General features: G+C 66.4%; 45 protein-coding genes and 1 pseudogene (2 of these 46 cut by a window edge). 21 read left to right on the top strand and 25 right to left on the bottom strand.

Features of this window, described 5'->3' with window-relative positions; genetic code table 11:
• Together CL52_RS09395 and CL52_RS09390 are read right to left on the bottom strand one after the other, a co-directional pair.
• A protein-coding gene (locus tag CL52_RS09395) for a DUF2061 domain-containing protein (RefSeq protein WP_041105583.1) crosses the window boundary here: on the bottom strand, window positions 1-164 show its 5' portion. It extends 112 nt beyond the left edge of the window; 164 of the gene's 276 nt are visible here — the first part of the coding sequence; it begins with the start codon at window positions 162-164; the stop codon falls past the left edge of the window.
• A 91-nt stretch (window positions 165-255) separates the two neighbouring features.
• Window positions 256-786 (bottom strand): ferritin-like domain-containing protein, encoded by a 531-nt coding sequence (locus CL52_RS09390; RefSeq protein WP_043220119.1) that lies wholly within the window; start codon window positions 784-786, stop codon window positions 256-258.
• Window positions 787-983: 197 nt separating this feature from the next.
• On the opposite strand from CL52_RS09390, the gene CL52_RS09385 reads away from it, so the two are divergent.
• Window positions 984-2096, top strand: coding sequence for a mechanosensitive ion channel family protein (locus CL52_RS09385; RefSeq protein ID WP_043223064.1), 1113 nt, complete (start codon window positions 984-986; stop codon window positions 2094-2096).
• 11 nt (window positions 2097-2107) lie between these two features.
• On the opposite strand, the gene CL52_RS09380 is transcribed toward CL52_RS09385, so the two are convergent.
• Window positions 2108-2608, bottom strand: a complete 501-nt coding sequence (locus CL52_RS09380; protein ID WP_043220117.1) for a CinA family protein — start codon at window positions 2606-2608, stop codon at window positions 2108-2110.
• A gap of 285 nt (window positions 2609-2893) precedes the next feature.
• Between CL52_RS09380 and glgA the strand changes: the two genes are divergently transcribed.
• From glgA to CL52_RS09345, 7 genes are all read left to right on the top strand, one after another.
• Window positions 2894-4444: a glycogen synthase GlgA gene (gene glgA / locus CL52_RS09375; protein ID WP_043220113.1), complete on the top strand. Its 1551-nt coding sequence runs from the start codon at window positions 2894-2896 to the stop codon at window positions 4442-4444.
• An 8-nt stretch (window positions 4445-4452) separates the two neighbouring features.
• Complete coding sequence (treZ, locus tag CL52_RS09370) at window positions 4453-6219, top strand: malto-oligosyltrehalose trehalohydrolase (protein WP_043220111.1); 1767 nt, start codon at window positions 4453-4455, stop codon at window positions 6217-6219.
• Window positions 6216-8288, top strand: a complete 2073-nt coding sequence (gene malQ, locus CL52_RS09365) for a 4-alpha-glucanotransferase (protein ID WP_043220108.1) — start codon at window positions 6216-6218, stop codon at window positions 8286-8288. Before treZ ends, malQ begins: the two co-directional genes overlap by 4 nt.
• Window positions 8289-11111, top strand: coding sequence for a malto-oligosyltrehalose synthase (locus tag CL52_RS09360; protein WP_043220106.1), 2823 nt, complete (start codon window positions 8289-8291; stop codon window positions 11109-11111). It begins immediately after the preceding gene.
• The gene (locus CL52_RS09355) at window positions 11108-11446 is read left to right on the top strand and encodes a DUF2934 domain-containing protein (RefSeq protein WP_043220103.1); all 339 of its coding nucleotides are present in this window, start codon (window positions 11108-11110) and stop codon (window positions 11444-11446) included. The genes CL52_RS09360 and CL52_RS09355 overlap by 4 nt, the downstream gene beginning before the upstream one ends.
• Window positions 11447-11515: 69 nt before the next feature.
• Complete coding sequence (glgX, locus tag CL52_RS09350) at window positions 11516-13672, top strand: glycogen debranching protein GlgX (protein ID WP_043220101.1); 2157 nt, start codon at window positions 11516-11518, stop codon at window positions 13670-13672.
• Window positions 13673-13849: 177 nt separating this feature from the next.
• Window positions 13850-14719: a M23 family metallopeptidase gene (locus tag CL52_RS09345; RefSeq protein WP_041105592.1), complete on the top strand. Its 870-nt coding sequence runs from the start codon at window positions 13850-13852 to the stop codon at window positions 14717-14719.
• 8 nt (window positions 14720-14727) lie between these two features.
• Here CL52_RS09345 and CL52_RS09340 read toward each other — a convergent pair whose 3' ends face one another.
• The 3 genes from CL52_RS09340 to CL52_RS09330 are packed head-to-tail and all read right to left on the bottom strand — an operon-like array spanning window position 14728 to window position 16395.
• Entirely contained in the window at window positions 14728-15249 is a 522-nt protein-coding gene (locus CL52_RS09340) for a cytochrome b (RefSeq protein ID WP_200889413.1), read from the bottom strand.
• A complete protein-coding gene (locus CL52_RS09335; RefSeq protein ID WP_041105593.1) occupies window positions 15246-15551 on the bottom strand; it encodes a DUF2218 domain-containing protein in 306 nt (101 codons plus the stop codon). Before CL52_RS09335 ends, CL52_RS09340 begins: the two co-directional genes overlap by 4 nt.
• A 28-nt stretch (window positions 15552-15579) precedes the next feature.
• On the bottom strand, window positions 15580-16395 hold the full coding sequence (locus tag CL52_RS09330; RefSeq protein ID WP_043220098.1) for a DODA-type extradiol aromatic ring-opening family dioxygenase: 816 nt from the start codon (window positions 16393-16395) through the stop codon (window positions 15580-15582).
• Between the two features lie 104 nt (window positions 16396-16499).
• On the opposite strand from CL52_RS09330, the gene CL52_RS09325 reads away from it, so the two are divergent.
• From CL52_RS09325 to CL52_RS09300, 6 genes are all read left to right on the top strand, one after another.
• Window positions 16500-17417 (top strand): LysR family transcriptional regulator, encoded by a 918-nt coding sequence (locus tag CL52_RS09325; RefSeq protein WP_043220094.1) that lies wholly within the window; start codon window positions 16500-16502, stop codon window positions 17415-17417.
• A gap of 330 nt (window positions 17418-17747) precedes the next feature.
• A complete protein-coding gene (locus CL52_RS09320) occupies window positions 17748-19004 on the top strand; it encodes a zinc-dependent alcohol dehydrogenase (RefSeq protein WP_043220092.1) in 1257 nt (418 codons plus the stop codon).
• Between the two features lie 18 nt (window positions 19005-19022).
• Window positions 19023-19943, top strand: coding sequence for a DUF72 domain-containing protein (locus CL52_RS09315; protein WP_043220090.1), 921 nt, complete (start codon window positions 19023-19025; stop codon window positions 19941-19943).
• Window positions 19940-20740, top strand: coding sequence for an endonuclease/exonuclease/phosphatase family protein (locus CL52_RS09310; protein WP_041105598.1), 801 nt, complete (start codon window positions 19940-19942; stop codon window positions 20738-20740). The genes CL52_RS09315 and CL52_RS09310 overlap by 4 nt, the downstream gene beginning before the upstream one ends.
• Complete coding sequence (gene clsB / locus CL52_RS09305; RefSeq protein ID WP_043220088.1) at window positions 20737-21978, top strand: cardiolipin synthase ClsB; 1242 nt, start codon at window positions 20737-20739, stop codon at window positions 21976-21978. The genes CL52_RS09310 and clsB overlap by 4 nt, the downstream gene beginning before the upstream one ends.
• Window positions 21975-23003: a lysylphosphatidylglycerol synthase domain-containing protein gene (locus tag CL52_RS09300; protein ID WP_052264534.1), complete on the top strand. Its 1029-nt coding sequence runs from the start codon at window positions 21975-21977 to the stop codon at window positions 23001-23003. Before clsB ends, CL52_RS09300 begins: the two co-directional genes overlap by 4 nt.
• 46 nt (window positions 23004-23049) lie before the next feature.
• On the opposite strand, the gene CL52_RS09295 is transcribed toward CL52_RS09300, so the two are convergent.
• Window positions 23050-24828: a PQQ-dependent methanol/ethanol family dehydrogenase gene (locus CL52_RS09295; protein ID WP_041105600.1), complete on the bottom strand. Its 1779-nt coding sequence runs from the start codon at window positions 24826-24828 to the stop codon at window positions 23050-23052.
• A gap of 278 nt (window positions 24829-25106) precedes the next feature.
• Here CL52_RS09295 and CL52_RS09290 point away from each other — a divergent pair, with 278 nt between their 5' ends.
• Window positions 25107-26345 carry an ABC transporter substrate-binding protein gene (locus CL52_RS09290; RefSeq protein WP_043220086.1) on the top strand — a complete coding sequence of 413 codons (1239 nt, stop codon included), beginning with the start codon at window positions 25107-25109 and terminating at the stop codon, window positions 26343-26345.
• Window positions 26346-26456: 111 nt separating this feature from the next.
• Here the strand turns inward: CL52_RS09290 and CL52_RS09285 are convergent, their stop codons facing one another.
• From CL52_RS09285 to CL52_RS09260, 6 genes are all read right to left on the bottom strand, one after another.
• The gene (locus CL52_RS09285; protein WP_043220085.1) at window positions 26457-27647 is read right to left on the bottom strand and encodes an NAD(P)-dependent oxidoreductase; all 1191 of its coding nucleotides are present in this window, start codon (window positions 27645-27647) and stop codon (window positions 26457-26459) included.
• Window positions 27648-27953: 306 nt separating this feature from the next.
• Window positions 27954-28454, bottom strand: a complete 501-nt coding sequence (gene tpx / locus CL52_RS09280) for a thiol peroxidase (protein WP_041105603.1) — start codon at window positions 28452-28454, stop codon at window positions 27954-27956.
• 69 nt (window positions 28455-28523) lie between these two features.
• Window positions 28524-29876, bottom strand: a complete 1353-nt coding sequence (locus CL52_RS09275) for an alanine/glycine:cation symporter family protein (RefSeq protein ID WP_041105604.1) — start codon at window positions 29874-29876, stop codon at window positions 28524-28526.
• A 363-nt stretch (window positions 29877-30239) separates the two neighbouring features.
• On the bottom strand, window positions 30240-33917 hold the full coding sequence (locus tag CL52_RS09270; protein WP_043220082.1) for a translocation/assembly module TamB domain-containing protein: 3678 nt from the start codon (window positions 33915-33917) through the stop codon (window positions 30240-30242).
• On the bottom strand, window positions 33914-35638 hold the full coding sequence (locus CL52_RS09265) for an autotransporter assembly complex protein TamA (RefSeq protein ID WP_082041981.1): 1725 nt from the start codon (window positions 35636-35638) through the stop codon (window positions 33914-33916). The genes CL52_RS09270 and CL52_RS09265 overlap by 4 nt, the downstream gene beginning before the upstream one ends.
• Before the next feature lie 146 nt (window positions 35639-35784).
• Entirely contained in the window at window positions 35785-36423 is a 639-nt protein-coding gene (locus tag CL52_RS09260; protein WP_043220080.1) for a GNAT family N-acetyltransferase, read from the bottom strand.
• Window positions 36424-36598: 175 nt separating this feature from the next.
• Here CL52_RS09260 and xthA point away from each other — a divergent pair, with 175 nt between their 5' ends.
• Complete coding sequence (xthA, locus tag CL52_RS09255) at window positions 36599-37411, top strand: exodeoxyribonuclease III (RefSeq protein ID WP_043220077.1); 813 nt, start codon at window positions 36599-36601, stop codon at window positions 37409-37411.
• A gap of 101 nt (window positions 37412-37512) precedes the next feature.
• Complete coding sequence (locus CL52_RS09250) at window positions 37513-38889, top strand: phosphate ABC transporter substrate-binding/OmpA family protein (RefSeq protein WP_043220075.1); 1377 nt, start codon at window positions 37513-37515, stop codon at window positions 38887-38889.
• A 64-nt stretch (window positions 38890-38953) separates the two neighbouring features.
• Here the strand turns inward: CL52_RS09250 and CL52_RS09245 are convergent, their stop codons facing one another.
• Window positions 38954-40180 carry an acyl-CoA dehydrogenase gene (locus CL52_RS09245; RefSeq protein ID WP_041105609.1) on the bottom strand — a complete coding sequence of 409 codons (1227 nt, stop codon included), beginning with the start codon at window positions 40178-40180 and terminating at the stop codon, window positions 38954-38956.
• Window positions 40181-40319: 139 nt separating this feature from the next.
• Here CL52_RS09245 and CL52_RS09240 point away from each other — a divergent pair, with 139 nt between their 5' ends.
• Window positions 40320-41234: a LysR family transcriptional regulator gene (locus CL52_RS09240; protein WP_041105610.1), complete on the top strand. Its 915-nt coding sequence runs from the start codon at window positions 40320-40322 to the stop codon at window positions 41232-41234.
• Between the two features lie 27 nt (window positions 41235-41261).
• Here CL52_RS09240 and gntR read toward each other — a convergent pair whose 3' ends face one another.
• The 4 genes from gntR to CL52_RS09220 are packed head-to-tail and all read right to left on the bottom strand — an operon-like array spanning window position 41262 to window position 45804.
• A complete protein-coding gene (gene gntR, locus CL52_RS09235; protein WP_043220071.1) occupies window positions 41262-42281 on the bottom strand; it encodes an HTH-type transcriptional regulator GntR in 1020 nt (339 codons plus the stop codon).
• A 57-nt stretch (window positions 42282-42338) separates the two neighbouring features.
• Window positions 42339-43355 (bottom strand): TRAP transporter substrate-binding protein, encoded by a 1017-nt coding sequence (locus tag CL52_RS09230; RefSeq protein WP_043220069.1) that lies wholly within the window; start codon window positions 43353-43355, stop codon window positions 42339-42341.
• Window positions 43356-43395: 40 nt separating this feature from the next.
• Window positions 43396-44673: a TRAP transporter large permease subunit gene (locus tag CL52_RS09225; protein WP_043220067.1), complete on the bottom strand. Its 1278-nt coding sequence runs from the start codon at window positions 44671-44673 to the stop codon at window positions 43396-43398.
• Window positions 44674-44724: 51 nt separating this feature from the next.
• Window positions 44725-45804: a gluconokinase, GntK/IdnK-type gene (locus CL52_RS09220; protein WP_082042014.1), complete on the bottom strand. Its 1080-nt coding sequence runs from the start codon at window positions 45802-45804 to the stop codon at window positions 44725-44727.
• Window positions 45805-46031: 227 nt separating this feature from the next.
• On the opposite strand from CL52_RS09220, the gene CL52_RS09215 reads away from it, so the two are divergent.
• A complete protein-coding gene (locus CL52_RS09215; protein WP_011913333.1) occupies window positions 46032-46310 on the top strand; it encodes a peptidylprolyl isomerase in 279 nt (92 codons plus the stop codon).
• Between the two features lie 34 nt (window positions 46311-46344).
• Here CL52_RS09215 and CL52_RS09210 read toward each other — a convergent pair whose 3' ends face one another.
• The 7 genes and pseudogenes from CL52_RS09210 to CL52_RS21435 form a co-directional block, all read right to left on the bottom strand.
• Window positions 46345-48306, bottom strand: a complete 1962-nt coding sequence (locus CL52_RS09210; RefSeq protein WP_043220062.1) for a PhoX family protein — start codon at window positions 48304-48306, stop codon at window positions 46345-46347.
• 33 nt (window positions 48307-48339) lie between these two features.
• Window positions 48340-49158, bottom strand: coding sequence for an energy transducer TonB (locus tag CL52_RS09205; protein ID WP_144385183.1), 819 nt, complete (start codon window positions 49156-49158; stop codon window positions 48340-48342).
• Window positions 49155-49616 (bottom strand): protein TolR, encoded by a 462-nt coding sequence (gene tolR, locus CL52_RS09200; protein ID WP_041105616.1) that lies wholly within the window; start codon window positions 49614-49616, stop codon window positions 49155-49157. The genes CL52_RS09205 and tolR overlap by 4 nt, the downstream gene beginning before the upstream one ends.
• 13 nt (window positions 49617-49629) lie before the next feature.
• Window positions 49630-50343, bottom strand: coding sequence for a protein TolQ (gene tolQ, locus CL52_RS09195; RefSeq protein ID WP_043220060.1), 714 nt, complete (start codon window positions 50341-50343; stop codon window positions 49630-49632).
• Between the two features lie 81 nt (window positions 50344-50424).
• Window positions 50425-52341 (bottom strand): phytase, encoded by a 1917-nt coding sequence (locus tag CL52_RS09190; RefSeq protein ID WP_043220057.1) that lies wholly within the window; start codon window positions 52339-52341, stop codon window positions 50425-50427.
• A 75-nt stretch (window positions 52342-52416) separates the two neighbouring features.
• Window positions 52417-53715 carry a TonB-dependent receptor domain-containing protein gene (locus CL52_RS21440; protein ID WP_235366406.1) on the bottom strand — a complete coding sequence of 433 codons (1299 nt, stop codon included), beginning with the start codon at window positions 53713-53715 and terminating at the stop codon, window positions 52417-52419.
• Window positions 53615-54793, bottom strand: a pseudogene (locus CL52_RS21435) (TonB-dependent receptor plug domain-containing protein); the annotation flags it as partial. The gene CL52_RS21440 and the pseudogene CL52_RS21435, both read right to left, overlap by 101 nt.
• Before the next feature lie 1221 nt (window positions 54794-56014).
• Between CL52_RS21435 and CL52_RS09180 the strand changes: the two are divergent.
• Together CL52_RS09180 and CL52_RS09175 are read left to right on the top strand one after the other, a co-directional pair.
• The gene (locus CL52_RS09180; protein WP_043220055.1) at window positions 56015-56929 is read left to right on the top strand and encodes a GGDEF domain-containing protein; all 915 of its coding nucleotides are present in this window, start codon (window positions 56015-56017) and stop codon (window positions 56927-56929) included.
• 9 nt (window positions 56930-56938) lie between these two features.
• Window positions 56939-57671, top strand: the 5' portion of a protein-coding gene (locus tag CL52_RS09175) for an AraC family transcriptional regulator (protein WP_043220053.1). Its footprint extends 278 nt past the window's final position; only the first 733 of its 1011 coding nucleotides appear in the window; it begins with the start codon at window positions 56939-56941; its stop codon lies off the right edge, out of view.

Below are 57671 nucleotides of genomic sequence, written 5' to 3'. Positions count from 1 at the left end.
GCACGTTCGTGCAAGTAGAAAACGAAGGTATTGACGACCGGCTCGATCAGTGCGGCCGCGCCGCTGATGGCGAAGTTGCCGGTCAATGCGTAGACCACCACGAACGCGGTCAGAAAGTGCAGGATCGCGAAGGTGAAGGTCTTGAGCAGGGGTCGTTGTTTCATGAAGGTCCGCCACGCCCGCCGCCCCTGCCCGGGGGCGGCGGCGTTCACAGTGGGCCGGCCTCGGCTGCGGTTCCCTGCGGCCGGCAGATGATCAGCGCTTGGCTTCGACGTCAGGCGTCGCAGCGCGGGTCAGGTAGGCCTGGGTCAGCTGCGGCAGGTGCTGGCGCAGCCATTCGGCCATGGCGACTTCCTCCTCGAGGATGCGCTTGCAGACCTGCTGGGTCTCGGTGTCGCCCACGGCCTGGGCCGCGGCGATGAGAATGGTGTACGAGGCGATCTCCAGGTTCTCGAACACGTAACCCATCTGCGCGCCCTTGACGATCTCGTCATTGACCATCATGCCGCCCATGGCCTGCCCCATCGCCATCATCTTGCCGCCCATGTCCTTGAAGCCGGAGTACGACTTGTCGTAGCGACGCAGGCAGCCTTCGATCAGCTTGGCCTGGTTCTGGGTCTCGACGATGTGCTGTTCGATCCTCGCCTTGAGGTCGGGGTAGTTCTCGATCCGGCTCGCCTGCTTGTTGAGCATGGTTTCGGCCTGGGCCTCCATCGCATGCGCATCGCGCAGCCATTCGATCAGTCGCTCCACTCGTACATCGTTGCCGGTCTGGGCGCTTTGCATGGTGTCGTCTCCTATGCTTGAAAGCTCGAAGGGCAGGTTCGCCCACCTGTCAGGTGTGAGGGCTGACCGGCGAGGCAAGTTCCAGCCACCCGACTGGCTGCACCCTGGTGGTTGCGCCTGAACTTTGCCGACCCGGCCCAGTCACTGGGCACACGTCCATGCAACGGGGGTTTCCCATCGAACTGCCGGCTTTCTTCCTGCAATGGGAGAACTACATCACCCAACCCGGGCTGCGTACCCTGGCCATGGCGGCGAGCGTGCTGCTGGTGTTCAGCCTGTTCGGGCGGCTGCTGACCGCCGTCACGTTGCGCCTGGCACGCGGTTTTCTGCTGACCCGGGAACTGGCCGAGCATCTGGAGCGCCCGGTGCGCGTCCTGCTTCCGCTGCTCGGCCTGCAGGGCGTCTGGCATGCGGCACCGGACGACCTGCCCCTGATCGCCTTCGCCCGCCACCTGACCAGCCTGCTGATCATCACCTGCGTCACCTGGCTGGCGCTGCGCGTGCTGCGCAGCCTGCAGCAGGTCATCGTGATCAGCAATCCGGTGGACGTCGCCGACAACCTGCGCGCCCGGCAGATCCAGACGCAGTCGCGCGTACTGCTGCGCACATTGAGCCTGTTCATCGTGCTGATCGGCGCCGCGGCGATGCTGATGACCTTTCCCTCGGCGCGCCAGTTCGGCACCAGCCTGCTGGCGTCCGCCGGCCTGGCCGGCCTTGCGGTGGGCTTTGCCGCGCGCCCGGTACTGGCGAACCTGATCGCCGGGCTGCAGATCGCCATTACCCAGCCCATCCGCCTGGACGACGTCGTCATCGTCGAGAACGAGTGGGGCCGCATCGAAGAGATCACCGGCACCTACGTGGTGGTGCGCATCTGGGACGACCGCCGGCTGGTGGTGCCGCTGCAGTATTTCATCGAGCAGCCGTTCCAGAACTGGACGCGGCGCAGTTCCAACCTGATCGGCTCGGTGTTCATCTGGGTCGACTACTCGCTGCCGCTCGAACCCGTGCGCGAGGAACTGCGCCGGCTGTGCAAGGAGGTACCGGAGCTGTGGGACGGCCGGGTCTGCGTGCTGCAGATCACCGACACCAGCGAAAAGGCCATCCAGCTGCGCGTGCTGGTCAGCTCACCGGACTCCTCGCGCAACTGGGACCTGCGCTGCCACATCCGCGAGAACCTGGTGGGCTTCATCCAGCGCCAATACCCGCATGCCCTGCCACAGCTGCGCGCCGACCTGGCGGTGGCGCGGCGACACCCGACCGACAAGGAGCCGCCGAGCACGCTCGAGCCCGAGCGCCAGCCGCCGGTCTGAGCGACTGCGCCTCAGGGCTGCCCGGCGAGCTTGCGCTCCAGCTGCGCGAGGCGCTCGGGAATCTGCATCAGGCCGTGGCGTGCGGCCTGCTTGCGAATCTCCACCCGGTCACCGTCGAAGCGCACCGTCTCGCTGACCACCACCTGACGTTCACCGCGCATCAGCGCCCAGGCATAGCACTGGGTGCCGCCCTCGTCCTCCTGGGCATCGTCGGCGACACCGGTGTTGGCCACCGCGATCATGGCGCCGCTGGCGTTGAGCGCCCCGACGGCCATCTCCGTCGCGACTTCCTCGCTGGTCAGGCCGAACTGCTCGATCGTTTCGAAGCTCACGCCCAGCAGGCGGTTCTTGGCTTTGGGTGAATACACCACGAAACCGCTGTCCAGCACCTGCCCGCACCCGGGCAGGTCGCCGAGCAGCGACGCCATCAGGCCGCAGGTACAGGATTCGGCGGTGGAGAGAGTCAGCTCCCTGCGCTGCAGGAGCCGGAGTACGTCTTCGATGTTCTGCATGGTGCGGCCCTTTATGCCAAATCGTTATCCGACGCGGTTTCGAATCGGTTTGTCCCTGGCGAGTTCCTGTCCTTTACTTTTCCAAATGAGCCAGAACTTATGCCGGGCCGCCCGGTCTGGTTCTTCTAGCGGGGCCGGAGAAGCCCAGCTGTCCCCAGGCGTTCTGCCTGTGGGCGCGATAACAATCCATTTCCTGCGTGTTCATGGTCGCGCCGTCACCAGACGGTCGCACGGGAAAAATATGCTCGCTCGGAACGCCTATTCCGACGCGTTGGGGAGATCGTGATGAGTATCGCTGTGAACGCCGGGCCGGTCCGCCAGAACCTGAGTCATCCAGTGCAGCCAGGCGTCAGCCGGCCGGCCCTGCGGCTCGGAAGCTCCCAGGACAGCAAGAAGCAGATTCTTTTCGTCACCTCGGAATTGACCGACCTGATCAAGACGGGCGGGCTGGCAGACGTATCCGCCGCCCTGCCCCGCGCGCTCTGTGCCAGGCACGACGTGCGCGTACTGATTCCGGGTTATCGCAAGGTGATCGAGTCGGGCCATCCGATTCTGACCGTGGGCAGCCTGGCTCCGCATGCCGGCATTCCCGGCTGCCAGCTCGGGCGCATGGACATGCCCGATGGGCTGATCATCTATGTCCTGCTCTGCCCCGAACTCTACGACCGCGACGGTTCGCCCTACGGCTCGCCGGAGGGCGACGACTGGCCGGACAACCCGCTGCGCTTCGCCCGCCTGGGCCTGGCCGCCGCGGAGCTGGCCGCGGGTAATGCCTCGATCCGCTGGGTGCCCGACCTGGTGCATGCCCATGACTGGCCAGCCGGGCTGGCCCCGGCCTACATGCACTGGCGCGGCTTGCGCACGCCGAGCGTGTTCACCATTCACAACCTCGCCTACCAGGGCAACATCGACATGGGGCTGCGCCGCGAGCTGGGCATTCCCCACGAAGCCTGCGGCCTCGATCGCATGGAGTTCTACGGCAAGCTTTCGCTGCTCAAGGCCGGCATCGCCTACGCCCAGCGCGTGACCACGGTTAGCCCGACCTACGCCGAGGAAATCACCACGCCCGAGTTCGGCTGCGGCATGGACGGCTTCCTGCGCATGAAAGCGCGCCAGGGGCTGCTCAGCGGCCTGCTCAACGGCATCGACGAAAGCTGGGAGCCACAGCGCGACCCGCAGCTGGTCGAGCGCTTCGGCGCGCGCGACTGGGACGGCAAGCAGGCCAATGCGGCCTACGTGCGCCACCTGTTCGGGCTCGACCAGGACGACAGCCCGCTGTTCGCCGTGGTTTCGCGCCTGGTTCAGCAGAAGGGCATCGACCTGACCCTGGGCGTGGCGCAGACCATCGTCGAAGGCGGCGGCCAGATCGCTGTGCTCGGCCAGGGCGACCACGGCATCGAGCAGGAGATTCGTGCGCTTGCCGCCCGCTACCCCGGTCGCGTGGCCGCCCGTATCGGCTTCGACGAAACCGAGGCACGACGCCTGTTCGCCGGCAGCGACTTCCTCCTCATGCCCTCGCGCTACGAGCCCTGCGGGCTGAGCCAGATGTACGCCCAGCGCTACGCATCGCTGCCGATCGCGCGACGCACGGGCGGCCTGGCCGACTCGATCGACGATGGCATCAGTGGCTTTCTCTTCGATCAGCCCAGCGTCGACAGCTATCGGCAGGCGGTCGAGCGCGCGCTGGACGTCCATCGCCGGCAGGACCTGCTCAGTGCCATGCGTTGTCGCGCGATGAACGCAGGATTTTTCTGGCGTCACGCGATCGAACCCTATGACCGGCTTTACCAGCAGCTGCTGGCCGAGTCGCGCGAGGTTCTCCTACACCCTGCCTGAGGTCATCAATGCCGAACCAGCGTGCTCATACCCGGCGACATGGAGCGCTGCCGATCGATGCCAACAGGACTCTTTTCAGACTCTGGGCTCCGGACGCCAACAGCGTCCACCTGGCCATCGCAGGCGGCGAGACACTGCCGATGCAGGTCGAAGATGACGGCTGGTACTGCCTCGAAGCACCCTACGGTGCCGGCACGCTATACCGCTTCTGGATCGACGAGGAGCTGCATGTTCCCGACCCGGCCTCGCGGGCCCAGGCCGGCGACGTGCACGACCCGAGCCTCGTCGTCGCCAACAAAGACCACCTGTGGAAACACAACGACTGGCAGGGGCGGCCCTGGCACGAGACGGTGCTCTACGAACTGCACGTGGGCACGCTCGGCGGCTATGCCGGGGTCGAGCGGCAACTCGCCGACCTGGCGGCGCTCGGGGTGACGGCCATCGAGCTGATGCCACTGGCCGAATTTCCGGGCGATCGCAACTGGGGCTACGACGGCGTTCTGCCCTATGCGCCGGAGGCGTCCTACGGCACGCCGGCCGAACTCAAGCACCTGATCGACACCGCGCATGGGCTGGGGCTGATGGTGTTCCTCGACGTGGTCTACAACCACTTCGGCCCGGACGGCAATTACCTCGGCCGCTACGCCAAGCACTTCTTCCGCCACGACCAGCAGACGCCGTGGGGCGATGCCATCGACTTTCGCCGCCCCGAGGTGCGCGATTTCTTCATCGACAACGCGCTGATGTGGCTCAACGACTACCGCTTCGATGGGCTGCGCCTGGACGCCGTCCATGCGATTCCGGATCGCAGCTTCCTGCTCGAACTGGCCGAACGGGTCCGCCGCGAGACGGCGCCCGGCCGCCATGTGCACCTGGTGCTGGAGAACGAAGACAACCGCGCCAGCCTGCTCGGCCAGGGCTACGACGCGCAGTGGAACGATGACGGCCACAACGTGATGCACGTGCTGCTGACCGGCGAGCGTCAGGGCTATTACGCCGAGTACGCCAGCGAGCCGACCGCCAAGCTGGCACGCTGCCTCGGCGAAGGCTTCATCTACCAGGGGCAGAACAACCGGCGCGGCGAGTCACGCGGCGAGCCCAGCGCGCATCTCTGCCCGACCGCGTTCGTCCTGTTCCTGCAGAACCACGACCAGACCGGCAACCGCGCGTTCGGCGAACGCCTGGTGAGCCTGGCCGAGCCCGATGCCCTGCGCGCGGCGACCGCGGTGCTGCTGCTCTCGCCGATGATTCCGCTGCTGTTCATGGGCGAGGAATGGGGCGCGCGCCAGCCGTTCCTGTTCTTTACCAGCCATCACGGCGAACTGGCCGATGCCGTGCGCGAAGGTCGCCGCGGCGAATTCGCCGAGTTCGCCGAGTTCGCTGACGAAGCGACCCGCGCACGCATCCCCGACCCCAACGACGTGGCCACCTTTGAAGCCTCGCGGCCGGATTTCGGCGCACGTCAGGAACCGGGGCACCGCGAATGGCTGGCGCTGTACGCGCAGCTGCTGCAAATCCGCCACCGCGAAATCGTGCCGCGGCTGCCAGGGTCCGCCTTTGCCGGCGCGCAAGTACTTGGCGACGGCGCCGTGCTGGCGCGCTGGCAGCTGGGCGACGGCAGCCGGCTGCGCATCGCCGTCAACCTGGGGCGCGACGCGGTCACGCTCGAACCGCCCGGCGAAGCCGCGCAGCTACTGTTCGCCAGTACCGGGGAGGCTGCCGGCGAGCGCTTGCCGCCCCACTCCACCCTGGTTCACCTGGAGGGCGCGCAATGAGCGAGCATTCCCTTCACCACCTGGCCGAAGCGGCCGGGCTGTCGATCGACTGGATCGACGCCGACGGCCATCACCAGCGCGTCGCCCCCGAGATCCTGCGCGCCGTGCTGGCCGGCCTTGGCCTGCCGGCCGAAGGCGACGAGCAGATCGAAGCGAGCCTGCGCACGCTCGACGAGCAGGCGCGCCAGACCATTCCGGCCCTGCTGACCGGCGACCAGCATCGGCCACTCGAGCTGGGCGCCTGGTTCACTGCCGGCACGCCCTATCGGCTGGAGCTGGAGGATGGCCAGACACTGACCGGCACGCTTGACGAACACGCGCGCCTGCCGGGCATTGCCGAGCCCGGCTACCACCGGCTGCTGGCTGGCGAGGCCAGCCTGACGCTGGCCATCGCACCGCCGGCCTGCCCGAGCGTGACCGAACGTGCGGGCGGCCCGTGCTGGGGCGTCACCGTGCAGCTCTACAGCCTGCGCCGCCCGGGTGACGGCGGCTTGGGCGACACCCAGGCGCTGGAGGCGCTGGCGCGCAACGCCGCCGCGCATGGCGCCGATGCGCTGGGCATCAGCCCGGTACACGCGATGTTCAGCGAGCATGTCGACCATTACAGCCCCTACTCGCCGTCCAGCCGGCTGTTCTTCAACGTGCTGCACAGCGCGCCGGGCAGCATTCTCGGTGAGCGCGCGCTGCGCCAGGCGATCGAGCGGTGCGGCCTGGAGGCCGAGCTGCTGCGCCTGGAGGAACTCGAACTGGTCGACTGGCCGGGCGTCGGCCGGGCGAGGCAATGTCTGCTGCGCACCCTCTACGAGGACTTCCGAACCGGCGGCAACGCGCTGGAGGCCGACTTCGACAGTTTTCGCGCCGCCGGTGGCGAGGCTCTCGAGGATCACTGCCGGTTCGAGGCGCTGCATACCGCGATGACCGACGCCGACGGCCATCCGCAGCACTGGCGCCGCTGGCCCGAGGCCTACCGCAACCCCCGCAGTGTTGAAGTGCAGCAGTTCGCCGAGCAGCATGCCGACGAGGTGCGCTTCCACGCCTTCGCCCAGTGGCTGATGGCACGTGGCCTGGAGCGCGCCCAGGTCGCCGCGACCGGCGCCGGCATGCGTATCGGCCTGATCAGCGACCTGGCCGTCGGCGCCGATGGCAGCGGCAGCCAGGCCTGGAGCCGCCAGGACGAAGTCCTCGACACGCTGAGCATCGGCGCTCCACCCGACGTGCTCAACCGCGCCGGGCAGAATTGGGGGCTCGCGGCCTTTTCGCCGACCGGGCTCAAGCGCACCGGCTACCGCGCCTTCATCGAAATGCTGCGGGCCAACCTGGCGCACGCCGGCGGCATGCGCATCGATCATGTGATGGGCCTCAAGCGCCTCTGGGTCATGCCGGCCGGTGCCGACCCGCGGCACGGCGCCTACCTCAACTATCCGTTCGAAGACATGCTGCGCCTGCTCAGCCTCGAGGCCTGGCGGCACCAGGCGGTGATCCTTGGCGAGGACCTCGGCACCATTCCCGATGGCCTGCGCGACACGCTCGCCGCACGCAACATCCTCGGCATGCGCGTACTGCTGTTCGAGCGCGACCACCAGTTGCGCTTCTTCCCGGCGGCGCACTGGTCGAGCCAGGCGCTGGCGACCACCACCACGCACGACATGCCCACCATGCATGGCTGGTGGCAGGCGCACGATATCGACTGGCGGATCCGTGTCGGGCAGTTTGACGAGAGTGCGCGCGAGGCGCAGCTGCGCGAGCGCGAGCAGGAACGCGCCAACCTCAACCGGACGCTGCGCGAGGACGCCGGCCGGCCCGGTGAGGAGCTGCTCAGCCCCGACCAGGCGGTCGATGCCGCGGTCTGCTTTCTCGGCCACACCCCGGCGCCGCTGGTGTTGGTGCCGGTCGAGGACGCGCTTGGCCTGGCCGAGCAGACCAACATGCCCGGCGTGGTCGAGAAGCATCCCAACTGGCGGCGCCGCTACCCCGGCGACAGCGCCACGCTGCTCGATGCCGAGGCCAGCAACCACCGTCTCGAATGCCTGCGCCAGGCCCGCCAGCAGTCCCGTGGGAGTCATGCCTAGATGAAAGAACTGAGCGCCACCCTGCGGTTGCAGTTTCACCGCGATTTCACCCTCGACGACGCGGCCGAGCTGGTCGATTACTTCGCCGCGCTGGGCATCTCCCACCTGTACGCATCGCCGTTGCTGACCGCGCGCCCGGGCTCGATGCACGGCTACGACGTCATCGACCCGACCCGCATCAATCCCGAGCTTGGCGGCGAGCAGGCCCTGCAGCGTCTGGTGGCAAAGCTGCGCGAGAACGGCATGGGGCTGATCCTGGATATCGTTTCCAACCACATGGCAGTCGGTGGCGACGGCAACCCCTGGTGGCTCGACGTCCTCGAATGGGGCCGCCGCAGCCCCTACGCGCAATTCTTCGACATCGAGTGGAACTCGCCGGACCCGTTGCTCGAGGGCCAGCTATTGGTGCCGTTTCTCGGTAGCGATTATGGCGAGGCGCTGCAGCAGGGCACCGTCACCCTGCAGCTGGACGTGGAAAACGGCGCGCTTTATGCCAAGCATTACGATCATCGGTTCCCGATCACCCCGCCGAGCTACGGCGAGGTCTTGCGCCTGACCGAGCACCCGGCGCTGCGGACCCTCGGCGGTCACTTCGACGCCCTGAAAACCGAGCCGGCCCCTTATGTCACCGCCCGGCAGCTGCGCAGCGAACTTGCCCAGCTGCTCGAGGACGGCGAGGCCCGCCGCCAGCTGGAAGCCGCGCTGCAGCATTACGACGGCACCACGGCAGAAGGCTTCAGGCGCCTGCATGCCCTGCTCGAACGCCAGCACTATCGCCTGGCCAGCTGGCGCACCGCGGCCGACGACATCAACTGGCGACGCTTCTTCGATATCAACGAGCTCGGCGGCCTGCGGGTCGAGCGACCCGTGGTGTTCGAACAGACCCATGAAAAGATCTTCCAGCTCATCGGCGATGGCCTGGTCGACGGTCTGCGCATCGACCACATCGATGGCCTGGCCAACCCGCGCGGCTACTGCCGGCGCCTGCGTCGTCGCGTCGATCGCCTGAGCGCGGCCCGGCAGAGCAGCGCCGCGCCGACCGAACAAGGCGTCCATTTGCCCATCTACGTGGAAAAGATCCTCGCCGCGGGGGAGCGCCTGCACGATGACTGGGGCGTGGATGGCACCACCGGCTACGAGTTCATGAACCAGGTGTCGCTGCTGCAGCACGACCCGGCGGGGCGCGAGCCGCTCTGTGCCCTGTGGAGCGAGACCAGCGGCCGCCCGGCCGACTTCATGGAGGAGGTCCGCCAGGCCCGTCAGCTGGTGCTGACCGGCCCGCTGGCCGGCGATTTCGAAACCGTTGCGCAGACGCTGCTGGCGATCGCCCGCGGCGACGTGATGACGCGTGACATCACCCTCGGCGCGATTCGCCGGGCGCTGCTCGAGCTGATCGTGCACTTCCCGGTGTATCGCACCTACATCGCCGCCCCCGGCCGCCGGCCCGCCGACGAGCCGTTCTTCCAGCAAGCGCTGGCCGGCGCGCGCACCACGCTCAACGAGGCCGACTGGCCGTTGCTCGATCACCTGGCACGCTGGCTCGGCGGCGAGCACCTGCGCAACGTGCCTCCGGGCCCGCTGCGTCGCCTGCGCCGCTACGCCTGCGCGCGCTTTCAGCAGCTCACCTCGCCGGCGGCGGCCAAGGCCGTGGAAGATACCGCCTGCTACCGCTCCGGGGTGTTGCTGTCACGTAACGACGTGGGCTTCGACCCGCAGCGCTTCAGCGCATCGGCCGAGGAATTTCACGCCGAATGCCTGCAGCGCGCCGAACACTTTCCACGCAACCTGCTGACCACCGCGACCCACGACCACAAGCGTGGCGAAGACACCCGCGCCCGCATGGCCGTGCTCAGCGAACGCGCCCCTTGGTTCGCCGAAAGGCTGCGGCGCTGGCGTGAGCTGGCCAGCGAGCAGGTCAGCCAGCTGGATGAGGGTGCCGCGCCGTCGCCGGCCGATGAAATGATGCTCTACCAGACGCTGCTGGGCTCCTGGCCGCTGACGCTGCGAAGCGATGACGCGGCCGGCATGCAGCTGTACTGCGAGCGCATCCTGCAATGGCAGGAAAAGGCCCTGCGCGAAGCCAAGCTGCGCACCACCTGGGCCGCGCCGAACGGCGCCTACGAGACGGCCTGCCGTGACTATGTGCAGTGGCTGCTGCAAAGCGAGCAAGGCCGCGCGGTACGCGACGAGATCGCCGCGGCGGCATTGGAGCTGGCTCCGGCCGGTGCGCTGAACAGCCTGGCGCAAACCCTGCTGCGCATGACCACCCCGGGCATTCCGGACCTCTACCAGGGCGCCGACTACTGGGACTTCAGCCTGGTCGACCCGGACAACCGCCGGCCGGTGGACTTCGCTGCACGGCGTGCGGCGTTCGCCCCCGACGAGCCCGCCGACGCGCTGCTGCAAAGCTGGCACGACGGTCGCATCAAGCAATGGCTGATCGGGCGGACGCTGGGCCTGCGCCTCAGCGCGCCGCGGCTGTTCAGCGAGGGGAGCTACCTGCCCCTGGAAGTCCGGGGCGCACAGGCCGGTCGCATCCTCGCCTTCGCCCGCGAGCATGAGGGGCAATGGCTGATCGTGATCGTGCCGCGCCTGGCCGCTGCACTGATCGGGGCCGAGCAGCTGCCACAGATTGCCGCCGAGCGCTGGGAGGACACGCAGGTCCTGCTGCCCGAGGCGCTGGACGGTCATCAATGGGAGCGACTTTTTTGCGCGACGACAGTCAGATCGGAACGAGCCAGCCTGAGCGTGGCGCAAGTGCTGGACTGTCTGTCCGTGGCGGTACTGCACAACGTGAGTTCACCAGGAGAATCCAAACAATGACTTCAGAAGAGCAACGCATCCGCGAGTTCGCCTACCAGATCTGGCAATCGGAGGGCTGCCCGCACGGGCAGGACGAGCGCCACTGGGAAATGGCGCGCAAATTGGTCGAGGCCGAGCGCACGCCCGCCGGTGCCGTCGCCAAGCCCGCCACCAGCCGTACGCGCAAACCTGCCGCCGCCAAGCCGGCCGAGCCCGGCGCCAGCGCCAGCAAGCCGCGCGCAACGCGCAGCACCAAGGCCACCGCAGCCGCACCGAAAGGCGACACCGACGCACAGGCCGGTGCACCGGAAAAGATCAAGAAGCCACGCGCCACTCGCGGCAAGGCCCAGAGCTGACGCCTGATACCCCGCGCCACCGCCGTCCCACCAGACAGGCCGCTGGATGAGTCTGCCTATGGAGTTCTCATGAGCAAGAAAAAGCCGCACGCGCCTCACGTCATGACCCCTTCGCGTATCCGCGAGGGGCTACCCTTCCCGCTGGGCGCCACCTGGGACGGCCTTGGCGTCAACTTCGCCATCTTCTCGGCGCACGCGACAAAGGTCGAGCTGTGCCTGTTCGACGACAAGGGCGAGACCGAGATCGAGCGCATCGAGCTGCCCGAGTACACCGACGAGATCTGGCACGGCTACCTGCCCGACGCGCACCCGGGGCAGATCTACGGCTATCGCGTCTACGGCCCCTACGAACCGGACGCCGGCCATCGTTTCAACCCCAACAAGCTGCTGATCGACCCCTATGCCAAGCAGCTGGTGGGCGAGCTGCGCTGGTCCGAAGCGCTGTTCGGCTACACCATCGGCCACAAGGATGCCGACCTCAGCTTCGACGAGCGCGACAGCGCGCCCTTCGTACCCAAGTCCAAGATCATCGATCCGGCCTTCACCTGGGGCCGCGACCACCCCGTGCAAGTGCCTTGGGACAAGACGATCATCTACGAGACCCATGTGCGCGGTTACACCATGCGCCATCCGGCCGTTCCCGAGGACCTGCGCGGCACCTTTGCCGGGTTCAAGACCCCGGAGGTGATCGATTACATCCGCAAGCTCGGCGTCTCGTCGATCGAGTTCCTGCCGATCCACGGTTTCGTCCAGGACCAGCACCTGCTGGAAAAGGGCATGACCAACTATTGGGGCTACAACAGCATCGCCTTCTTCGCTCCGCATCCCAAATACCTGGCCAGCGGCAAGATCTCCGAGTTCAAGGAAATGGTCGCGCACCTGCACAACGCCGACCTCGAGGTGATTCTCGACGTGGTCTACAACCACACGGCCGAAGGCAACGAGCTGGGGCCGACCCTGTCGATGCGCGGCATCGACAACGCCACCTATTACCGGCTGATGCCGGACGACAAGCGCTACTACATCAACGATTCGGGCACCGGCAACACGCTGGACATGAGCCACCCCTGCGTCCTGCAGATGGTCACCGACTCGCTGCGCTACTGGGCCACCGAGATGCACGTCGATGGCTTCCGCTTCGACCTGGCGACCATTCTCGGGCGCGAGCACGACGGCTTCGACGAGCGTCACAGCTTTCTCGTCGCCTGCCGCCAGGACCCGGTGCTGGCCAAGACCAAGCTGATCGCCGAGCCTTGGGATTGTGGGCCCGGCGGCTATCAGGTCGGCGGTTTCCCGCCTGGCTGGGCGGAGTGGAACGACCAGTTCCGCGATACGGTGCGTGCTTTCTGGAAGGGTGACGACGGCAAGCTCGCAGACTTCGCCAGCCGCCTGACCGGCTCCGGCGACCTGTACAACCAGCGCGGGCGCCGACCGTTCAGCTCGGTGAATTTCGTCACCGCCCACGACGGTTTCACCCTCAAGGACTTGGTCTCCTACAACCACAAGCACAACGAAGACAACGACGAGGACAACCGCGACGGCAGCGACAACAACCTGTCCTGGAACCACGGCGTCGAGGGCCCCAGCGACGATCCGGAGATCAACGCCCTGCGCTACCGGCAGATGCGCAACTTCTTCGCCACCCTGCTGTTCTCCCAGGGCACGCCGATGATGGTCGCCGGCGACGAATTCGCCCGCACCCAGCACGGCAACAACAACGCCTACTGCCAGGACAGCGAAATCGGCTGGGTGAACTGGGACATCAGCGAGGACAGCTACGGCCTGTTGGCCTTCGTGCGCAAGCTGATCCGCCTGCGTCAGCGCTTCCCGATGTTGCGTCGCGGCCGTTTCCTGGTCGGCGCCTACAACGAGGAACTGGGGGTCAAGGATGTCACCTGGCTTGCGCCCAACGCCGAGGAAATGACCATCGAGCAGTGGGAGGACGCGCACAACCGCTGCATGGGCATGTTGCTCGACGGCCGCGCCCAGCCCACCGGAATCCGCCGGGCCGGCTCGGACGCCACGCTGCTGCTGATCGTCAACGCGCACCATGACCTGGTGAACTTCACGCTGCCGGAAGTCCCGCAGGGCATCTATTGGAATCGCCTGATCGACACCAACAATCCGACCGCACGCCCCGAACGCTTCGATTTCGGCGACGAGTACGCCGTCACCGGCCGCTCGCTGCTGCTGCTCGAGCTGTACAAGGTTCCCGAGGAGGCGTGAGCCCTGCCCCGCCGACCGCTGCGTGGCTGCTCGGTCGGCAGGCACGCCGCGAACGCGATGGAGCAGTGAACCCTGTCGCATTCCGGCAGTCCGAAACCGCGCGGCAATCGATAACGACAAGCGGATTCGTCCTGCCAGCCGCAGGCGGGCTGTCTTTTCCGTGACGGATCACAGGCCATGCAAACCACCCGAATTCTTCTTTTCCCGCTCCTGCTCGTGCTGGGCACCCTCGCGGCGCCAGCGAGCGCCTCGGCTGCCGAGGCAGCCAGGCCTATCGAAGTCTCCAAGACCCGCCCGGCCACCGTGCGCCTGCTGATCAACCGGGCCGGCTCCGGCAAGGCCATGGACGTGCGCAACGAACTGGACGTACCGATCGAGGCGACCCTGCGCCTGAGCCGGTTGGTGAACGTCGCCGGGGTGCGCGGCGGCGTGATCCGCAAGCAGGTCCCGCCGCGCAGCCAGCTGCGCATCGCGACGCTGAGCAAACGGCAGTCGGGCTACCCGCTGATGTACCGGCACAGCTTCAGCTATGGCCTGATCTTTTCGCCCGACCCGGCTCGGCGCCTGGGCAACGCGGCAGTCGGCGGGCATGCCTACGCCCTGCCCTGGCGCGGCGGCCCGTTCCGCATCTCCCAGGGCGCGGGCGGCGACTACAGCCACAACACGCCCAAGGGCCGCTACGCCGTGGATGTTGCCATGCCGGTCGGCACGCCGATCGTCGCGGCGCGCGCCGGAACGGTGCTCAAGGCCCGCGACGGCCAGGGCGGCCGCTTTCCCGATCCGGCCGGCAACTACGTGCGCATCCTGCACGATGACGGTACCCACAGCGCCTACCTGCACCTGCAACGCGGCTCGGTAGTCGTGCGCAGCGGCGCGCGCGTGGACAAGGGCGAGCTGCTCGGCAAGTCGGGCAACACCGGGCGCAGCACCGGGCCGCACCTGCACTTCGTGGTGCAGAAGAAGATCGGCGCGGGCCTGGTGTCCATCCCCTTTCGCTTCGCCCAGCCGGTCGAGTCACTGTCCAACGTCGCGCTCAACGGCGACTGAGCGAGGCCTCAGAACATCCGCTGCAGGATGTCGTCACGCTTGACCAGCCTGTGGTAGAGCGCGGCGCCGATGTGCCCGGCGAGCAGCATCAACAGCAGCCAGGCCAGCGGCGAATGCAGGCTGCCGAGCGCCGCCATCCAGGCGATCTCGTCGCCCTTGGCCGCCAGCGGCATGCCGAATACCTCCAGACCGTAGCCGTTGCCCAGCATGTACAGCACGCCGGTGACCGGCAGCGCGAGCATGGCGAGGTAAAGCGCCAGGTGCCCCGCCTTGACCAGCCAGGCCGTGGCCGGGTCGTGGCGAGGCCGGCTCGGTAGCTGCGACAGCGCCCAGCCGGTTCGCAGCACGGCGAGCAGCAACAGCAGCGCGCCAATGGACAGGTGCCAGGGCACCAGCGTCTGCCCGACCCAATGCTCGCCCTCGGCGATGCGGTCGGAGAACTTGAGCAGTTGCCAGAGGATGAGCAGCCCCATGGCCCCGTGCAGCACGCGGCTGACCAGGCCGTAACGCTTGGCCGAATCCAGGATCATGCCGTCGCCCTCCCGCTTTCCCCGGGCTGCCAGACGATCGTCAGCGCCTCGCCGCTGGCCATTCGCTCGAGATGATCGGCCACGACCTGCTGCAGGCGTGCCAGCGCCGCGGCATCGGCGGCCTGCAGCTGTGCCTCGAGCCTCTCGCCTGCGTCACGCAAGCGGCATTCGCCAATCGGCAACTCGATACGGCCAAGCGCGTCGTCCAGCTCGACCGGAAACTTGTGCCCCCAGTGCTTGCACAGCCGGTTGATCAGTCGGCCGGGGTTCGCACAGGCGATGTGGGCAAAGGACAGGTGCATAGAGAAATCCTCCGTTTCAGAAAAGGGGTCAGCCGAACCGATAGGCCGACAACACGGTTTCCATGACGCGATCGCTGAAGACGCGCCGCCCGCGGCTCTCACCTGCGGCCCCGGCCGCAACCAGCAGCGGAATCAGGTGTTCCTCGGCGCGCGGCGGATGGCACAGCCGCGCCTCGGGTGCCTGCTGCCAGTCGCGCAAGCGCGCGTCGCGCTCGTCGGCAGGTGCCTCGACGGTTTCCGTCAGCCAGGCGTCGAAGCGCTCCGAGATCGGCCCGAAGTGCGGGTCGCCGTAACCCCGCATGTTGTGAAAGCTCATGCCGCTGCCGACGATCAGCACATCCTGCTCGCGCAGCGCGGCCAGCGCCCGACCGGCGGCCAGGTGCGCCGCGGGCGAGAGATCCTGGCGCAGCGACAGCTGCACTACCGGGATCTGCGCCTGGGGGAACATCAGCTTCAGCGGAATGAACACGCCGTGGTCGAAGCCGCGCTCGTGGTCGATCGCGCAAGGCAGCGCGGCGTCGCTCAACAGGCTGGCGAGCCGAGCCGCCAGGGCCGGCTCGCCGGGTGCGGGATAGCGCAGCGCGTAGGTATGCGCGGGAAAACCGTAGTAGTCGTAGATCAGGTCCGGCTGGCGGGCGCCCGTCACCTGGAATTCGGGCGCCAGCCAATGGCCGGAGATCAACACGATGGCTTCAGGCGTGCGCGGCAGTGTCGCGGCAATGCCGCGAAGGAAATCGGCCATCGCCGTCCAGGCATCGGCCGGGCTCCACTCCATGAAGAAGCATGGCCCGGCGCCGTGCGGGACGAACAGCGTGGGCATCGGTGTCGGGCGTTGAATGGTCATGAACTGGCCCCGGTGGGTTTGACGCGAGGCAGTATGAGCGCCATCTTTCAGCAGCAGAACAGGGCAATCCAGCGCAACAGTTCCTACCCAGAGGAGTAAATCACATGCTCGACCGCATCACCGGCATGCGCGTCTTCGTCCGTGCCGCCAGTGCCGGCAGCCTGTCCGCGGCGGCGCGACACCTGGGCATGTCGCCGGCGATGGCAACCAAGCACGTCGATGCGCTGGAAGCACGCCTGGGCGTCAAACTGTTCCATCGCAGCACCCGGCGCCTGACACTCACCGAAGCCGGCAACGACTACCTCGAGGCCTGCCAGCGGATTCTTCCGGAAATCGAGGAAACCGAGGCCCGCATCGCCTCCCGACGGGTCGAAGCCACAGGCCTGCTGCGCATGAATGTGCCGCTGACTTTTGGCGCACGGCACATCGCGCCGCTGTTGCCGACCTTCAGCGAACGCCACCCGGCGGTGGCGGTGGAGCTTGGGCTCACCGACAGCCAGGTCGACCTGATCGACGGCGGTTGGGACATGGCCGTGCGCATCGGCCGCCTGGGCGACAGCCCCTTGCAGGCACGCCGGCTGGCCGACTGCCCGTTGCTGGTGTGCGCCGCACCGGCCTACCTCGATCGCCATGGCGTGCCGCGCAAGGTCGCCGACCTGACCCGCCACAACTGCCTGGGTTACACGCTCTCGCAAGCCGGCCACCAGCACTGGCTGTTCGGCCAGGAGGGCGATGTGCGCGTCACCGTGCAGGGTAACCTCGTCGCCAACAACGGTCCGGCGCTGGTCGCCGCGGCCGTCGGCGGCCAGGGCGTGATCTATCAGCCGCAGTTCATCGTCGCCGCCGCCTTGCGCCGGGGCGAGCTGGTCGCCCTGCAACTGGACCAGCCCACGCAGGCGTTGGGCGGCATCCACGCGGTCTACCCGCCCGACCGGCGGCCACCGGCGAAGGTGCGCGTGATGATCGACTACCTCGTCGAGGCGTTCGCCGGGCCTGCACCCTGGGATCTCCAGGGCCGCTGAAAGGCGCGATCGCATTTCGCCTCGCCGCGCTCGGCGCCCTGGAGCCGAAGCGCCATGCCGTCCGCTGCGCGCCCCCTGCGCCCAGAAAAAGATGAACCGCCAAGGCCGACACCAGTCGGAAGAATAAGTGGGGCGCTTTGCCAGACGCGAAACGGACATCGGCGAGCAAGGCCCTGACGCTGGAGCCCCTGCCAATTCCGGACTTCTCGGCTGAGCTAGCGGGCGGTACGGCCTGCATCCGCAAGAGGGTGCGCGAAGCTGGGCACGCTCCTGACACTTCATTCCGGCTGCGGCGCGCAGGACCAGTTCGCAGCCCGACCCGGAGACGCCATGAAAGCTGTTGTCTATCACGATGTCGGGGATATCCGACTGGAAGATGTACCCGAACCACGCATCGAGGCACCGACCGACGCCATCGTGCGCATCACGGCCTCGGCCATCTGCGGCACCGACCTGCACTTCGTGCGCGGCACCTTCAGCGGCATGCAGCCGGGCACCATTCTCGGGCACGAGGGTGTCGGCATCGTCGAGGAGCTGGGCGAAGACGTACGCAACCTGAAGGTCGGCGACCGCGTGGTGATCCCCTCCACCATCGCCTGCGGCAACTGTGCCTATTGCCGGGCCGGCTATTTCGCCCAGTGCGACGTCGCCAACCCGAACGGCAAGTCGGCCGGCACCGCATTCTACGGCGGGCCTTCGGCGACCGGCCCGTTCCACGGGCTGCAGGCGGAAAAGGCGCGAATCCCCTTCGCCAACATCGGGCTGGTCAAGCTGCCACCGGAGATCAGCGACGACCAGGCGATTCTGCTGTCGGACATCTTTCCCACCGGCTATTTCGGCGCGGAAATGGCCGAGATCGAGAGTGGCGACACCGTTGCCGTGCTCGGTTGCGGGCCGGTCGGGCAGTTCGCCATCGCCAGCGCCAAGCTGCTCGGTGCCGGCCGGGTATTCGCCATCGACCAGTATGAGGACCGCCTGCGCGCCGCACGCAGCCAGGGCGCCGAGACCATCGACTTCAACCGCGAAGATCCGGTCGAAACGCTCAAGCGCCTGACCGGCGGCATCGGCGTCGACCGTGTCATCGATGCGGTAGGTATCGACGCCGAACATGGCTGCTGCGGCCATCCGGAACGACATACGCCGCGTCAGGGCCAGTGGCAGCCCGGCGATGCGCCGTCGCAGGCGCTGGAATGGGCCGTGCAGTGCCTGGCCAAGGCCGGCACCTTGTCGATCATCGGCGTCTACCCGCCGGATGCGATGACCTTTCCCATCGGGATGGCGATGAATCGCAACCTGACGATCAACATGGGCAACTGCCACCACCGCAAGTACATACCTCGGTTGATCGAGATGGTGCTGGCACGGCGCATCGACCCGGCCAAGATTCTCACCCAGGTCAAACCGATGAACGACGCGATCGCCGCCTTCGAAGCCTTCGACCGCCGCGAGAGCGGCTGGATCAAGGTCGAGCTGCAACCGCAGCGCCAGGACAGCAGCGGCAGCGGCAGCGAAGAACAGGTCATGGACAAGGCGGTCGCCGATACCTTTCCGGCAAGCGACCCGACCAGCATGCAGGAGCCGCGGTAATCCGGCCGAGGACGGGCGATGGCAGCGATTCACATCGGCATATCCGGTTGGCGCTACGCGCCGTGGCGCGGCGACTTCTACCCCAAGGGACTGACGCAGAAGAACGAGCTGCGCTTTGCCTCGCGCGCGGTGAACAGCATCGAGATCAACGGCTCGTTCTATGCCCTGCAGCGCCCGGAACGCTACGCCGAGTGGTATGAGCAGACGCCCGACGACTTCGTCTTCAGCGTCAAGGCGCCGCGCTTCATCACCCATGTCAAACGCCTGCGCGATATCGAAGGGCCGCTGGCGAACTTTTTCGCCTCGGGCCTTTTCGCGCTCAAGGACAAGCTCGGCCCGCTGCTCTGGCAGTTTCCGCCGTCGTTTCGCTTCGATCCGGAGCGCTTCGAGGCGTTTCTCGCCAGGCTGCCGCACGACACCGAGGCGGCGCTGGAACTGGCCAAGCGCTGCGAACCGCGCATGGAGGGGCGCAGCCTGCTGTCGATCGACCGCAAGCGGCGCCTGCGCCACGCGGTCGAGATCCGCCACGACAGTTTCGTCGATCCGGCCTTCGTCGCCCTGCTGCGCCGCTACGACGTGGCGCTGGTGGTGGCCGATACCGCGGGCAAGTGGCCGTACCGCGAGGACCTCACCAGCGACTTCCTCTATCTGCGCCTGCATGGCGCCGAACAGCTCTATACCAGCGGTTACTCCGACGCTGCGCTGGAGCGCTGGGGCGAGCGCATTCGTGCCTGGACCAATGGCACGCAGCCGGAGGATGCCCAGCTGATCAGCGACGCCGCCCCGCCGCGGCGCAAGGTGCGCGACCTCTACTGTTACTTCGACAACGACGTGAAAGTCCGTGCGCCCTATGACGCGCGCCGACTCTTGCAACTGCTCGGCCTGGACAAGGGCCTCGAGACCACCCCCGGCCAGCTGGAAGAAGGAGCCTTTGAGTGACCTTGCCGAAAGATCACCCCATCGACAGCAAACACCTGGACGCCCACATGGCCAGCGAGGTGAACGCGTTGCGCGTGCTCACCGTGAACACGCACAAGGGCTTCACCTCGTTCAACCGCCGCTTCATCCTGCCGGAGCTGCGCGAGGCGGTGCGCGCCGTCTCGGCCGACGTGGTGTTTCTCCAGGAAGTGCTCGGCACCCATGAAAAACATGCCCTGCGCTTTCACAACTGGCCGCAGACCCCGCAGTACGAATTCCTCGCCGACAGCATCTGGACCGACTTCGCCTACGGGCGCAACGCCGTCTACCCCGATGGCGACCACGGCAACGCGCTGCTCTCGAAGTTTCCGATCATCCGCTACGAGAACCTCGATGTGTCCATCGCCGGCCCCGAGCGCCGCGGCCTGCTACACAGCGTGCTGCAGGTGCCGGGCCACGAACTGCATGCCATCTGCGTGCACCTGGGGCTGCGCGAGTCGCACCGCCAGCGTCAGCTCGAGCTGCTCTGCGACCTGCTCGACTCGCTGCCCGAAGGCGCCCCGGTGGTGGTCGCGGGCGACTTCAACGACTGGCGCCTGCGCGCCACGAAGGCGCTCGACCGTTGCGCGGGGCTGCATGAAGTCTTCGCGCTGAACCACGGCCAGCTGGCCAAGACCTTTCCCGCACGCTGGCCGATGCTGCGGCTCGATCGCATCTATGTGCGCAATGCCACCAGCCACCAGCCGCGCATCCTCGGTAACAAACCCTGGACGCACTTGTCCGATCATCTGCCCCTGGCGGTGGAGATACACCTATGAAATTCCACTGGAGAGATGGGAATCGTCTTCAGTTGCTGGAAAACGGCGAAGAATTCTTTCCTGCCGTTTTCGAAAGCATTGCCAATGCAAAAAAGGAAGTGCTGCTGGAAACCTTCATCCTGTTCGAGGACAAGGTCGGCCTCGAGCTGCAGCAGGCACTGATTGCCGCGGCCGAACGCGGCGCGAGCGTCGATGTGACGGTGGACGGCTTTGGCTCGGCCGACCTGTCGCCCGGTTTCATCGAACAGATGACCCGCGTCGGCGTGCGGATCCACATGTTCGACCCCGGCAAGCGCCTGCTCGGCAAGCGCCTGAACGTGTTCCGGCGCCTGCATCGCAAGATCGTCGTGGTCGACGCGGAAGTCGCCTTCATCGGCGGCATCAACTTCTCCGCCGACCATCTCGGCGACTTCGGCCCGAAAGCCAAACAGGACTACGCCATGCGCGTCGAGGGCCCGGTGGTTCACGACATCCATCGTTTCTCGCTGCGCACCATCGCGCCGGTCCAGCCGCGCCGCTGGTGGCAGCGCCGTGCGCGCGAACAGGCCAACAGCTATGTCGGCGCCAGCCGTGGCGAGGCCCGTGCGCTGCTGGTCACGCGCGACAACGACGAGCACAAGGACGACATCGAGGAGCATTATCTGCAGGCGATTCGTGATGCCCGCTCAAGGCTGTTGATCGCCAACGCCTATTTCTTTCCGGGCTATCGCGTGCTGCGCGAGATCCGCAACGCAGCGCGGCGCGGCGTGCGTGTGCGGCTGATCCTGCAGGGCGAACCGGACATGCCGATCGCCAAGTTCGGCGCGCGCATGCTCTACAACTACCTGATGCGCGACGGCGTCGAGGTCCATGAATACTGTCGGCGCCCTTTGCACGGCAAGGTCGCCCTGGCTGACTACGAATGGTCCACGGTCGGCTCGAGCAACCTCGACCCGCTGAGCCTGTCGCTGAATCTCGAGGCGAACCTGATCATTCGTGACCATGCCTTCAATCGCCACCTGCACGAACGCCTCGATCACCTGTTGCAGGTCGACTGCCGCCGCATTCCGCTCGAGCGCATCGTGCGCGGCTACTGGTGGCGCGCGCCGCTGGCGTTCGTGATTTTCCACTTCCTGCGGCATTTCCCCGAACTGGTCGGCCTGCTGCCGGCACACAAGCCCAAGCTGCAGACGCTCCAGGCGCAGACGTCAAGCGCCGAGCCCGCCACCTCCCCTCCGCTTCAGCGAGACCAGCGATGACCGCAACGCCCAACGAAGAACATTCGCAGAGCACATGGCGCCGCCGCTGGCCTCTGGTGAAGAAGGTCCTCACCTACGCCTTCTTCGTGCTGGTCACCGTGTTGCTGGTCAGCCTGGCCCGCAAGCTCGACTGGGGCGAGGTATGGCACACCTTGCGCAATTACAACGCGCAGACGCTGCTGCTCGCCGGCGTCGCGGCTGCCGGCAGCTACGTCGTCTACTGCTTCTTCGACGTGCTCGGCAAGCGCTATACCGGCCACGACATTCCGGTGCGCCAGGTGTTGCCGATCACCTTTGTCTGCTACGCCTTCAACCTGAACCTCAGTGCCTGGGTCGGCGGCATCGCGTTGCGTTATCGCCTCTACTCGCGGCTCGGCCTGCGCCCATCGCAGATCACCCGGGTCTTCACCCTGAGTCTGCTGACCAACTGGCTGGGCTATATGTGGCTGGCGGGGTTGATCTTCGTGCTCGGTGGCATCACGCCGCCCTCGGGCTGGGAGATCGGCATGGGCGCATTGCGCGTGCTTGGTGCCGCGCTGTTGCTCGCCTGCCTCGTGTACCTCGGCCTGTGCGGCTACTCCAAGCGCCGCGAATGGAGCATTCGCGGCCACGACATCCGCCTGCCGTCGTTGCGCATGGCCTTGGTGCAGATGGTGCTGGGCGCGGTGAACTGGGGGCTGATGGCGCTGGTGGTGTACTTCATGCTCTCGCAGAAGGTGGCCTACCCCGAAGTCCTCGGCATCCTGATGATCAGCAGCATCGCCGGGGTCATTACGCACATTCCGGCCGGGCTGGGGGTGATCGAAGCCGTGTTCGTCGCGATGCTGGCCGACGAGATGAGTCGCGGCGCCATCGTCGCCGGCCTGATCGGCTACCGGGTCATCTACTTTCTGATTCCGCTGCTGCTGGCCACCGCCGTCTATGTGGCTCTGGAAGCCGGTGCCAAACGCCTGCGCGGCCGCAACCAGGGTGCCCAGACGGACGACGGCAGCGCAGCCGGTACTTCGGGTGCCGGCCAGCGCTGAATGAAAAAAGCCGGCTCGAGGCCGGCTTTCTTCACTTGCTAAGCGATCAACGCTTGGCGACGGTCGCGTCCTTCGGCAGCTTGAAGGTCCAGACCATGCCACCCTGGTTCAGGTCCTTGATGCGCTTGGCCACTTCGCCACCCCACAGCGGGACCGCACCACCCCAGCCGGACAGCACCGAGACGTACTGCTCGCCGTCCATTTCCCAGGTGACCGGGGAACCGACGATGCCCGAGCCGGTGTTGAACTCGTAGACCTTCTTGCCGGTCTTGGCATCGAACGCCATCAGGTAGCCTTCCGGGTTGCCGGTGAAGACCAGGTTGCCCTTGGTCGCCAGCACACCGCCCCACAGCGGCGCGTAGTTCTTGTAGCGCCACACTTCCTTGCCGGTCTTCGGATCGATCGCGCGCAGTACGCCGATGTATTCCTCGTTCAGCGGGTGGATGGTGAAGCCGGCACCCAGGTAGGCCGCGCCCTTCTTGTAGGCGACGCCTTCGTTCCAGATGTCCATGCCCCACTCGTTGGACGGCACGTAGAACAGCCCGGTGTCCTGGCTGTACGCCATCGGCATCCAGTTCTTGCCGCCGAGGAACGACGGTGCGACGAATACCGACTTGCCCTTGTCAGCCTCGCCCGGGTTGCCCGGACGGTTTTCTTCGACGTAGAGCGGGCGGCCGTTCTTGTCCAGGCCCTTGGCCCAGGTGATCTTGTCGACGAACGGGAAGCCACGGATGAACTTGCCGTTGGTGCGGTCGAGCACGTAGAAGAAGCCGTTACGGTCAGCCGTACCGGCTGCCTTGATGGTCTTGCCGCCGTCCTTGTAGTCGAAGGAGATCAGCTCGTTGACGCCGTCGAAGTCCCAGCCGTCGTGCGGCGTGGTCTGGAAGTGCCACTTGATCGAGCCATCTTCGGGGTTGAGCGCCAGACGCGAGGACGAGAACAGGTTGTCGCCCGGGCGCAGGTGCGAGTTCCACGGCGACGGGTTACCGGTACCGAACAGCAGCGAATCGGTGTCCGGATCGTAGTAGCCGCCCAGCCAGGTGGCTGCACCACCGGTCTTCCACAGGTCACCCGGCCAGGACTTGCCGGCTTCGCCGCCGGAGATGCCGGCTTCGACCTTCTTGCCGTCCTTGTAGACGTAGCCCATGTGGCCTTCCACGGTCGGACGGGTCCACAGCAGCTCGCCATTCTTCGGGTTGTAGGCTTCGATCTTGCCCACTACACCGAACTCGCCACCGGAGACGCCGGTGATCAGCTTGCCCTTGACGATCAGCGGAGCGGCGGTGATCGAGTAGCCAGCCTTGTAGTCGGCGACGGTCTTCTTCCAGACGACCTTGCCGGTGTCCTTGTTCAGTGCGACCAGCTTGGCGTCGAGGGTGCCGAAGATCACCAGATCGTCGTACAGCGCGACACCGCGGTTGATCACGTCACAGCACGGCATGATGCCGTCGGGCAGGCGCGCGTCGTACTGCCACAGTTCCTTGCCGGTGCGCGCATCGATGGCGTAGACCCGCGAATAGGAACCGGTGACGTACATCACCCCGTCCTTGATCATCGGCTGGGATTCCTGGCCGCGCTGCTTCTCGCCGCCCAGGGAGAAGGCCCAGACTGGGCGGAGCTGGCTGACGTTCTGGGTGTTCAGTGCATCGAGGCTGCTGTAACGCTGGCCCTGCAGGCCCAGGCCGTTGGTGACGATGTCGCCCGGGGTCTTGGTGTCGTTGAGGATGTCCTGATCGGTAACTGCCCAGGCCGACAGGCTGGACAGTGCCATTGCGGCAGACAGTGCAGTCAGGGCAAGGGGCTTGCGAAGACCGGTGTGCTTCATTGCGGCTACCTCTGCGGGTTCATTGTTGTCGCCGGGAAATTCTCCCGGTCTGGTCGAAATTCTTGGTTCGACCCGTCTTGCCAACAATTGCCCGCAGTACCGATTTAACTAGTCCCTTGGTAGCAATACCCGCCTGCCAGGCCCGAAAATCGGGGCCTGCAGGGCGGGCGATGACACCGGGCCAGCACGGAAGTCGCAGGTTTTTGGCCTGATAAGAGTATTTCGCTGGCCAGGCCTGGCTCTTACAACGGACGGCCCCGCTCATAAGGAAACGAGCCATGCTCCGTCACGTTCTGATCGTGCTGCTGTTGTTCACCCACTCGGCCTGGCTGCTGGCCGCCGAACCGATCCGCCTCGGCCTGAACTACCCCAAGACCGGCAACTACAAGGCCGAAGGCCTCGAACTGCGCCGCGGTGCCTTGCTCGCCGTAGACCAGATCAATAGCCAAGGCGGCCTGTTGGGCCGGCCGCTGGAGCTGATGAGCCTCAATTCCGCCGCGCGTGCGGAAAAGGCACGGGCCAATGTCGAACGCTTCGCCAGCGAAGGTGTGAGGATGGTGTTCGGCGGGGCCAACAGCGAGGAAGCGATCGCCGCCGGCAAGCGCGCGCGCGAACTCGGCCTGCCCTTCTTCCCCACGCTCGCCTATGCCAACGAGATCACTGGCCGGGATGGCCACCGCTACCTGTTTCGCGAGTCGAACAGCGCCTGGATGAGCGCCAAGGTACTGGGCCAGTACCTGAGCTGGCACATGCCCAACCGCCGCTATTACTACATCAGCCTGGACGACGCCTGGGGCAACAGCATGGAGCAGGCCCTGCGCGAGGCGACCCGCAGCCGCGACCGCGCCCGTCACGGCTACACCCGGATCGCCGCCCACGGTGCTCGCCGCGACGACTATCTCGGCGCGCTGCAAAAGGCCGCCGCCAGCGACGCCGATACGCTGGTCATCGTGCTTCTGGGCCAGGACCTGGTGCAGACCATGCGCCTGGCGCACGACCTGCAGCTCGGCCGGCGCATGCAGATCATCGTGCCCAACCTGACCCAGAGCATCGTCGAGCAGGCCGGCCCCCTGGTCATGGAGCACGTGATCGGCACAGAAGCCTGGACCTGGCAGGTCCCGGCGCTGGAAAAAAGCACCGAAGGCCAGGCCTTCGTCGAGCGCTACATCGAAGCGCACCAGGCCTACCCTGGCAGCACGGCGGCTTCGGCGTACTCGATCGTCCGGCAATGGGCGGCCGCGGTGCAGCGCGCCGGATCGCTCGACGGCGAGGCTGTGATCGCGGCGCTGGAGAACCACCATTACGAGTTGCTCAAGGGTGAGCAGTATTGGCGCGACTTCGACCACCAGAACGTGCAGAGCATCTACGCCGTGCGCGTGAGGCCGCGTAGCGAAATCATGCAGGACCGCTTCAAGCAGGACTATTTCACGATCATTCACCGCATGGACGGCGAAGAAGCCGCGCCGGACCTCGACGATTGGCAGCAGGAGCGCGGCGATGACCTCACCCTGCAGTAAATCCCGATTCGACGCAGACGCCGTTGGCGCTGAATAGCAAAAGCCCCGGTCGAACCGGGGCTTTTGCCTTGTCACGCCATGCGTGGCGCACGATGCCCAGCTACCTGTCCGTCAGCCGCCGAGCGCAACCAGGCCCAGCGGGCTGGCCGCCTGTGCATCCCAGGCCTCGCCACTGCTACTGGCGCCGGAGCCGAACAGCGCCTGGCGCTGCTGCAGCACGATATCCAGCGCACGGCTTGGCAGGATGTCGACGTCGTCGAAGGTGATCAACTGGCCCGGTTCGACGGCGCGCTTGAGCGCGGTCTTGCGCAGCAGGCCGATCGGTACGTAGTCCGGCTGATCGGCAAGCCGGACGGCCTCGCCGCGGAACTGGAAGCCGCCGATACCGCGCTCGATCAGCTCACCCGGCCGCATTGCGCGCTTGGCGATCGCGGCGACACCGAGTGTCGGCGTGGTCGAGTTGTTCAGCAGCACGCCACCGCCATTGAGCACGCGACGTACGGTCTTGCCAACCTCCAGCGAGCAGAGGTGGAACGGCCGGACCAACGTATAGAACGGGCCGCGGCCGAGCTTGAAGTACTCGATCGCGGGCGCCTGCTCGGTGTCGTGGCGACAGACAAGGAACACGCCGCCGGCGGGATAGCCGGACGGTACGACGTAGTCGACGATCGGCTGGCCAAGGCGCTCAGCCATCATTCCGAGCAGGCTGGCGCTGTCGTCCAGATTGGTCGACGCCAAGCCCTCCAGCCCCTGGCGGGTGATGGTCGCGCCGAGACCGTTGCCGACGATCACCTGCTCGATCTGCACCTTGGTGCCGTCGGTGAACGAAGTGGTCTGATCGACGCTGATGCCTTGCCGGGCCGCCCAGTAGGCCATGTCTTCCGGCGACGGGTCGTGGTTCAGGTAGCCCTTCATGTTGCCGTACACCACCGGCTCGAAGCCCATCTGCAGGGCGTCTTCATGCAGTGCCGCAAGCGAGCCCGGCTGGTCGCCTTCCGCCTCGGTGAGCAGGCCACGCCCGGCCAGGTAGGAACCGGTGGTCACCTGCAGTTCGGCATTGACCGTCACCACCGGCAAGCCGGCCTCGAAGGCTCGCTCGATGACCGCTGTGCCATGGAACACGTCGCCGCTGCATTCGACGATCAGGTCGCTGTGGTCGATCAGGTCGTCGATGGAATTGGTGAGGGCGTGAGGAAGAGGGAAATCGGTAAGGGAGCCGAGAGGCCGACGCGTGAGCACGCGACTGATCTCCATGTCCTGATAGTGCTGCTTGATCAGCCGCACGAAGCCATGAGCGATCATGCCGGTCCCGGACACACCGATTCTTTTAACGCTGGGGTTAGACATAAAGTGAATCCATTCTTGGGCATCGGCTTTATGACCGCGGCAGTGCGAAAAAAATTCGGCAGCTGGCAAATTAATTGCCAAGTGACATCGCGGTCGTGAGGCCAGCCCGAAGTGCGGGGCCAGCAGCGTTGAAACTAGTGGCCTTTGTGCACTCGCGCTAATTGAAGGGCGCGAGGTTCGACGAACGGTGTGTCCATTTCTCGTCGTCAAAAACGAAACGGCGCCAAGAGGCGCCGTTCGCTGGTTTGCATCGCCGCTCGATCAGCTCAGCGAAGCGATCGCCGCGTCGTAGTTCGGCTCGGAACCGATCTCGCTGACCAGCTCGCTATGCAGCACCTTGTCCTGCTCATCGAGCACTACCACGGCACGGGCAGCGATTCCTGCCAGCGGGCCGTTGGCGATCGCCACGCCGTAGTCGACCAGGAATTCGCTGCCGCGCATGGTCGACAGGTTGACCACGTTATCCAGCCCTTCGGCCCCGCAGAAACGCTTCTGGGCGAACGGCAGGTCGGCGGAGATACACAGCACCACGGTGTTCTGCAATGAACTGGCCTGGCTGTTGAACTTGCGCACCGAAGTGGCGCAGGTCGGCGTATCGACGCTCGGGAAGATGTTCAGCACCTTGCGCTTGCCGGCATAGGCCGACAGCTCGATGTCTGCCAGGTCGCCATTGACCAGGCGGAAAGGCTTGGCCTGCTGGCCGGGCTGCGGGAAGTCGCCGACCACCTGGATCGGGTTGCCGCGCAGGGTAACTTCACTCATGGGAACTCCTTATGTGCATGCAGGGCTTGCGAGCGGCCGCGGGCGTATCGCCCACGGCCTTGTTTGACTTCAGCGATTGGCGCTGTCGGCAAAGTATTCACGGGTCAGTTTGACCACCACCGGGCTGAGCAGCAGCAGCGAGATCAGGTTGGGGATCGCCATCAGGCCGTTCAAGGTATCCGCCAGCAGCCAGGCGAAATCCAGCTGGGCGATGGCGCCGAACGGTACGGCAAGTACCCAGATCACGCGGAACGGCAGGATGGCCTTGGTGCCGACCAGGAACTCCCAGCACTTCTCGCCGAAATAACTCCAGCCAAGGATGGTGGTAAAGGCGAAAACCACCAGGGCGATGGTCAGGATGATCCCGCCGATGCCCGGCATGGCTGCCTCGAAGGCTGCGGCGGACAGCGCCGAGCCACTTTCACCGCTGGTCCACACGCCGGTGCAGATGATCGCCAGACCGGTCATCGAGCAGACGATGATGGTGTCGATGAAGGTCCCGAGCATGCCGATCATCCCCGAGCGAACCGAGCTGGTGGTGGTGCCGGCGGCCTGGGCGATACCGGCGGTCCCCAGCCCCGCCTCGTTGGAGAAGATGCCGCGGGCGACACCGAAGCGGATCGCTGCCATCACGGCTGCGCCGGCGAAGCCACCGGTCGCGGCGATCGGCGTGAAGGCATGGGTGAAGATCAGGTCGAAGGCAGCGGGAATGGCCTCGGCGTTGACCACCAGCACGACGATCGCCGCGATGATGTAGGCCAGGCACATGAACGGCACGAGGGACGCGGCGACCACCCCGATGCGGCGGATACCGCCGAGGATCACCAGGCCGACGATGACCATGGTCAGCACGCCGGTGAGCCACAGCGGGATCGAGAAGGTGGTTTCCAGGGCATGGGCCATGCTGTTGACCTGCACCATGTTGCCGATGCCGAAGCCGGCGAGCCCGCCGAAGATCGCGAACGCCCCGCCGAGCCAGGCCCAGCGCGAACCCAGGCCATTCTTGATGGCATACATGGGGCCGCCGACATGCTCGCCGCGATCGTCTTTCTCGCGGTAATGCACGGCCAGCACGACCTCGCAGTATTTGGTGGCCATGCCGACCAGCGCGGTGCACCACATCCAGAACAGCGCCCCTGGGCCGCCGAGGAAGATGGCGGTGGCCACACCGGCGATGTTGCCGGTCCCCACGGTTGCCGCCAGCGAGGTCATCAGGGCTTGGAACGGGCTGATCTCACCGGTTTCGTCATCACCTTTGGCACGGCCGCGCCACATCAGCGCAAAACCGGTCCCGATGCGGGCGAGCGGCATGAACTTGAGCATGAACATCAGGAAAAGACCGGTACCGAGAATCAGCACCAGCATTGGCGGGCCCCAGACGAGGCCGTTGACGCTATTGACGAGGTTTTGCAGCAATTCCATTCGTGGCACCTGTTCTTCTTGGGCGAGGTTCGCTCGCGTGTTATGGGCCGTATCTCCATACGAGACCTTGGAACGGTTCACTGCGGGGTAACGCAGCCCCTTTCCGCGGCCCGGGTGATGACGGTTCGTGTCTGCGCTGCGGGATGACCGCAACGACGGCTGCACCTTGCAAGACACGTGCTAGACGCCCGGGCGGGATCTCCACACAGGCGTGTCGCCGGATGCTACCACCGCTTTTCCCGGCTGGCGTCGGCGATTTACGCCACTTATGCCGAACTACTGCCTGGCCTTCGACGGTCGCTACGCACCAGCGCCCTGACGGGCTCGTTCAGCGTAGCCAATCCTCACGACGTTGCAGCGGGCTCAGAAATCGCGGCGGTAGAACAGGTCCAGCGAGCTGGCCAGCCCGCTCGCGGCCTCGAGGAACAGACGCTTGGTCAATCGATAGCGCAGGCCGATGGTATTCGACGGCTCGAACACGCCGACGCCGTAGCGCAGGGTCAGCCGGTCGGTCAGCTGGCCGCTGGCGACGACGCTGGTCTGAGTGCCACTGCCCTCGGTGTCCAGCTGGAAGTCCTCGATGCCCAGGCGGCTGGCCAGGCCGCTGGTGAGCGACGAGCTGCCGGCCAGGCCGAGGCCGATCGCCGCGCGCGCGAGCAGGTTGTTGTCGCCGCTGTCGCTACCCAGCGGCCGACCGAGGATCAGGTAGGAAAGCGCCTGCTCCTGACTCATCGCCGGCTCGGCGAAGACGTCGACGCGCGGTTGCTGGGCACTGCCGGTGATACGCAGCCCGGCGACCACGTCGTGCGCTTCGACGCGGCGGATCGCTTCGATGTCCAGGTACGGCTGCGATAGCGGCCCGGTGAACAGCAGGCGCGCACGGCGAATGGTCAGGCGCTGCCCATAGGCGCGGTAGCGGCCATTGTTGAGCTGCAGTTCACCCCGCGTATCGAGGTCATCGCCGATGTGCAGATAGCCCGCGAGGTCGGCGGTGAGGCCGAATCCGGAAAAGCGCAGACGCTCCTGGCCGACTTCGACGTCGACGTCCATTCGCACCTGCACCGGCGTCGCAGGCTGCTCGGCTTCTTCGCCGACGATCACTGCATCGTTGGACACGGTCACGGTCGAGGGCGGCAGATCGCGCACCGTGATTTCACCGCGCGGCACCTTCACCTGACCGCGGATCATCAGCTCCGAATTCTCCAGCGTGATTTTCAGGTCCGGCGCTGCCTCGAGCTCGGCGTAGGGTTCGACGACGATCGGTAAGCGCTGGCCGCGTACGTTCAGCGCGAGATCAGGCTGCCCTTGCCAGCCGAACGTGCCGTCCAGCTGCCCCTGCCCGCTCTCGCCGCTGCGCCAGCTGCCATCGAAACGCATGCGCTGGCCGTCGATGGCCAGATCCAGCTGCAGATCCTCGAAGCTGGTCGGCAGCGCGCTACCGGATAGCTCACCGCCCCGCAGGCTCAGGCGGCCGCTGATTTCGGGCTCACGGAGGCTGCCATGCAGCCGCCCGCTGCCCTGCAGACGCCCCTCGATGCGCTCGACCATTGGCAGAAACGGTCGCGCCGCCGCGAGGCTGAGGCCGTCGAGGCGGAACTGGCCGTCGAGCGGCTTGGTTTCGCCGCGCGGATCGATGCGGGCCTCGATGGTCAGCTCGCCCAGTTCACCGCCATCGAAGCGCAGTTCGCTGTCGATGCGCTGGGGCAACAGGCGACTGTTCAATGCCAGCGCCTGATAGGGGAAATCGTGCCAGGTGTCGGCTTCGCGCATGCGCAGCACGCCGCTGCCCGCGTCGATGCGCAACGTGCCGTTGGGCCCGCTGGCTGGCAGGTCCAGGCTCAGGTCGGCATTCAGTTCGCCCTGCCAGGCGAAGTCGTCCGGGAACAGCTCGGCCAGGCTGCCCATCTGGAAGTCGCGCAAGCGATAGCGCAGCCGCGGCTCGGGCATCAGGCGCTGGTCGCTGCCACACAGGCTGGCCTCGCCCGATACCCAGCAATGCGCAGCCAGCTCGACGCTCCCGTCAGCGGTGCGCCGGATGCCGGTGGGGTTGCGCAAGCGCCAGCGCTGACCACTGGCCTCGAGCACGGCCGAAGTCAGGCGCCCCTGCCACGCCTCGCCCTCCAGGGCGCCGCGCAGCGCCAGGTCCAGATCCAGCAGGGGCCCCTGCACGCGCAGGCTCGCGTTGTGCTGCTCGCGCGTGCCGCCTGCCTCGAGCGTCACTTCACCGAGCGCGGTATCGCCCGCGGCAACGCCACTGGCCGTCAGGCCAAGCGATGCCCGCTCGCCGTTCTGCAGGCGCCCGTCCAGGCGCAACTGACGCAGCCGGTAGTCCTCATAGCCAATCTGCTCGGCGTCCAGCCGCAACTCGCCAGCCGGCCGCTCTGCGGTGCCGGCCAGTTGCAGCCGCCCCCGGGCCTGTCCAGTCAAACCCGGCCATAGCTGCGCCAGGCGTCGCAGCTCGAGTTGCAACTGTCCGTCGAGCCGCTCGCCCCAGCCTCCTCCACCCTCGACACGGTTGTCACCCAGCTGCAGCAGCAGGTCCTCCAGCATCCAGCGCTCGCCGGCACCGGAGAGCCGTGCGCGCAAAGTGGCCGGCTGCTGCCGCAGGCGCCCTTGCAGGTCGAGCGCAGCACTCGCCTCCAGGCGCTCGTCCCGCCAGGCCCCCGCGCTCTTGAGGCTGCCGCCGAGCTGGCCTGGCAACTCGGCTACCCAGTAGGCGGGGTCGAGTGAGCGCAGCTGCAGATCGGTCTTCCAGTCGATGCCCTGGGCAAAGCCGACACTCAGGCTGCCGGTCGCCTCGCCCTGTCCCGCGCGCAGCTCCAGCTGCGGCAGATGGATCTGCTCCAGATCGCCGCTGACCGGGCTCGCGAGCGTAAAGGGCCCGGCCGGGCCGCTCAGCGCAGAGTCTAAATGGCCCAGGTAGCTGCCGTCGTCGTACTGCAGTTCGCCGGTGAACTTGTGCAACGTGACCGGCGGCGCCTCTGTCGGGTAGAGCCGCTGCCAGGGGAACTCGTGCCAGTCGAACCTGGCTTCGCCGCGCAGCGCCTCGCTCCACTGTGCATTGCCCTGCAGGCTGAGCCGCTGCTCGTCACCGGCGTCCAGCACCAGCTCCTGGAGCGTTGCGGCACTGCGGTCGGCCCGCCCGGCGAGCCGGAACTGCACCGGCTTGCCGTCGCCGGCGAGCTGGCCGTCGCCCTGCACCCGATAACCCGCCCGCAAATCGCCCTTGGCGCTGAGCTCGGCACGCTCCAGCCGCAGGTTCGCGGGCAAGTCGTCACTCGCGCTGAAGTCGCTGACCACCAGCTTCACGTCGGCCGGCAGTGCATCGTCGAGTGGCTGCAGCGTGCCGGTCAGCCGCCCCTGCAGATAGCCATGGCTGAGTACCGTCAGCCTGAGCTGCTGCTGCAACGCGCCCTCGGCGTTCAGTTCGAGCGTCCAGGGTGACCCTTCGACCAGCTTCAGCGCTGCCTCGCCCTGCAGGCTCAACGGCCAGTCACCGGCGGGCTGCAGCTGGCCGGACAGCTCTGCCGACAGGTCGTCGCGCTTTACCGACAGCTGCTCGATCACCAGCTCGTCGCCGCGCCAGTCGGCACTCAGACGCGCCTGTTGCAGCTGCTCCACGCCGTCGAGACGCACCCGCCCGATCTCGAACAGGCCGACGCGCAGGCCCAGTGGCAACGACAGATCCGGCAGGCTGAATGGCTCGCTCGGCTCGGTCTGCGGCGAGGGCGCAAAACTCGCCTCGATGTCCCCGGTGACCAGCTTGTTGATGCACAGCGTCAGGCGCAGCAGGCAGCTCGGAGACCAGTCCAGCCGGGGCGTCTCGATCTGCGCGCGATCGGTGCCTCCCTGCCAGCGCAGGCGCTCGGCCCACCAGCGGCCGGCGAGCCGACCCTCGAAGCCTTCCACCGTCAGCCCCGGAACCCAGCCCAGCAGGCGCCGGCTGCCGCTTTCGCTACCGAGAAAGTAGCCAGCCGCAGCCACCAGGCCGAACACCAGCACCAACAGGACCGCCGCCACCCACTTGGCCGCGCGCTTCAAAGCTCGGGCCCCATCGAGAAATGCAGGCGCACACCTTGGTCGCCGTCGAGCGGGTGCGCGAGGTCGACGCGAATCGGGCCGACCGGCGATACCCAGCGCACGCCCACGCCGACGCTCTGCTTGAGCGTCGGCAGCTCCAGATCATTGAAGGCATTGCCCTGATCGGCGAACGCTGCGATACGCCAGCGCTCGGTGAGCGAAAACTGGTATTCCACGCTCGCGGCGAACTGGTAGCGGCCGCCGATGCGGTCGCCGTCGGAGTTGGTCGGTGACAGGCTCTGGTAGTCGTAGCCGCGCACGCTCTGGTCGCCGCCGGCGAAGTAGCGCAACGAGGGTGGCACGTTGACGTATTCGTCGGTCCAATTGCCGCCGAGCTGCACGCGACCAAGAAAGCGATGCCGCCGACCGAGCGTGGTCAACCCGCGGGCCTGGGCGTTGGCATGTACGAGGTTGGCGTCCGAGAGCACGCCGTCCTTCGCTGCGGCAATCTCGAACTGCAGCCGGTAGCCTTCGCTGGGGTCGATGCGGTTGTCGCTTCGCAGGTAGCTATAGGCAATGCCGGGCAGCAGCAAGGTGCTCAGCCCTGAATCGTCGCCCAGCCGGTACTCCTCACGCTGCCACTTGAGCGAGATCACGCGCAGCCAGCCGCTGTCCAGCTGACTGTGCCATTCAGGGCCAAGCCGCAGCAGGCGGCTGAGGCTGTCGGTGTCGGCCAGCTCCTCATACTGATAACCGGCGACGTAGCGCAGCTTGTCGGTCAGCGGCGGGTCGAGCGGCACGTCGTAGTACAAGCCGACGTTCTGCCGCGGCGCCGACAGCTCGGCTTCGGCGCCGTAGCTGTGCCCCTGGGGATTGACCCAGTGCCGGGTCCAGTCGAAGCGCAGGCGCGGCCCGACGTCGGTGGAAAACCCCACGCCAAGCCCGAGCGTGCGCGGCTCGCGCGTGGTCAGCATGACGTCAACCGGAATGCGCCGTTCGACAGCGGCGGTCGGGTTGGCATCGACACGTGTGCCGTCGAAGTAACCGCTCGATTGCAAGGCCCGATTGAGCTCGGCAATCAGCGCCGAGTCGTAGGGCGTACCCGGCTCGAACGGCACCATGCGCGCGAGCAGATCGTCATCGAACGGAGCGTCGCCCTGAAACTGAACCCGCCCCAGCCGATAGCGCTCACCGCTGTCGTACACCAGCTCCACGTCGGCCACCCCCAGCTGCGGGTCGATGCGCAGGCTCTGCTGGGTGAAACGACCGTCGAAATAGCCGTAGCGCGAGGCCTGGGTGAGAAAACGCTCCTTGGCCTCTTCATAACGCCCGTGGTTGAGCACATCACCGGGGCGCAGCAACTGGTCGGGAGTGTGGAACGCTGGCAGCCCGGTCGCCGGGCCCTGCAGCCGAACCTGCACGTCGCGCAAACGCACCGGCTCGCCCGGCGCGACGCGTACGATCAGACGTGGCTCGTCGCCATCGGCCACTTCGATATCGATGTCGGCGCGATAGAAGCCGAGCGCCTGCAGGGCCTTGGTCGCCTGCTCGCGGGCGACGCGGCTGTAACGCAGCAGCTCGCGCGCGTTGCGTTCGCCCAGATCGCCAATGTAATTCTCGACGTTGCGCCGAACATCACCGTTGGCCGGCTCGACACGCACCTGCAGCTCGGCGGCGAACAACGGCGAAGCAAACGACAGGATCAGACCGGCAAATACGCCGCGCAGGGTCAGCTTAAGCATGGCGCGGCATGCTAGCACGGCTCTGCCGGGCCCCGGGCAGGGTCGGCGCGGGCAGGCACGGCGGGGTTCGGAAACGGCTGGCAACATCGGGGGCTTCGACGGCGACGGCCCTGGTTCGGACAGGCGAAACGACGCGCAATTCCCCCTCAGCTCGCAGCGGAAACGACATGCTGCGGCGCCGGATGGAAAAACACGTGCTCGACCACCGGCCCGATGGCCACCTGGGCGATTTCCTCGTAGCCCTGACGGGCATAGAAGTTCAGGTAACGGGCGTTGCCGGTGTCGATCACCAGGCCGCTGGAAGTCGCGTCTTCGGCACACCAGTTGTGGACGGCTTCCAGCAGCTGTTCGCCGTAGTGGCGGCCCTGGTAGCGCGGGTGCACGGCGAGCAGGGGCAGTACGTGGAAGCGCCCCGGCGGCAAGGCGCCGAGCACCACGGCGTGATAGTCGAGGTAGCGGCGGGTGCAGCGCAGCCCGGTGCTGAGCAACATGCGCAGGCGCCAGGCCCAGCTTTCGGTGATCTCCAGGCGCCGCTGCGGCGGCGCGATCAGCGCCACGCCGATCAGACGATCCTCCAGCAGCAGGCCGATCGCCGGCTGGTCCTGGAGGAAATGCTGGTTGACCAACTCGCGCACCGTGGCGCGCACACGCTGGTCGTAACCCGGCCGCTCGGCCTCGAACAGGTAGCCGAACGTCGGCTCATGCCGATAGGCGTGATACAGCAGGGATCGCGCCTCGCTCGCGTAGCTGCTGTCGAGCATGCGCACTTCGGCGACATCGGCCATGGCCACTCTCCTCTTTCGCTCAGCATCGCCCTCAAAGAGGGCACCAAGGACGGCCGGCAACCCCGACTGGCCGGGCCTTTCAGCACGATAGCACCGCCCGACGCGAGCCGCCCGGGCTCGCCTGAGCGGCGTGGTCGCCCTAGAATCGCCGTTCGTTTCTGTCGGACAGCTTTTGATGAAAATCGTCTCTTTCAACATCAACGGGCTGCGCGCCCGCCCGCATCAGCTCGCCGCGCTGATCGAAAAGCACCAGCCCGACGTGATCGGCCTGCAGGAAACCAAGGTCTCCGACGAGCAGTTTCCGCAGGCGGAGATCGAGGCCCTGGGTTATCACGTCCACTTCCACGGGCAGAAGGGTCACTACGGTGTCGCCCTGCTCTCGCGCCAGGCGCCGCTGGAGATCCACAAAGGCTTCCCTAACGACGGCGAGGAGTCGCAGAAGCGCTTCATCTGGGGGCGCTTCGCCGATCGCAACGGACAGGCCGTGACCGTGATGAACGGCTATTTCCCGCAAGGCGAAAGCCGCGCGCACCCGGTGAAGTTTCCCGCCAAGACCAAGTTCTACGCCGACCTGCAGGCGCTGCTGGAGGAACGCTTCAGCCCGGAGCATCCGGTAGCGGTGATGGGCGACTTCAATATCTCGCCCGAGGACTGCGACATCGGCATCGGCGAGGTCAACGCCAAGCGTTGGCTGCGCACGGGCAAGTGCAGCTTTCTGCCCGAGGAGCGCGAGTGGCTCTGCCGGCTCAAGGCGTGGGGCCTGACCGACAGCTTCCGCACGCTCAATCCCGAGGTCGCCGACCGCTTCAGCTGGTTCGACTACCGCAGCCGCGGGTTCGAGGACGATCCGCGCCGCGGGCTGCGCATCGACCTGATCCTGACCACCGCCGCGCTGCACGCGCGGGTGCACGATGCCGGGGTCGACTACGACATCCGGGCGATGGAAAAGCCGTCCGACCACTGCCCGGTGTGGATCGATTTCAGCTGACCCCAGAGCCGCCCTGAAAGGCTCGTCGCAGAGCCTTCGCTGTCATCGTTTCGTCACCGTATCGTCTTAATCTCGCGGCCATCTGAGAAAGGAGTCGCGAGATGTCACCCAGTCGATCCGAGCGCGAAATCTGGTCGCGCGTTCTGTCCTTGGTCCTGTTGGGATCGATCTGCTACGGCCTGCCCTGGCAGGTGTTCGCCGCGCTGCCGGTGCCGGCCGAGGGCGTTGCGGTGCTGCGCATCCAGGGCTCCAACACGGTCGGTGCCAAGCTCGCGCCGATGCTGGTGAGCGGCTTCTTCGAGGCCCAGGGCCTCAAGGACGTGGCAGTCAGCAGCACGGCGGTCGCCAACGAGCAGCGCATCGACGCCAGGGACGACCAGGGGCACCGCCTGCATGCGACGGTCGCCGCGCACGGGACCGGCACCGGCTTCACAGCCCTGGCCGAGGGCAGTACGGACCTGGCAGCCGCGTCACGCCCGATCAAGGCCAGCGAGCGCCAGGCTCTCGCCGGGCTCGGCGACCTCAGCAGCGCCGCCGCCGAACAGGTCATCGCCATCGACGGGCTGGCCATCGTCGTGCATCCGGACAACCCTGTCGGCGCGCTTGGCACGGATGAGGTCGCGCGCCTGTTCGCTGGCGATATCAGCAACTGGAGCGAGCTGGGCGGCATGGACGCCCCGGTGCGCATTCACGCCCGCGACGACCGCTCCGGCACCTATGACACCTTCAAGGAACTGGTCCTGGGCGCCCACGGAAAGGCACTGACCCAGACGGCACGACGTTATGAATCCAATGACGAACTGGCCGCCGCGGTAACGCGTGATCGCGGCGCCATCGGCTTCGTCGGCCTGGCCTCCATCGGCAAGGCCAAAGCGCTGGGCATCACCGACGGTGATTCGCAGCCGATGGCACCCGAGCTCACGACCGTGGCCACCGAGGACTATCCGCTGTCGCGCCGGTTGTTCTTCTATGCCGCGCCAAACGACCAGTCACCCTGGACCCGGGCCTTCATCGACTTCGTGCACAGCGAGGCCGGCCAGCGCATCGTCGGGCGTTCCGGTTATGTCGCCCAGCGCATCGACGCGGTGCGCAGCCAGCCGCAAGCCGACATGCCCGCCTTTTACCGCCAGCTCGGCGAAGAGGCCCAACGGCTGACGGTCAATTTCCGCTTCGATGAAGGCAGCGCGCAGCTGGACAACAAGGCGCTGCGCGACATCGAGCGGGTCGCCGACTACCTGCATGCGCAGAACAAGGCGATCGGCAGCGCCGCGCTGGTCGGTTTCGGTGACCCGAAGAGCGACCCGAGCCGCGCCGCCCTGCTCTCCAAGCTGCGCGCCATGACGGTTCGCCGCGAGCTGATCAAGCACGGTGTCTATGTCAGAGAAATCAATGGCTTGGGAGCCGAACTTCCGGTGGCTTCCAACGAAGGAACCAGCGGCCGGGTGAAGAACCGGCGGGTCGAGATCTGGGTGTATTGAGCGGGAACGGTGCCCGATCGAAAAAGGCCGCTAGTGCGGCCTTTTCCTCAACCGGCTGGCAGGCTCAATGCCCGCGCAGCAGCTCGCGCGGCACATAGCGTCCGAGTTCGAACTTGCCGATTGCCGCGCGATGCACCTCGTCCGGTCCATCGGCCAGGCGCAGCGTGCGCTGCATCGCATACCAGTGCGCCAGCGGGAAGTCGTCGGAAACGCCCGCACCACCATGGATCTGGATGGCCCGGTCGATCACCTGCAGGGCCACGTTCGGCGCCACGACCTTGATCTGCGCGATCTCGCTGGCCGCGATCTTGTTACCCACGGTATCCATCATGTAGGCCGCGTTGAGGGTCAGCAGCCGCGCCATGTTGATCTCGATACGGCTGTTGGCGATGTGGTCGAGGTTGCCGCCCAGGCGCGCCAGTGGCTTGCCAAAGGCAGTACGGCTTACGGAACGTTCGCAGAGCAGCTTGAGCGCACGCTCGGCCATGCCGATCGAGCGCATGCAGTGGTGAATGCGGCCTGGCCCGAGGCGCCCCTGGGCGATCTCGAAGCCGCGGCCTTCGCCGAGGATGACGTTGTCGTAAGGCACCCGGACGTTTTCCAGCAGCACTTCGGCATGCCCATGGGGCGCGTCGTCGTAGCCGAACACCGGCAGCGGTCGCAGTACTTTCACCCCCGGCGCATCCATCGGCACGAGGATCATCGAGTGCTGTGCATGGCGCGGCGCGTCCGGATTGGTCAGGCCCATGAAGATCATCACCTTGCAGCGCGGATCGCAGGCACCGGAAGTCCACCACTTGCGCCCATTGATCACCCACTCATCGCCTTCACGCACCGCGCGGGCCTGCATGTTGGTGGCGTCCGAGGAGGCCACACCCGGCTCGGTCATGCCGAATGCCGAGCGGATCTCGCCGCGTAGCAGCGGCTCGAGCCACTGCTTCTTCTGCGCCTCGGAGCCGTAGCGCACCAGCACTTCCATGTTGCCGGTATCCGGCGCCGAGCAGTTGAAGGCCTCCGGGCCCAGCAGCGAGCTGCCCATGATCTCGGCCAGCGGCGCGTATTCGGTGTTGGTCAGCCCCGCGCCGTAATCGGACTCGGGCAGAAACAGGTTCCACAGCCCCTCTGCCCGCGCCTTGTCCTTGAGTTCCTCGACGATGGCCGTCGGCTGCCAGCGATCACCTTCGGCGACTTGCTGATAGAACAGCTTCTCGGATGGATAGACGTGCTCGTCCATGAAGGCTTGCACGCGCTCGCGCAGCGCTTGGACCTTGGGGGAATAGGCGAAATCCATGGGAACTACCTTATGCGGGGTTGTTGTGATGAGAATGCTAGAGGACGCCCCTGGATTTATCGAAGCTATTTTGCCCGTGTATTAACATTCATAACCCATATATGATCGACGCGCCCGTTCATGCCGGAGAGCCACAACAATGAACCTGAACAAGGTCGACCTGAACCTCTTCATCGTCTTCGATGCGATCTACACCGAAGCCAACCTGACCCGCGCCGGGCAGATCGTCGGCATCACCCAGCCGGCGGTGTCCAACGCCCTGGCCCGCCTGCGCGAAACCTTCAATGACCCCCTGTTCGTGCGCACCGCACAAGGCATGGTGCCAACGCCGATGGCGCAGAACATCATCGGCCCGGTGCGCAACGCGCTGCAGCTGTTGCGCGTCTCGGTGCAGGAAAGCCGAACGTTCAGCCCGGCGCAGGCGAACAAGACCTTTCGCATCAGCATGACCGACCTCACCGAGGCGGTCATGCTGCCACCGTTGTTCCAGCGCCTGCGCCGCCTGGCCCCGGGCGTGAAGATCGAGAGCATGCTGGCCAAGCGCCGCGAGACGACCAAGGAACTGGCCGCCGGCCGCCTGGATTTCGCCATGGACGCGCCGCTCAACACCGACCCGCAGGTGCGCCACGTCAAGCTGCTGGAAGATCGCTACATCTGCGCCATGCGCCGCGGCCACCCGCTGGCCAAGGACAAGCTGACGCTCGAGCAGTACCTGTCGCTGTCGCACATCCACATTTCCAGCCGTCGCAGCGGCCTCGGCCTGGTCGACCTGGCACTGGGCAAGATGGGCCTGCAACGCAAGATCGCCCTGCGCTCGCAGCATTACCTGATGGCGACCCAGGTGATCGAACAGACTGACATGGTGGTGACCGTGCCGGAACGCTTCGCCCGTCGGCACGATCTGCATCAGGTCGACCTGCCGGTCGACGTCGCACCGCTGGAAACCCACATCTACTGGCACGAAAGCACCGACCAGGACCCGGCCAACCGCTGGATGCGCGAGCAGATGATCGAGATCGCCCAGCAGGTCAGCGCTCAGGAAGCCCAGGCCTGAGGGGGCAGCCGGCGTCGTCTGTCCGGCTCAGGCGCTGTCGCGCATGACCACTTCGAAGCCCACGTCGATGCAACGCTCGGCGGGCTGCTGACCGCGCATCAGGCCGAGCAGCATCTGCGCCGCCAGCGTGCCGATCTCGCCACGCGGCGTGCGCACGGTACTCAGCGCCGGGTGCATCCAGGCCGCCGCCGGCAGATCGTTGAAACCGGCAATCGCCAACCGCCCCGGCACTTCGAGCCCCAGCTGATGGGCGCGAAACAGCGCACCGAGGGCCAGGTCGTCGTTGTTGAAGAACACCGCGTCGATCTGCGGATGCTGCGCCAGAAGGCGATCCAGCAGCTCGGCACCGAGGCCGATGGAGGACAGCTGCGGCGTCAGTAGCTCCAGGGTCGGCTCATAGCGGCCGGCCTCGCGCATGGCCTGGCGGTAGCCTTCGGCGCGCTGCAGGGTGCGCGGGTCCAGCTGCGCCGCGGCGAAAGCGACATGACGGTAGCCGCGCGCAAGCAGCGTGCGGGTCATGGCCGCGCCGGCCTGCAATTGCGAGAAGCCCACGCAGTAGTCGTCCGGCCGCTCGCTCAGCTCCATCAGCGTGACCATCGGCGCGGTGTAGTTGGCCAGCACCGCACGGGCGGCGTCGCTGCGTTCGAATCCGGTGATCAGCAGGCCGGCCGGCTGATGGGCCAGGTAGGCGCGCAGCAGGCGTTCGTCCTCCTCGGGCCGATAGTGGCTGACGCCGATCATCATCTCGTAGCCCGCCGGCATCAGTACTCGCTGAATGGCCTCGACGGTATCGACGAACACTGCGTTGGACAGCGAAGGGATGATCACCGCGACCAGATTGGAGCGTGAGCTGGCCAGGCTGCGCGCCGCCGGATGCGGCACATAGCCGAGCGCCTTGACGGCCTCGTCGACGCGCTCGCGCAGCGCGTCTGACACCCTTTCCGGTTGCGACAAGGCGCGCGACGCGGACATCAACGAGCACCCGGCGCGGCGTGCGACATCGGACAGGGTGACCCGCTCGGCAGAGCGGCGACGACGTGTGGTCATGCGCGTTCCATGGGTTGAAAGCGGCGGATTCTAGCAGCGGGCGGGGGCCGGTCGCGCCTAGCGCTCGGCCTTTTCCGCCTCGGCGCGGACCTGGTCGAACAGCTCCTGGCCAACGGAGTCGATCACCGTCTGGATCGCCGGCTGCGCCCGTTCGCGCATGCGCCGGATCTGCTCCGGGCTGACCTCGTTGACCTGCATGCCGTGCTCTTTCAGCGCCGCCAGTGCCTGGCTGGCCTCGCGCCGGGTGTCCTCGCGCTCGGCGTCACGCGCCTTCTCGGCGGCGGCCATGATGATCCCCTGTTCGGTTTGCGAAAGGCCGTCCCACCAGCGCTTGGACGCCGTGACGATCCAGGGGCTGTAGACGTGATTGGTCACGCTGAGGAACTTCTGCACTTCATAGAACTTGGAGGACAGGATGGTGTTGTAGGGGTTTTCCTGGCCGTCGACCGCCTCCGTTTCCAGTGCAGTGAACAGCTCGGAGAACGGCAGCGGTACTGCATTGGCGCCCATCAGCTTGAAGGTGTCGATGAACACCGGGTTGGGCATCACGCGCAGCTTGATGCCGTCGAAGTCCTCGAGCTTCTCGATCGGCCGGGTGCTGTTGGTCACGTTGCGAAAGCCGTTCTCCCAGTAGACCAGCCCGACCAGGCCCTTCTCCTCGAGCTTGTTCATGATCTGCCGGCCCACCGGGCCATCCAGCACCTGATCGGCCTGGTGTGGATCGCTGAAGAGAAACGGCGTGTCCCACACCGCCATTTCCGGCGTGATGCCGACCAACGTCGCCGTCGAGCCGACCATCATTTCCTGCGCACCACCGATCAGCGCGTTCTGCATCTGGTCGTCCGAGCCCAGGCTGGCCGAACCAAAGGTGCGCACCTTCAGCTTGCCGCCCGAGGCCTTGGCTATTTCCTCGGCAAGCAGCTTGGCCGCCCTGCCCTGGTTGCTGTCTTCGTTGAGGCCGTAGCCGAAGCGGATCATCCGCGGGCGGATGTCGTCGGCCGCCTGTGCATGGCCAAGCCCAAGCGTGCTGCCGAGCAGTGCGGCTGTCAGGGTGCCGATGAGGAGTCGTTTCATGAGGCGGTACCTTCTTGTTGTTGGCGGTGGGACGAGCCCCCTAGCGCAGCCAGGCCAGGGGCACGGTGACGAGCGAGGGCACGGCGATGAGCAGCCCGACGATCGCCAGGTAGACGAGAAAGAACGGCGTCACGCCGCGCACCAGGGTTTCCATGCGCAACCGGCCGATGCCGCCGACTACGTTGAGCACGGTACCTACCGGCGGGCTGATCAGCCCGATGGAACCGATCAGCACGAACATCACGCCGAAGTACACCGGGTCGACTCCGGCCTTGGTCGCGATCGGCGCCAGCACCGGACCGAGGATGAGGATGGTCGGAGTCAGGTCCAGGACCATGCCGACGGCGATCATCAGCAGCATGATGGCGACCATCAGCAGCCTGGGGTCCTGCGCCAGCGGGCCGAGCATCGCCGCGATCTCGTCGGGCAGTTGTGCCAGGGTGATCATGTACGCCGACACCGTCGCCGCGGCGCAGAGAAACATCACCGAGGCCGTGGTGCGACTGGCGCGGGTGAGCACCTCGACCAGCCCGGCCCAGGTCAGCTCGCGATACAGCAGGGTCGAGACCGCCAGCGCGTAGACCGCGGCGACCACGGCGGCTTCGGTAGGGGTGAACAGCCCACCGCGCAGGCCGCCGACGATGATCACCGGCAACATCAGCGCCGCCGCCCCATCGACCAGCACGCGGCGGCGAACGGCGCCGCTGGCCTTTTCCTGTTTCGGTTCGTCGATGCGCCGGGCGATCAGCGTCCAGCCGACCACCAGGCCCATGCCCATGATCAGCCCCGGCACCATGCCGGCGAGAAACAGCTGGCTGATCGAGGTGCCGGTCACCACGCCATAGATCACGAACGGCATCGATGGCGGAATGATCGGGGCGATGATCCCGCCCGCCGCCACCAGCCCCGAGGACGAGCTCAGCGGATAGCCGCGCTCGCGCATCATCGGCAGCAGCAGCGTGGCCAGCGCGGCGGTATCGGCCAGGGCTGAGCCGGACATGCTGGCCAACAGCACCGAGGCGGCAATTGCCACATACCCCAGGCCACCGCGCTTGTGACCGAAATAGGCCTGGGCCATGGCGATGATGCGCCGCGAGATGCCGCCGGCGTTCATCAGCTCGCCGGCGAGGATGAAGAACGGCACGGCCAGCAGCGGGAAGCTGTCGGCGCCGGCCTGGAGGTTCTGCGCGAGCAGCTGCACATCCCAGAAGTCCAGGTACCACATCAGCACCGAGCCGGTCAGCAGCAGCGCGAAGGCGATGGGCATGCCGAGCGTCATGAAGCCCAGCAGCGATGAAAGAAAGACGACGACGGTCATGAGAGGTCCTCGGTTGGGCAGTGCCCGTATTGTTCTGAGCGCGGCGTCGCTTCAGTCAGCGGTGACATTCGCAGCGGCAACCGCCGAAGGCTGGTCGCGCCGCCAGACATTCACCAGTTGCAGCAACGCCAGTACCGCCAGCGCGACCATGCTGGCGGCCACCGGCAACATCGCCAGCCCCAGCGGGTAGCCGACCACCGGGCTGTTGATGGTCCAGCCGAACTGCATCTGGTTCCAGCCGCCCCAGGCCGCCAGGCAACTCGCGCCCGCCACCAGCAGCCAGCTCAGCGAGTCGACCAGCCGGCGCAGCAGATGCGGGAAGCGATCGCGCAACATGGCGAAGCTCATCAGCTCGCCGCGACGCATGCTCGAAGCGACGCCGACGAATACCAGCCAGACGAACGCCAGCCGCGACAGCTCCTCGGCGCCGGTCCAGCCGGTACCGAAGGCGTAGCGCAGCACCACGCTGGAAAACACCACGATGACCATGAAGGCCATCAGCGCAGCCATCAGCCAATCGGTCAGGCGGTCGAACTGCTGGGCGACCGCGCCGCGGTAGATCGGCTCGTTGGTCAGCGGCGGCGCTGTGGTAGCGCTATCAAACGGGCGCGAAGAAAGATCGGCCCGGGTTTCGATCAGCTCATCCAGACCGGCGCCCTGCATCCATTCGACGATCTGGCGCAGGACGACTTCGCGGGGCTGGCTGGCATCCACGGTCAATACGCCGGGTTCGCCCTCCGGTGATTCCAGCGTGGCGAACTGGCTATCGACCAGGGAGATCGGCATGAAATGCCCCGGGCGCGCACCGACGCGCTGCACCGCGGTGTCGTAATCGATGGCCAGATGGGCGAAGCGCAGCCCCGGGACGGCGCTGCGCAAGAGTTCGCGGTAACTGCGCTTGAGCGCCGAGCAGGCCAGCACGAAGCCACTGCCGCTCTCGAGCGTGCGCTGCATCTCGCCGATCAGGGCGTGCAGCCATTGCACGCGGTCGGCGTCGGACAGCGGCGTGCCGGCACGCATGCGCGCGACGTTTTCCGCAGGGTGAAAGTTGTCCGCCTCGATGTGCGGCAGGCCGAGCGCGTCGGCGACGGCGTGGCTGGTATCGGTCTTGCCCGAACCGCTCACGCCCATGACGACCAGGACCGGCAACGCGGTAGCCCGGAAAGGCTGCTTTGAAGGCATGCGGGAAATCCGTTGTTGTTGTGTTTGTCGGGCTGGATGTTAGCGCTACCAGCACCGAACACAGAACTACCGTTCGTCGAGCCTGGCAGGACGCTCCGCAAAGCGCAGCGGCGGCGCAATCGACAACCGCGCCAGGGCGACTACAATCGCGCCCCTCAATGCACGAGGATCGCGACATGCCCAAAGCCATGGCCCGCCATATTCTGGTCAAGACCGAAGCCGAAGCCGCGCAACTGAAAAAGCGCCTGGCCAATGGCGAGGCGTTCGACGTGCTGGCGCGCAAGTATTCGACCTGCCCGTCCGGGAAGAAAGGCGGCGACCTCGGCGAGGTGCGCCCGGGGCAGATGGTGCGCAGCATCGATCAGGTGATCTTCAAAAAGCCGCTGCGCGAGGTGCATGGTCCGGTCAAGAGCCAGTTCGGTTACCACCTGGTGCAGGTGTTCTACCGCGACTGACAGCGGCGGCCCCCGCGAGCCGCCGCTGGCGGCTTCAGGTACCGATCACGCCGCCGTCATTCTTGGTGATGAGCACCGTCGAAGCGCGTGGGCGTGTCTTGCCGTCGCCGGCCGGGAAGCTCAGTTCAGGGTGCTGCACGTTGATCCACATGGCGCGGTAGTCGGGGCTCCAGGTGATGCCGGTGATCTCGCAGCCGCGCGGGCCGACCAGAAAGCGCCGGACCTCGCGGGTGGTCGGGTCGGCGCAGAGCAACTGGTTCGTCCCCATCGCCTGCATGGCCGGCTCGTCATCACCGTAGTCCGTCTCGATCCACAGGCGCCCGTCGGCGTCGAATGCCAAACCGTCCGGCGAGGAGAAAATATCGCCATCGATGGTGCCAATCAGGTTCGCCGGTAGCGGCTGGCCCGTCTGGTCCCGAGCGCCGGACCGTTCACCGGCCAGCAGGAACAGCTCCCAGGTAAAGGTTGTCGCCGTCGGGTCTCCCGCAGCTTCCTGCCAGCGCAGGATCTGGCCGTGCAGGTTGTGCGGCCGGGGGTTGGCCTTGTCGGTCGGCTGCTTGCCGCCCCGCTCGTCGTTGTTGGTCAGGGTCACGTAGACCTCGCGGCTGCGCGGGTGCACGGCGACCCATTCGGGGCGGTCCATCGGCGTCGCTCCAGCTCTGTCGGCCGCGGCCCGGGCATTGAGCAGCACCTGGGCCTGATCGGCGAAACCATTGGCGGCGGTCAGGCCGTTCTGCCCGTGCACCAGCGCCAGCCAGCGGCCGCTGCCATCAGCATCGAAGCGCGCGACGTACAGGGTGCCGCTGTCGAGCAGGCGGCGGTTGGCCTGGTCGGCGCCGGGGACGTAGCGACCGTCGGGTACGAACTTGTAGATGTACTCGCCCTTGGTGTCATCGCCGGAGTAGTACGCCATGCGGCCATCCTCGCCAAGCGACAGCACTGCACATTCGCGGCAGTAGCGGCCGAAGGCGGTGCGCTTGACCGGCTTGCTGCGCGGGTCGAACGGATCGACTTCCACGACCCAGCCAAAGCGGTTCGGTTCATGTACATGCCCGCCGTAGGGCTGGGTCGGGTCCGGGGTGGCATCGAAGCGGGGATCGGCGGTTTCCCAACCATAGAGCTTGCTCGGCCCCTGGCCGGCGATTCCATAGCGCTTGTGCGAGACGCGCTGCGCCAGATCGTCGGCGTCGCGATTGACGAAGTAGTTGTGCCAGTTCTCCTCGCAAACCAGGTAGGTGCCCCACGGCGTAAAGCCGCTCGAGCAGTTGTTCAACGTTCCCAGGATCTCTTGCCCGCTTGGATCGGAGGCGGTTCTAAGCGCTTCGTGGCCCGCCAGCGGCCCACTCACGGCCATCGGCGTCATGGCCGTGAGGCGCCGGTTGTAGGCAGACGGCATGACGCGCTGCCAACGACCCTCGGCATCCTTCTTCACCTCGATAATGCTGACGCCATGGGCGGCCTGCTCCTTGCGCACCTCATCCAGCGGTCGTTTGCCGTCAACCACCTGCATGCCGTCGGGATGCAGCGGCGGGTTGACGTATTCGTGGTTGATCGCCAGCAGGCCATGGCCGTTGGGGTCGTCGGGAAACGGGAAAAAGTGCATGCCGTCATGATTGTCACCGGCCTGCTTGAGCTGGGCCTGCCAGTCATCGCTGGCATCGGGCTGCCACTGCGGGGCGTCGGCGAGCACCGCATCGCCCCAGGAGAAAAACACCCGCGCGTTATAGCCGGGGGCCACCTCAACCCCGTCGAAGGCAGGGTCGAGCTTCGGCGGGATGCCCTCGAAGCCCAGCAACGACTCGCGCCCGGTCGCGCTGCGACAGGCTGCGAGCCCGCCGCCGAGGAAGGCGATCGCGGTCAGGCCGAGGCCACCCTTGAGCAGGCTGCGCCGACCACGGTCGGCCAGTTGGCCAAGGCTCGGATTGTGGCTGGGGTTGATGGAATCGTCGTCGAGCGCCGCGAGCGCGGCGTGGAAATCCTTGAAGTCCTGTTTCATCGGGGGGCTCGTCTGCTCTTTGAGTCGGGCGCATCACTGGATGCGGTAATGAAAGGTGTTTCTGACTTCGGGCACCGCGACGGCACGGCCGTCGATGATGCGCGGGCGATAGCGAAAGCTGCGGGCTGCGGTCAGCGACGGCTGCACGAACAGCGGGTGGCAGTCATCGAGGGCCCGGGGGTGTTCGATCCTGCCCTGCGCGTTGACGGCGTAGGCGACCGTGCAGCTGCCTTCCAGGCCTCGGTCGAGGGCCCGTGCCGGATAGGCCGGCTCCTTCTTTTCGATCGGCAGATCCCTCCGGCTGGCCAGCGCTTCGGCGTCCCGCCGCGCACGCTCGGCGGCGGCTGCCGCGGCCTGGCGCTCGGCCTCGGCACGCGCTTGGGCCTGGGCCTCGGCGCGGGCCTGCGCTTGCTGGGCGAGCCGCTCTTCGCGCAAGCGTTCCTGCCGCTCGCGCTCGGCCTGTTCGCGGCGTTCGCGTGCCTGCTCGCGCTTGACCCGCTCCGCCTCCAGGCGCTGCTGCTCGGCCCGTTTGAACGCAAGCTCGGCCTGCTCGAGCTGTCGCGCCTGCGGCTCGACCGGGGTCTCCGCGGCTTCGGCGACCGGCTCAGCTGGCGGCGGTTCGGCGGCCACAGGCGGTGCGGCATGCTCCACCGGGGGTGGCAGGCTGACCAACTGGGTACGCATCACCTCGGGCACGCCGGCCGTTTCCAGCGCCGGCGTCCAGCCATGCAGCAGCAGGCCGAGCACGCCGGCATGCAGCGCCAGGGCAACGCCTGCAGCACCGACGCGACCGCGCCAGGCGCCATGTTCCGCGAGGCAGTTCGTAGGCGGCATCACGCTGAGGCTGCTCATGGCGCGGCGGGCTCGGCCGGGGCTTCGGTGATCAGCCCGAGGTTGACCACACCGCCACGCTGCAGCTCGGCGATCCCTGCGACCACACGACCGTAGTCGGCGGCCTGATCGGCGCGGACGTAAACCTGCGTATCGCCGTTCGCCGCGATGATGGCCGCCACCTTGTCACGCAGCTCGGCCAGGTCGACCGCGCTGTCGGTCTGGTTCTCGACGTCGAGCGCCGGGCCCAGATTCCAATAGAAGGTGCCGTCGGCCTTCACCGAGAGCGTGAGAATCTGCCGCTCGTTTTCCACCGGCATCGCTTCGGCGGCGACCTTCGGCAGCTCGAGCTTCACGCCCTGCACCAGCATCGGTGCGGTGACCATGAAGATCACCAGCAGCACGAGCATCACGTCGATGTAGGGGACAACGTTCATTTCGGCCTTCGGGCCGTGTTTGCGCTGAGGTTTGACCAGCATGACGGCGTCCTCCTCAGGCAGCGGCGGCGACGTTTGGCACCCCGGCGTGCAGGCGACGATGCAGCCGCGCCTGCAGCTCGTTGGCAAAGCTGTAATAGGTACCAGCCAGCTGCTGACCGCGGGCGGCGAAACGGTTGTAGGCCATCACCGCAGGAATCGCGGCGAACAGGCCGATCGCAGTGGCGATCAGCGCTTCGGCAATGCCCGGCGCCACGGTCGACAGGGTCGCCTGCTGCACCTGCGACAGGCCGAGGAACGAATTCATGATTCCCCAGACGGTGCCGAACAGGCCGATGTAGGGGCTCACCGAACCGATGGTGGCGAGCAACGGCAGGCCGACCTCCAGCCGTGCCTCCTGCTCGGCGATGGCGACATACAGGTTGCGCTCGACGCCTTCGATGACAGCTTCCGGGGCGATGCCAGGTTCGCGCTGCAGTTGGTCGAAGGCCTGGTAGCCGACCTCGAAGATCCCTTGCAGCGGCGCATTCCCGTGCGCGGGTCGCGCCCTTGCATCGCGGTACAGCGGCGCCAGCTCATCGCTGCTTCGAAAACGCTGCAGGAACCCCCGCGAGGCCTGCTCCCAGCGACGCAGGGCCACGCCACGCTGGACGATCAGATACCAGCTGCAGAGCGAGGCCAGTACCAGCGCGGCCATGACCAGTTGCACCACCAGGCTGGCCTCGCTGACCAGCCCCCAGACCGACATTTGTTCAAGCGAATCGTGCATCTCGTGTACTCCGGCCGTCTCGCGGACGGCGTTCATTGGATGGCATGCGGGTTACGAAATCGTGACGCCGCGGGAACGGGCTCAGTCGAGCCCCAGCGCATCGGCAACCGCCGACCAGGGCAGGTACTTGTAGTTCTGCGTCCCCTCGGGCATGCGCTTGCGGCCGTCCTGCACCACCAGCATGCCGCGGTTCCAGATGCCGCCGAGGTCTGCCGAGGTGACTTCCAGCCCATCGGTCTCGGACGCGCCGTCGATGCCGCGCTCGGCATTCAGGCCGACCCGGAAGGCGCCGCGCACGGCGTAGGGCGCCTGGGCATCGAGCACCACGTAGCTGTCGTTGCCCTGGCTGGAAATCACCAGGTAGTCGCCGCGCTCGCCGTGGTAGATGGCCAGTCCTTCGATGTCGTCGTAGACCGGCCCGCCGACACCGATGACCTGCTCCGGCATCGCCGGCACTTCGGCGCGGGCATCGACCACCCATACCGCGACGTCTTCCTCGCCGACGAACAGCCGCTCGCTGCGGTCGTCGGCCACGCAACCCTCGGGCTGGCTGTCCAGCTTGAAGCGCCGCACCAGCTCGCCACGCGGCTGGCCGGAGCTGCCATCGAGGCGGTACTGCAGGAAGGTGCCGTCCTTGTCGTTGGCGATGGCGTAGGTAGTGCCCTGGCGATCCTGGAACATGCACAGGCCATAGATTTCGCTTAGCGGCGTGGCGACCTCGCCGATATCGCGGAGCACCCCGCTCGCCCGGTCGATGGCGAACAGGTGCAGGCTGTTGTGATCGCGATTGCTGGCCACGGCCAGGTCCACGCGTTTGCTGCCAAGGCGGAAGCCACTGCGCACATCGACGTTGTTCAACCGGCCGACGGGCAGGTCCTGCACCTGACTGCCGTCGAGGTCGTACACCACCAGGCCGCCCTTCTTGTCGGTGCCGAGCACGCGGCTCCCAGCCGGATCGCGAGGATGGACCCAGATCGCCGGATCATCGGCGGCATCGCCCAGGCTCGGCACCGGGCCGGTCTCCACCGCGGCCGGCAGGCTGACGATCGGCTCGGCTTGCGACAGGGCGGTCGGTTGCCAGTCCAGCCGGGCCGACTGCAGGCCGCGTTCGTCCGCCAGCAGCAGCTCGACGCCCTCGGCACCGCGGCGCGCGCTGATGCGTTCCGGTTCGTCGAAACCGTCCAGTGCGATGACCTCATCGGCTTGCCAGCCGGCTTCGTTCTGCCGGTACAGATGCAGCACCGAGGCTTCGGGATCGAGCGCCAGCAGTCCGCCCGCCACCAGGGTCATGCCCGCTGCGGCATGGGCCAGGCTGCCGAACGGCTGGCGCAGATCGACCGGCTCACGCTGCAACGGCGCCTCGGCGTCGGCCGGGTAACGCCAAAAGCCGACGGACTCCTCGTTGACATAGAGCTGCCCACTGGCATCGTCCGTCTGGCAGAAGGCGCTCTGCGGCGGCAGGCTGAGCCCGCGCACCCGTCGCGCCTCACCGAGCAGGCGGCCCTGACTGCCGACCAGCCATTGCTCGCCGACGCCCTCCTCACCGAGCAGAAACACGAAGTCGTTGTGCGCGCTGTCGCGGTACAGGCACAGCCCCTCGATGGCGAATGCGGTGCGCGGCAGGTACAGCGGCTGGCTCCAGGCACGCGCGGCATTCAGGCCGATCAGCATCGTCTGCTGGCGCTTGCGCTCGACCGTGGCGAGCAGCAGGCCCTGGCGGTCGACGCGATGGTCCAGTCCTTCGAAGCGCCCGGCGTGGCGCGCCAGGCTGTTACCGGCGGCGTCCAGCAGCTGCAGGCCCTGGTCATCGACCTGGACACGGTCGGCGCCGGTCCAGGGGGTGTCGCCGTTTAGCAGCTGGGCGTACTCGAGGCCGGCCAGCAGCGGTTCGCTGATGTTCAGCTGGGCCGACTTCGCCGGTGTATCTGGTTGCGTGGACTGGCAGGCCGCCAATGCGATGCACAGGCCGAGCAGCATGGTTTTGGGTAATGCGTTCATGGTGTATCCATTCAGGCTGCCGCCTGCCGGCGCCCGACCGAAAAGGGGAACGGCGGGCACCGGCGCGGCATGGGGTCAGAAGTGGGTGAGGGTCAGGCCGAGCTTGTAGGTCGGGCCGTACTCTTCGTACTGGGCGTTGTAGGCGCGGCGGCCGCTGTAGACGTAGTAGGACTCGTCCGTCAGGTTCAGCGCCTCGAAGGTCAGCTGCAGGCTCGGCGTGATGAAGTAGCCCGCCTTGAAATCGACGAACAGCTGATCGTCGACGTACAGGTCGTGCGCCTCGTCGTCGATGCCAGCCACCTCGTAGAGGTAGTCCGACTTGTAGTTCGCAGCCAGGCGCAGGTTGAGCCGGTCGTTCTCCCAGCCGAGCATCAGGTTGCCGACCGTGTCGGAGTGGTTTGGCAGGTCGATGCTGCGCCGCATGCCCTGCCCTTCGATGTCCGCGTCGGACTGGCTGAAGGTGGCGTTGGCGCCCAGCAACAGGCCGTTCCACGGCGCCGGCAGCCAGTCGAGCTTCTGCGAGTAGGCCAGCTCCAGGCCGTAGAGCTTCGCGCTGCTGCCGTTCTGGAAACTGAGCGCTTCGTCGAACGCGGCCCACTGGCCGGTGCCGGCCAGATCGGTGTTGTAGATGAAGTTATCGATGTCCTTGTAGAACAGGTACGCCGACACCACGCCGGCGCGGCCCATGTAGTGCTCGATGCCGAGGTCGTAGTTGATCGATTCCAGCGGCTTGAGATCGGGGTTGCCGAACTCGGCGTCGTTGCCGTCGATGACGAAACCGGGCGCCAGCTGGCCGAAGGTCGGGCGCACTACGCTGTTGGTCCAGGCGGCACGGATCATGGTGTCGTCGGTCAGCTGGTAGCGCAGGTGCAGCCCCGGCAGCCAGTGGTCATAACGACTGCTGCTGGAGATCGACTCGAACTGGTCATCGCGCAGGCCGGTGCCCTTGGCGCTGAAGCGCGTGCCCTCGTAGCGCAGGCCGGCGATGACGCGCCAGCGGTCGATATCCACGGTGTTCATCAGGTAGGCGGCGTTGATGTCCTCGTGCATGTCGAAGTCATTGATGCGCGACTCCTCCTCATCGTAGAACTCGCTGGCATCCAGACCGCCAATCGCGCCCTCGATGGCCGAGGCACTGATGCCCGGGCCGAAGCGGCCGAGCGCATAGTCGACGTTGCCGCCCTGAAAGTCGGCCAATGTCGTCGAAATCGTCGTATTTCCAGACCTCGTTATCGTTGTCCTTGTGCCGGCGGCTGAGCTTGCCGCCGAACTTGGCCTGCGCGGCGTAACCCTGGATGTCGTACTCGCGCGCCAGGTCCAGGCGGATGTTCTTCTCGCGGTCGCGGGTGTCGCTTTTCTCCCACTCCACTTCATCCAGCTCGAAGGACGCCGGGTCGTAGAAGGACGAATCGATAGTCAGGCGCGGCTTGCGGCTGCTGGAAAAGCCGGCATCGGCGAAATCGCCCTCGAAGGTCGCGCTGGCGATACCGCCCGGATTGCGCTCGCGCGACTGGCTGTAACCGGCCTGCCCGCTCAGGGTCCACAGGCCCATCATGCGTTCACCGCCGAACACGTAGGACTGCACGGTCTGGGTATCCTCGCGGGACTTCAGCTCGCGCCAGCCCTCGGCGTCACTGGTCTCGCCCGGCAGCTGCGAATCCTCGAAGGCAACACCGGCGGCGTTACGCGTTTCGGTGTCCTTGAAGCGGCTGTACAGCGTACGCAGGTAATAGCTGCTGACATCGTCCGGCTTGTAATCGAAGTTCAGCCCGAAGCCGGTGCGCTCGCGGGTGATCTCGTAGTCGCGCTGCTCGAGTTCCTCCAGCCGCGCGCCGTCGTCGGCGAAGTCCCACTTGCCGCCGGTCTCGACGTTGTCCGAGCCGAAGTCGCGCTCCTGCCAGCTGACGGCTGCGGCGACACCGAAATTGTCGACGCCATCGCCCAGGCTGAAGCGGTCGCTAATGGCGCCGGAGAATTTCGGGCTGGTCTTGTCGACGTTGTCGTCATAGCTGCCCTCGCCGCTGAGGCTGTAGAACAGCCCGTCATGGTCGAAGGCCGACAGGCTCTGTACCTCGATGGTGCCGCCCAGGGAATTGGCATCCATGTCCGGCGTCAGCGTCTTGACCACCGACAGCGACTGCACCAGCTCCGATGGCAGCACGTCGAGCGCCACGGCACGGCGATCGCTCTCCGGCGATGGGACCAGGGTGCCGTTGATGGTGACGCTGTTCAGGTCCGGCGCGATGCCGCGCACGCTGACGAAGCGCCCTTCACCCTGGTCGCGCTCGACCGAGATGCCCGGAATGCGCTGCAGCGCCTCGGCGGCGTTGTCGTCCGGCAGCTGGCCGATGCCATCGGCGTGAACCACGCTTTCGACGCTGTCGGAATTGCGCTGGTCCTTCAGTGCCTCGTCGATGCTGACCGCCTGGCCGATGACTTCGACGTGCTCCATGACCAGCGGCTCCTCGGCCCAGGCCGAACCGGCGCTGACAGCCAGGGCCAGCAGGCTGATGCGGAATCCTGCATGGCGGATGCCGCTGCGGTATGTGCTCATGAACAATCCCCCGAACGGTGTTTACCGGGTCCATCCCGGAACTGCAGCGGACGGTAGGTGGGGGATATGGCGGTTCTGTGACAGGAGGTTTGGGGAGGGGTTGGAAAGGTGGGTTTTGGGGGGATTTTGGAGGTGGGGTTGAGCTGATATGACCTGTTGTCAGGGGGTGCATAGGCTAGTCAGACGGATAGATAGAGCACTTCATTTTCTGCCTACCCCAAGCAGCTACCTGATGGGTCTCACCTCCTCTGGAAAAACCGATCATCGGTTCTGCCACGCCTCGGCTGCTGCCTGTTCCAGACGCACGACCATCAAGATGACGGAAGAGCGCCAGTCCTTTTTCCGAGTGTTCCGATACTTTTGTTTCGCGCTGCTGCGCGAGTTCCTTTTGGCAATCGCCCCAAAAGGAACCAAAAAGTCTTGCCCCTGCATCCGGCCCCGGCTTCGCCGGGGTTCGTTCTCTCCGCCGTCGCTCCGAGGGTCGCCGTACAAGGGCCATCCATGGCCCTTTACGGCTCTCGCGGCATCCATGCCGCTCGCCCCTCTCCGCGACGACTCCGTTCACCCTCCTGAAGGGGCGATTGGAGTCGCCTGATAGTTTTCAATCGATCAAAAACTACAAACCAAGCCTCTCTATCTGTCAGGCATCTCGGACTAACTCCCCCGTCAGGAGGCCGAGCGTAGGCGTTGCGCAGGGGGACGCGAGGCAGGACGCCGAGCGAGGAGTGAAGGGACAGGAACGTCCCTTCGCGACGGCCCCCGGAGCAGCGCCGAAGGGAGGGGAGTTTTGCGAAGCAAAACCCGGATGTCGGGGTGGCCTTCTCTTTGGTTACTTTCTCTTGGCCAGGCAAGAGAAAGTGACTCGCCCAGCAGGGCGAAACCTGAATCACCAGGCAACTCGGCAATCGGCATCGACTCGATGCCAGCAAGCCCCTCGTCCAGAACTGATCTGATCCATCAGGACAAACCACATTCCCGAGCCACCCCGCAAACCGTCCAATCAGCAACCAACCAAAAAAACCCTGAGCCAATTCAACCCCCACCCCATTCATCCAACCGTCACATCCATCTGTTTCCGTGCCCTCACGCACTGGCGCGAACCCTCGCCACGGAGACCCGATGAAATCCCTGCTCAAACTCCACACCCTCACCCTCCTCGGCCTCGCCCTGGCCGCCAACGTCGGTCTGCAGCTGCTCCTCGCCGTCGGCACGGTCAAATCCTGGGGCGAGATCGACTGGATGGACGTCGTCGGCGAAGGCGGTTGCGCAGCCCTCGCCCTCGCCTGGCTGATCATGCTGCTGCACAGCCGCCCGGCCGGCCGGGTGACGCGGTTGCTGGCGCTGGGTCTGGCCTGTATCTGTTTTTCCTGGTGGATGGACCTGCTCGACGAGTTCATCCAGATCCCCGCCGGAATCGCCTGGGACAACTGGCTGGAAACCGCGCCAATGCCGGTCGGCCTGATCCTGCTGACGTTCGGCATCTACCACCTGAACCAGGAACAGCGCGCCATCAGCCAGCAGATGAGCAAGCGGGAAAAGCACTTCCGCGAGCACCGGTTGTTCGACAAGCTGACCCCGCTGGGCGCGGCCGAGTATCTGCGTCAGCAGGTGCAGCGTGCGCTGTCACAGGCCCGCGAGGATGAGCAGCCGCTGTCGCTCGTCGCTGTCGATCTGGATGATTTTGCCGCGATCAATCAACGCTACGGGCCAGCCGAAGGCGATGCGGTGCTGCAGGCCGTCGCACAGTTGCTACTGCTGAACCTGCGCCGCCACGACCTCCTCTGCCGGCTCGCCGGCGATCGCTTCGTCGCGCTGCTGCCGAACACCGGAGAGCGCCAGGCGCAGACCATCGCCGGTGAGCTCGAAGCGGCGGTCGCCAGTCTTGCGCACCGGACGTCACGTCATGGCGAACGCCTCCATCTGCACGCTACGAGCTCAGCGCTCATGGCCGTTGACGAGAATGCGGATGAGCTGCTGCAGGCCCTCAACCTACGCCTGGCGGGGGCCAAGCAGACCCTGCCCCGCTGCGCCTGAGGCCAGGCGATGCCCAGCTACGAATGCGACACCCGCTTTATCGCCGCGCACCATCAGCCAGCGGTGCTCATCGACCTCGCGCTGTCACGCGGACAGGACAGCCACAAGCTGTTGCGGGGCACTGGTCTGTTCTACGAAGACATCACTTGCGGAGGCGCACAAGTCAGCCCGGCACAGTTCTTCACCCTTATTGCCAATGCCCGGCGCCTGCTCGATGCCGACGACAGCAGCTTCCTATTCGGGCAACGCTTGTTGCCGGGGCACTACGGTGAGGCCAGCCATGCGCTGAGCCATGCCTGCAACCTGCTGCAGGCACTCGAGCGGCTGCAGCGACTGCGCTCGCTGCTAAGTCCACTGCTGACGCCGCGATTGTTGTTCGATGAGCACCAGGCTCATCTTTACTGGCTCGATTGCTGCGGCGCGGGTGAACAGTGGCCATTCCTTGCCGAGGCCGGCGTCACCTCGGTCGTCGCCATGAGCCGGCAGCTAGCCGGCAAGCGCCTGCCCTGGCGCTTCCACTTCGATTTCGCGCAACCACGGCACATCGAACAGTACTGGGTCCATCTTGGTGAAGCGCTGACCTTCGATAGCCAGTTGACGATGATGAGTCTGCCTTATAGCTGCCTGCACGAAGCCTGGCCGCATGCTTCGGCGACCGCCGGGCATGTGGCCGAGCAGAACAGTCTTGCCGGGCTCACCTGGCGCAGCAGCTTCATCGACGAGCTGTACGACTACCTCCACG

Origin of the sequence: Stutzerimonas balearica DSM 6083, from assembly GCF_000818015.1 — a bacterium.
Lineage (GTDB): Bacteria > Pseudomonadota > Gammaproteobacteria > Pseudomonadales > Pseudomonadaceae > Stutzerimonas > Stutzerimonas balearica.
The sequence above is the reverse complement of the archived record's forward strand: the minus strand, read 5'-3'. Positions and strand labels throughout refer to the sequence as shown.

Coding starts and splice junctions, on each gene's coding strand:
- tolR (WP_041105616.1), bottom strand. CDS start 49,616: ATGCTGGTCAAACCTCAGCGCAAACACGGCCCGAAGGCCGAAATGAAC.
- CL52_RS09360 (WP_043220106.1), top strand. CDS start 8,289: ATGAAAGAACTGAGCGCCACCCTGCGGTTGCAGTTTCACCGCGATTTC.
- CL52_RS09340 (WP_200889413.1), bottom strand. CDS start 15,249: ATGATCCTGGATTCGGCCAAGCGTTACGGCCTGGTCAGCCGCGTGCTG.
- CL52_RS09330 (WP_043220098.1), bottom strand. CDS start 16,395: ATGACCATTCAACGCCCGACACCGATGCCCACGCTGTTCGTCCCGCAC.
- CL52_RS09205 (WP_144385183.1), bottom strand. CDS start 49,158: ATGAGCAGCCTCAGCGTGATGCCGCCTACGAACTGCCTCGCGGAACAT.
- CL52_RS09230 (WP_043220069.1), bottom strand. CDS start 43,355: ATGAAACGACTCCTCATCGGCACCCTGACAGCCGCACTGCTCGGCAGC.
- CL52_RS09380 (WP_043220117.1), bottom strand. CDS start 2,608: ATGCAGAACATCGAAGACGTACTCCGGCTCCTGCAGCGCAGGGAGCTG.
- treZ (WP_043220111.1), top strand. CDS start 4,453: ATGCCGAACCAGCGTGCTCATACCCGGCGACATGGAGCGCTGCCGATC.
- CL52_RS09295 (WP_041105600.1), bottom strand. CDS start 24,828: ATGAAGCACACCGGTCTTCGCAAGCCCCTTGCCCTGACTGCACTGTCT.
- CL52_RS09285 (WP_043220085.1), bottom strand. CDS start 27,647: ATGATCGCTCATGGCTTCGTGCGGCTGATCAAGCAGCACTATCAGGAC.
- CL52_RS09245 (WP_041105609.1), bottom strand. CDS start 40,180: ATGGATTTCGCCTATTCCCCCAAGGTCCAAGCGCTGCGCGAGCGCGTG.
- tolQ (WP_043220060.1), bottom strand. CDS start 50,343: ATGCACGATTCGCTTGAACAAATGTCGGTCTGGGGGCTGGTCAGCGAG.
- CL52_RS09240 (WP_041105610.1), top strand. CDS start 40,320: ATGAACCTGAACAAGGTCGACCTGAACCTCTTCATCGTCTTCGATGCG.
- CL52_RS09315 (WP_043220090.1), top strand. CDS start 19,023: ATGGCAGCGATTCACATCGGCATATCCGGTTGGCGCTACGCGCCGTGG.
- glgX (WP_043220101.1), top strand. CDS start 11,516: ATGAGCAAGAAAAAGCCGCACGCGCCTCACGTCATGACCCCTTCGCGT.
- CL52_RS09265 (WP_082041981.1), bottom strand. CDS start 35,638: ATGCTTAAGCTGACCCTGCGCGGCGTATTTGCCGGTCTGATCCTGTCG.
- CL52_RS09220 (WP_082042014.1), bottom strand. CDS start 45,804: ATGGGCGTGAGCGGTTCGGGCAAGACCGATACCAGCCACGCCGTCGCC.
- CL52_RS09320 (WP_043220092.1), top strand. CDS start 17,748: ATGAAAGCTGTTGTCTATCACGATGTCGGGGATATCCGACTGGAAGAT.
- tpx (WP_041105603.1), bottom strand. CDS start 28,454: ATGAGTGAAGTTACCCTGCGCGGCAACCCGATCCAGGTGGTCGGCGAC.
- glgA (WP_043220113.1), top strand. CDS start 2,894: ATGAGTATCGCTGTGAACGCCGGGCCGGTCCGCCAGAACCTGAGTCAT.
- CL52_RS09190 (WP_043220057.1), bottom strand. CDS start 52,341: ATGAACGCATTACCCAAAACCATGCTGCTCGGCCTGTGCATCGCATTG.
- CL52_RS09355 (WP_043220103.1), top strand. CDS start 11,108: ATGACTTCAGAAGAGCAACGCATCCGCGAGTTCGCCTACCAGATCTGG.
- CL52_RS09210 (WP_043220062.1), bottom strand. CDS start 48,306: ATGAAACAGGACTTCAAGGATTTCCACGCCGCGCTCGCGGCGCTCGAC.
- CL52_RS09250 (WP_043220075.1), top strand. CDS start 37,513: ATGTCACCCAGTCGATCCGAGCGCGAAATCTGGTCGCGCGTTCTGTCC.
- CL52_RS09225 (WP_043220067.1), bottom strand. CDS start 44,673: ATGACCGTCGTCGTCTTTCTTTCATCGCTGCTGGGCTTCATGACGCTC.
- CL52_RS09300 (WP_052264534.1), top strand. CDS start 21,975: ATGACCGCAACGCCCAACGAAGAACATTCGCAGAGCACATGGCGCCGC.
- CL52_RS09290 (WP_043220086.1), top strand. CDS start 25,107: ATGCTCCGTCACGTTCTGATCGTGCTGCTGTTGTTCACCCACTCGGCC.
- xthA (WP_043220077.1), top strand. CDS start 36,599: ATGAAAATCGTCTCTTTCAACATCAACGGGCTGCGCGCCCGCCCGCAT.
- CL52_RS09390 (WP_043220119.1), bottom strand. CDS start 786: ATGCAAAGCGCCCAGACCGGCAACGATGTACGAGTGGAGCGACTGATC.
- CL52_RS09180 (WP_043220055.1), top strand. CDS start 56,015: ATGAAATCCCTGCTCAAACTCCACACCCTCACCCTCCTCGGCCTCGCC.
- CL52_RS09215 (WP_011913333.1), top strand. CDS start 46,032: ATGCCCAAAGCCATGGCCCGCCATATTCTGGTCAAGACCGAAGCCGAA.
- CL52_RS09275 (WP_041105604.1), bottom strand. CDS start 29,876: ATGGAATTGCTGCAAAACCTCGTCAATAGCGTCAACGGCCTCGTCTGG.
- CL52_RS09335 (WP_041105593.1), bottom strand. CDS start 15,551: ATGCACCTGTCCTTTGCCCACATCGCCTGTGCGAACCCCGGCCGACTG.
- CL52_RS21440 (WP_235366406.1), bottom strand. CDS start 53,715: ATGAAGTGGAGTGGGAGAAAAGCGACACCCGCGACCGCGAGAAGAACA.
- CL52_RS09345 (WP_041105592.1), top strand. CDS start 13,850: ATGCAAACCACCCGAATTCTTCTTTTCCCGCTCCTGCTCGTGCTGGGC.
- malQ (WP_043220108.1), top strand. CDS start 6,216: ATGAGCGAGCATTCCCTTCACCACCTGGCCGAAGCGGCCGGGCTGTCG.
- clsB (WP_043220088.1), top strand. CDS start 20,737: ATGAAATTCCACTGGAGAGATGGGAATCGTCTTCAGTTGCTGGAAAAC.
- gntR (WP_043220071.1), bottom strand. CDS start 42,281: ATGACCACACGTCGTCGCCGCTCTGCCGAGCGGGTCACCCTGTCCGAT.
- CL52_RS09260 (WP_043220080.1), bottom strand. CDS start 36,423: ATGGCCGATGTCGCCGAAGTGCGCATGCTCGACAGCAGCTACGCGAGC.
- CL52_RS09325 (WP_043220094.1), top strand. CDS start 16,500: ATGCTCGACCGCATCACCGGCATGCGCGTCTTCGTCCGTGCCGCCAGT.